This is a genomic window from Streptomyces galbus (assembly GCF_005280195.1).
In the GTDB taxonomy this organism is placed as follows: domain Bacteria; phylum Actinomycetota; class Actinomycetes; order Streptomycetales; family Streptomycetaceae; genus Streptomyces; species Streptomyces galbus.
Genome location: NZ_SZPR01000026.1, coordinates 57672 through 104517 on the forward strand (window position 1 = coordinate 57672; position 46846 = coordinate 104517).

At 73.0% G+C, this 46846-nt stretch carries 41 protein-coding genes and 1 pseudogene (1 of these 42 running past the window's edge); 22 read left to right on the plus strand and 20 right to left on the minus strand.

Annotation, left to right across the window (positions count from 1 at the left end; genetic code table 11):
- Together E4U92_RS29245 and E4U92_RS29250 are read right to left on the minus strand one after the other, a co-directional pair.
- Positions 1-147: the beginning of a class II glutamine amidotransferase gene (locus E4U92_RS29245; RefSeq protein WP_137303445.1), read on the minus strand. It extends 681 nt beyond the left edge of the window; only the first 147 of its 828 coding nucleotides appear in the window; its start codon is at positions 145-147; its stop codon lies beyond the left edge, outside the window.
- 94 nt (positions 148-241) lie between these two features.
- Entirely contained in the window at positions 242-1780 is a 1539-nt protein-coding gene (locus tag E4U92_RS29250; protein WP_137303446.1) for a cryptochrome/photolyase family protein, read from the minus strand.
- 160 nt (positions 1781-1940) lie between these two features.
- On the opposite strand from E4U92_RS29250, the gene E4U92_RS29255 reads away from it, so the two are divergent.
- The gene (locus tag E4U92_RS29255) at positions 1941-2963 is read left to right on the plus strand and encodes an LLM class flavin-dependent oxidoreductase (RefSeq protein ID WP_137303447.1); all 1023 of its coding nucleotides are present in this window, start codon (positions 1941-1943) and stop codon (positions 2961-2963) included.
- A gap of 61 nt (positions 2964-3024) precedes the next feature.
- On the opposite strand, the gene E4U92_RS29260 is transcribed toward E4U92_RS29255, so the two are convergent.
- Both E4U92_RS29260 and E4U92_RS29265 read right to left on the minus strand, forming a co-directional pair.
- Entirely contained in the window at positions 3025-4593 is a 1569-nt protein-coding gene (locus tag E4U92_RS29260; protein ID WP_137303448.1) for an alpha-L-arabinofuranosidase B, read from the minus strand.
- Between the two features lie 234 nt (positions 4594-4827).
- Positions 4828-6915 carry an MMPL family transporter gene (locus E4U92_RS29265; protein WP_137303449.1) on the minus strand — a complete coding sequence of 696 codons (2088 nt, stop codon included), beginning with the start codon at positions 6913-6915 and terminating at the stop codon, positions 4828-4830.
- 121 nt (positions 6916-7036) lie between these two features.
- Between E4U92_RS29265 and E4U92_RS29270 the strand changes: the two genes are divergently transcribed.
- The 9 genes from E4U92_RS29270 to E4U92_RS29310 all read left to right on the plus strand — a co-directional run bounded on the left by E4U92_RS29270 (position 7037) and on the right by E4U92_RS29310 (position 16474).
- A complete protein-coding gene (locus E4U92_RS29270) occupies positions 7037-7567 on the plus strand; it encodes a MarR family winged helix-turn-helix transcriptional regulator (protein ID WP_137303450.1) in 531 nt (176 codons plus the stop codon).
- Between the two features lie 63 nt (positions 7568-7630).
- Positions 7631-8323, plus strand: coding sequence for a GAF and ANTAR domain-containing protein (locus E4U92_RS29275; RefSeq protein ID WP_229863392.1), 693 nt, complete (start codon positions 7631-7633; stop codon positions 8321-8323).
- A 237-nt stretch (positions 8324-8560) separates the two neighbouring features.
- The gene (locus tag E4U92_RS29280; protein ID WP_137303451.1) at positions 8561-9145 is read left to right on the plus strand and encodes a sigma-70 family RNA polymerase sigma factor; all 585 of its coding nucleotides are present in this window, start codon (positions 8561-8563) and stop codon (positions 9143-9145) included.
- The gene (locus E4U92_RS29285) at positions 9142-9900 is read left to right on the plus strand and encodes an anti-sigma factor (RefSeq protein WP_137303452.1); all 759 of its coding nucleotides are present in this window, start codon (positions 9142-9144) and stop codon (positions 9898-9900) included. Before E4U92_RS29280 ends, E4U92_RS29285 begins: the two co-directional genes overlap by 4 nt.
- A 158-nt stretch (positions 9901-10058) precedes the next feature.
- Entirely contained in the window at positions 10059-10730 is a 672-nt protein-coding gene (locus tag E4U92_RS29290; RefSeq protein ID WP_137303453.1) for a TetR/AcrR family transcriptional regulator, read from the plus strand.
- 199 nt (positions 10731-10929) lie between these two features.
- On the plus strand, positions 10930-12069 hold the full coding sequence (locus tag E4U92_RS29295; protein ID WP_137303454.1) for an alkane 1-monooxygenase: 1140 nt from the start codon (positions 10930-10932) through the stop codon (positions 12067-12069).
- Positions 12070-12176: 107 nt separating this feature from the next.
- Positions 12177-13406 carry a glycoside hydrolase family 88 protein gene (locus E4U92_RS29300; RefSeq protein ID WP_137303455.1) on the plus strand — a complete coding sequence of 410 codons (1230 nt, stop codon included), beginning with the start codon at positions 12177-12179 and terminating at the stop codon, positions 13404-13406.
- A gap of 93 nt (positions 13407-13499) precedes the next feature.
- Complete coding sequence (locus tag E4U92_RS29305) at positions 13500-15188, plus strand: glycosyl hydrolase family 28-related protein (RefSeq protein ID WP_137303456.1); 1689 nt, start codon at positions 13500-13502, stop codon at positions 15186-15188.
- On the plus strand, positions 15185-16474 hold the full coding sequence (locus E4U92_RS29310; RefSeq protein WP_137303457.1) for an alginate lyase family protein: 1290 nt from the start codon (positions 15185-15187) through the stop codon (positions 16472-16474). The genes E4U92_RS29305 and E4U92_RS29310 overlap by 4 nt, the downstream gene beginning before the upstream one ends.
- A 49-nt stretch (positions 16475-16523) precedes the next feature.
- Here the strand turns inward: E4U92_RS29310 and E4U92_RS29315 are convergent, their stop codons facing one another.
- The 4 genes from E4U92_RS29315 to E4U92_RS29330 all read right to left on the minus strand — a co-directional run bounded on the left by E4U92_RS29315 (position 16524) and on the right by E4U92_RS29330 (position 19780).
- Positions 16524-17549: a polyprenyl synthetase family protein gene (locus tag E4U92_RS29315; RefSeq protein WP_373311722.1), complete on the minus strand. Its 1026-nt coding sequence runs from the start codon at positions 17547-17549 to the stop codon at positions 16524-16526.
- Entirely contained in the window at positions 17546-18586 is a 1041-nt protein-coding gene (locus tag E4U92_RS29320) for a tetratricopeptide repeat protein (protein ID WP_137303458.1), read from the minus strand. The genes E4U92_RS29315 and E4U92_RS29320 overlap by 4 nt, the downstream gene beginning before the upstream one ends.
- Positions 18587-18847: 261 nt before the next feature.
- Positions 18848-19372, minus strand: a complete 525-nt coding sequence (locus E4U92_RS29325) for a hypothetical protein (RefSeq protein WP_137303459.1) — start codon at positions 19370-19372, stop codon at positions 18848-18850.
- 33 nt (positions 19373-19405) lie between these two features.
- Positions 19406-19780, minus strand: coding sequence for a hypothetical protein (locus tag E4U92_RS29330; RefSeq protein WP_137303460.1), 375 nt, complete (start codon positions 19778-19780; stop codon positions 19406-19408).
- Between the two features lie 267 nt (positions 19781-20047).
- Here E4U92_RS29330 and E4U92_RS29335 point away from each other — a divergent pair, with 267 nt between their 5' ends.
- Positions 20048-21388, plus strand: a complete 1341-nt coding sequence (locus E4U92_RS29335) for a helix-turn-helix domain-containing protein (protein ID WP_137303461.1) — start codon at positions 20048-20050, stop codon at positions 21386-21388.
- A 66-nt stretch (positions 21389-21454) separates the two neighbouring features.
- Here the strand turns inward: E4U92_RS29335 and E4U92_RS29340 are convergent, their stop codons facing one another.
- On the minus strand, positions 21455-22987 hold the full coding sequence (locus tag E4U92_RS29340; protein ID WP_137303462.1) for an alpha/beta hydrolase domain-containing protein: 1533 nt from the start codon (positions 22985-22987) through the stop codon (positions 21455-21457).
- 176 nt (positions 22988-23163) lie between these two features.
- On the opposite strand from E4U92_RS29340, the gene E4U92_RS29345 reads away from it, so the two are divergent.
- Entirely contained in the window at positions 23164-23694 is a 531-nt protein-coding gene (locus E4U92_RS29345; protein WP_137303463.1) for a hypothetical protein, read from the plus strand.
- Between the two features lie 81 nt (positions 23695-23775).
- Here E4U92_RS29345 and E4U92_RS29350 read toward each other — a convergent pair whose 3' ends face one another.
- Positions 23776-24930: a S1 family peptidase gene (locus E4U92_RS29350; RefSeq protein WP_137303464.1), complete on the minus strand. Its 1155-nt coding sequence runs from the start codon at positions 24928-24930 to the stop codon at positions 23776-23778.
- A gap of 203 nt (positions 24931-25133) precedes the next feature.
- Here E4U92_RS29350 and E4U92_RS29355 point away from each other — a divergent pair, with 203 nt between their 5' ends.
- The 4 genes from E4U92_RS29355 (at position 25134) to E4U92_RS29370 (ending at position 29062) form a co-directional block, all read left to right on the plus strand.
- Complete coding sequence (locus tag E4U92_RS29355) at positions 25134-25631, plus strand: GNAT family N-acetyltransferase (protein ID WP_137303465.1); 498 nt, start codon at positions 25134-25136, stop codon at positions 25629-25631.
- Between the two features lie 247 nt (positions 25632-25878).
- On the plus strand, positions 25879-26877 hold the full coding sequence (locus E4U92_RS29360; protein ID WP_137303466.1) for a LysR family transcriptional regulator: 999 nt from the start codon (positions 25879-25881) through the stop codon (positions 26875-26877).
- A gap of 251 nt (positions 26878-27128) precedes the next feature.
- Positions 27129-28391, plus strand: a complete 1263-nt coding sequence (locus E4U92_RS29365; protein ID WP_137303467.1) for an MFS transporter — start codon at positions 27129-27131, stop codon at positions 28389-28391.
- Positions 28392-28699: 308 nt separating this feature from the next.
- Positions 28700-29062: a hypothetical protein gene (locus E4U92_RS29370; protein ID WP_137303468.1), complete on the plus strand. Its 363-nt coding sequence runs from the start codon at positions 28700-28702 to the stop codon at positions 29060-29062.
- A 289-nt stretch (positions 29063-29351) separates the two neighbouring features.
- Here the strand turns inward: E4U92_RS29370 and E4U92_RS29380 are convergent, their stop codons facing one another.
- The 3 genes and pseudogenes from E4U92_RS29380 to E4U92_RS29390 form a co-directional block, all read right to left on the minus strand.
- Positions 29352-31052, minus strand: a complete 1701-nt coding sequence (locus E4U92_RS29380; RefSeq protein WP_229863390.1) for a xylosidase — start codon at positions 31050-31052, stop codon at positions 29352-29354.
- A gap of 213 nt (positions 31053-31265) precedes the next feature.
- Positions 31266-32113 (minus strand): annotated as a pseudogene (gene aac(3), locus E4U92_RS29385) (aminoglycoside 3-N-acetyltransferase).
- Between the two features lie 128 nt (positions 32114-32241).
- Complete coding sequence (locus E4U92_RS29390) at positions 32242-33009, minus strand: SDR family oxidoreductase (protein WP_137303470.1); 768 nt, start codon at positions 33007-33009, stop codon at positions 32242-32244.
- 85 nt (positions 33010-33094) lie between these two features.
- On the opposite strand from E4U92_RS29390, the gene E4U92_RS29395 reads away from it, so the two are divergent.
- Positions 33095-33703 (plus strand): TetR/AcrR family transcriptional regulator, encoded by a 609-nt coding sequence (locus E4U92_RS29395; RefSeq protein ID WP_137303471.1) that lies wholly within the window; start codon positions 33095-33097, stop codon positions 33701-33703.
- Between the two features lie 91 nt (positions 33704-33794).
- On the opposite strand, the gene E4U92_RS29400 is transcribed toward E4U92_RS29395, so the two are convergent.
- The 5 genes from E4U92_RS29400 to E4U92_RS29420 form a co-directional block, all read right to left on the minus strand.
- On the minus strand, positions 33795-34841 hold the full coding sequence (locus E4U92_RS29400) for a chitinase (RefSeq protein ID WP_137303472.1): 1047 nt from the start codon (positions 34839-34841) through the stop codon (positions 33795-33797).
- Positions 34842-34974: 133 nt separating this feature from the next.
- The gene (locus E4U92_RS29405; protein ID WP_137303473.1) at positions 34975-36063 is read right to left on the minus strand and encodes a helix-turn-helix transcriptional regulator; all 1089 of its coding nucleotides are present in this window, start codon (positions 36061-36063) and stop codon (positions 34975-34977) included.
- A 93-nt stretch (positions 36064-36156) separates the two neighbouring features.
- Positions 36157-36669 carry a hypothetical protein gene (locus E4U92_RS29410; RefSeq protein WP_137303474.1) on the minus strand — a complete coding sequence of 171 codons (513 nt, stop codon included), beginning with the start codon at positions 36667-36669 and terminating at the stop codon, positions 36157-36159.
- Positions 36670-37083: 414 nt separating this feature from the next.
- Entirely contained in the window at positions 37084-38073 is a 990-nt protein-coding gene (locus tag E4U92_RS29415) for an ornithine cyclodeaminase family protein (RefSeq protein WP_137303475.1), read from the minus strand.
- Positions 38074-38321: 248 nt separating this feature from the next.
- Entirely contained in the window at positions 38322-39242 is a 921-nt protein-coding gene (locus E4U92_RS29420; protein ID WP_137303476.1) for a serine hydrolase, read from the minus strand.
- A gap of 252 nt (positions 39243-39494) precedes the next feature.
- On the opposite strand from E4U92_RS29420, the gene E4U92_RS29425 reads away from it, so the two are divergent.
- The 3 genes from E4U92_RS29425 (at position 39495) to E4U92_RS29435 (ending at position 42686) form a co-directional block, all read left to right on the plus strand.
- Positions 39495-41192, plus strand: a complete 1698-nt coding sequence (locus E4U92_RS29425) for a purine-cytosine permease family protein (protein ID WP_137303477.1) — start codon at positions 39495-39497, stop codon at positions 41190-41192.
- 376 nt (positions 41193-41568) lie between these two features.
- The gene (locus tag E4U92_RS29430) at positions 41569-42192 is read left to right on the plus strand and encodes a hypothetical protein (protein WP_137303478.1); all 624 of its coding nucleotides are present in this window, start codon (positions 41569-41571) and stop codon (positions 42190-42192) included.
- A gap of 65 nt (positions 42193-42257) precedes the next feature.
- Positions 42258-42686, plus strand: coding sequence for a VOC family protein (locus E4U92_RS29435; RefSeq protein ID WP_137303479.1), 429 nt, complete (start codon positions 42258-42260; stop codon positions 42684-42686).
- A gap of 73 nt (positions 42687-42759) precedes the next feature.
- Here E4U92_RS29435 and E4U92_RS29440 read toward each other — a convergent pair whose 3' ends face one another.
- Positions 42760-43398, minus strand: a complete 639-nt coding sequence (locus E4U92_RS29440) for a DUF305 domain-containing protein (RefSeq protein WP_137303480.1) — start codon at positions 43396-43398, stop codon at positions 42760-42762.
- 298 nt (positions 43399-43696) lie between these two features.
- Positions 43697-44101 (minus strand): DUF6153 family protein, encoded by a 405-nt coding sequence (locus tag E4U92_RS29450; protein ID WP_137303481.1) that lies wholly within the window; start codon positions 44099-44101, stop codon positions 43697-43699.
- A gap of 180 nt (positions 44102-44281) precedes the next feature.
- On the opposite strand from E4U92_RS29450, the gene E4U92_RS29455 reads away from it, so the two are divergent.
- Positions 44282-45352 (plus strand): glycoside hydrolase family 43 protein, encoded by a 1071-nt coding sequence (locus E4U92_RS29455; protein WP_137303482.1) that lies wholly within the window; start codon positions 44282-44284, stop codon positions 45350-45352.
- Between the two features lie 159 nt (positions 45353-45511).
- The gene (locus E4U92_RS29460; protein WP_373311720.1) at positions 45512-46687 is read left to right on the plus strand and encodes an AI-2E family transporter; all 1176 of its coding nucleotides are present in this window, start codon (positions 45512-45514) and stop codon (positions 46685-46687) included.
- Positions 46688-46846 lie beyond the last annotated feature (159 nt).

Sequence of the window (46846 nt, forward strand, 5' to 3'; positions counted from 1 at the left end):
GTACCAGCCGATCCCGAAGCCGTCGCCGTTGGTCGTCTCCACCCCGAGCCGGGAGTGCAGGCTCTGGTCGATCAGGCTGTGCCGGGTGTCGAACAGGACCCTGCTGAGGAAGATGGGCGTACCCGAGTAGGCGATCCAGCGGCACATGTCCGGGCCTCCTCCGTGGGGGGACGGACGGTGTCCGCCCGGGTCACTCCCAGGGTAAGGAGGTCCGGGGCGGCCGCGCCTGCGGGAGCCGGGGTCACGGGGGCCGCTCGTCCCAGCACCGGTCGGTCTCCAGCACCTCCTCCAGATCGCCGAGCCGGTCCAGTCCCTGCACCGCCCGGGAGGTGCGCCGGTTCCCGGCGAGCAGGGCGCGGTGGCGGTGGCTGAAGGCCCAGTAACCGGTGGTGAAGGGGCAGGCCCGGTCCCCGACGCGGTCGCCCGGCCGGTAGGCGCAGCCCCCGCACAGGTCGCTCATGCGGTGGATGTAGGCCCCGCCCGAGGTGTACGGCTTGGTCGTCATCAGGCCGCCGTCGGCGTACTGGGACATGCCGGTGACGTTGGGCAGCATGACCCAGTCGTAGCCGTCGACGAAGCAGCGGTGGAACCAGTCGGTGACCGCCCGCGGGTCCCAGCCGCGCTGGAGGGCGTGGCTGCCGAGCACCATCAGGCGCGGGATGTGGTGCGTCCAGCCGGTGTCGCGCACCTGGGCGAGGACGGTGGCGAGGCAGCGGGCGGTGACCGCGTCGGCGTCCAGCTCCAGGAACCACGGGGGCAGCGGGGCGTGGTGACCGAGGGCGTTGCGCCGGCGGTAGTCGTCCCCGAAGTACCAGTAGAGCTGCCACACGTACTCGCGCCAGCCGGCGACCTGCCGGACGAACCCCTCGACGCTGTTCACCGGGGCCTTCCCGGCCCGCCAGGCCTCCTCGGCGGCGGCGACCACCTCCAGCGGGTCGAGCAGGCCCAGGTTGAGGGAGGACGACAGCAGGCTGTGGCTCATCACCGGGTCGGCGGCGAGCACGGCGTTCTCGTGCGGGCCGAAGCCGGCGAGGCGGTGGTCGATGAAGCGCCGCAGGGCGGCGAGCGCCTCGCGCCGGGTGGCGGGGAAGAGCCGGGGCCCGTCGCGGCCGACGAAGCGGACGCCGTGGTCGCGTTCGAGGCGGTCCAGGTCGGCGCGGACCTCCGCGTCGATGTCGTCCTCGCGGGGCCGGTAGGGCCGGGGCGCGCCGAGGGTGCGGGCGCCCTTCGGCGGGGGCTCGCGGTTGTCGTGGTCGTGGTTGAACCGGCCGCCGGCCGGGGTGCCGCCGTCCATGAGGAGGTCGTGGGCGCGGCGCACCCAGTGGTAGAAGTCCTCCTGCCGCAGCCGGCCGGTGTGCCCGTCCGCCCAGGCGCGGAAGGCGTCCTGCGGCATCAGGAACCCGCGCGCCGGCAGCACGCGCACCTGCTCCAGTGAGCGGACCAGGCGCAGTGCCGCCCAGGAGGTGGGGTGGTGCACGGTGACGGGAGCCCTGCCGACGGCCTCGCGCAGGCCCTCCCGGTAGGTCTCGGCACGGATGTAGCGCACCCGGTCGCCCAGTTCGGCGGCCCGGTGCCGCATGGCGGAGAGCACCAGGTGGGCCTTGGCCCGGTGGAAGCGGCGCCGGCGCAGCACCGAGCGGGCCTCGATCATCAGCACGGGGGTGCCGGGCGCGGGGCCGTCCTCGTCCGGGGTGAGGAAACGGGGGCCGAGCTGGTCGCCGAACAGCCAGTGCGCGGCGTCGTCGTGCGTCCTGCCGGCACCGGTGAGGTCGTTCGCCACGGTGACCGTCCCCTCTCCTCGCGGCTGCCGGGCGCGGTCCTGCTCGCGCGTCCGTCTGTGTCCACCGTGCGGAGCGGCACCCCGCTGCGCCGCACAGGTCGGGCCGGTCGGGTGACCCGGCCGCACGGAATGAACGGCGCGCACGATGGTTGAAGCAGGTATGAAAAAGATCGGGTTCCTGTCCTTCGGGCACTGGACGCCGTCTCCGCACTCGCAGACCCGCTCCGCGGCGGACTCGCTGCTCCAGGCGATCGACTTGGCGGTCGCGGCGGAGGAGCTGGGGGCCGACGGCGCCTACTTCCGGGTCCACCACTTCGCGCGGCAGCACGCCTCCCCGTTCCCGCTGCTCGCGGCGATCGGCGCCCGCACCGACCGCATCGAGATCGGCACCGGGGTGATCGACATGCGCTACGAGAACCCCCTGTACATGGCCGAGGACGCGGGGGCCGCGGACCTGATCTCCGGCGGCCGCCTGCAGCTCGGCATCAGCAGGGGCTCCCCGGAGCAGGCGCTCGACGGCTGGCGGCACTTCGGGCACCGGCCGCCGGAGGGCGGCACCGACGCGGACCTGGCCCGGGCCCACGCCGAGCGGCTGCTGGAGGTCCTGAAGGGCGAGGGGATCGCGGAGCCCCACCCCAGTCCCATGTTCGCCAACCCGCCGGGCCTGCTCCGCGTCGAACCGCACGCGGAGGGGCTGCGGGAGCGGATCTGGTGGGGGTCGAGCTCCGACGCCACCGCGGTGTGGGCGGCCGGACTCGGGATGAACCTGCAGAGCTCGACGCTGAAGGACGACGAGAGCGGCGAACCGCTGCACGTCCAGCAGCGCAAGCAGATCGAGGCGTACCGGGAGGCGTGGCGGGCCGCGGGCCACACCCGGGAGCCGCGGGTGTCGGTCAGCCGCAGCATCTTCGCCCTCGTCGACGACCGGGACCGCGCCTACTTCGGGCGGGAGCGGCACTCGCAGGACCAGATCGGCTACATCGACCCGACCACCCGCGCCGTCTTCGGCCGGTCCTACGCCGCCGAGCCCGACGTGCTCGTCGAGGAGCTGGCCCGGGACGAGGCGATCGCCGCGGCCGACACCCTGTTGCTCACCGTGCCGAACCAGCTCGGTGTCGAGTACAACGCGCACGTGATCGACAGCATCCTGACGCACGTGGCGCCGGGGCTCGGGTGGCGCTGACCGGCCGACGGCTGTGCCGCACGGGAGGTGCGGCACAGCCGTCCGGGGCCAGGACGGAGAGTCAGGCCAAGGGGGAGGTCACGGCCCAGCTCGTGTCGTCGGCCCAGGAGGTGGCGCTGTCCCAGGCGTGGGAGCCGCCGTCGGAGGCCACGTACGCGGCGTAGGTGTAGTGGCGGACGAAGTCGGCGGGGTAGTTGGCCGACCGCAGCGAGACGCCCTGGCCGTTGTGGGCGGCCTGCGGGCAGAAGGTGGCGTCCAGCCGGGCCAGCGCGGTGTCGACGGTGTCGACCCGCAGCCGGAAGTCGTAGTGGCGCAGGTACTGGCCCGGCTTGTCGGCGGACTCGAACGACACGCACGAGGCGTCGCCCAGCCCGGCGCGCACGGTCCAGGTGGCGGCGGCGCGGTCGGCGGCCGGGCTGGAGGAGGACGTCGCCGCGATGACGGCGTTGGCGTCGGCGGTGTTGTGCCGCAGGTAGTCGGCGGTGCAGCAGGGGGTCGTGGCCCGCAGGGAGACGCGGGAGCCGACGGTGGGCGCGCCCGCCACGGGGGACGTGGCGTAGCCGGCCGCGTTGATGTTGGACTGGACGGCGTTCTCGGTGGCGTCGCTCGGGAAGCCCGACGTCAGGACGCCCTCGTAGAAGGTGCCGGCCGATCCGTTGCTGTTGTCGCCGCCGATGCCGAGGATGATGGCGCCCTCCTTCTTCATCGGGTTGTAGCCGGTGGCGTTGGGCCGCGGACCGTCGTAGGCGGTGGCCAGGCCACCCGACTGCGCGTTGCCGGAGCGGATGGCCCAGTGGTTCGGGCCGCCCTTGACGGCGGCGGTGAGGAAGCGGTGGCTGACGCTCGGATTGCCCGCGTTGTAGCCGCGGTTGACGCCGGAGAACAGGCCGTTCTCGAGGTCGGCCATGACCCAGGGGCCGTTGCCGGAGCCGTAGCCCCAGGTCCTGCTGTTGCCGAAGTAGATGGTCTCCATGGTGCCGTTGCCGTTGTCGCGGCTGTTGGTCTCGGCGTTGCCGTAGTCGAAGCAGCAGCCGCCGTTGTAGTGGGTGCCGTCGAGGACGGCGTACATGCCTTCCGGCTGGTCGCCGGTGGCGATGCCGTTGGTGCTGTTGTCGCGGTAGCCGGTGCCGGGCGCGATGAAGACGCCGTACGCCTTGTGGCCGCCCACGGTCACGGGTGCGGCGGAGGCCTCGGCGAGGTTGTCGTAACCGCCGGCGGCGGGCCCCTGGAAGCCGCCGGGCGGTGCCTGGGTGAGGTGGTTGCCGCGGCCGGACTGGTCGTACAGGACGGTGATCAGACAGCTCGTGCCGGCGCAGAACGCGTCCTGTGCGGCGGCGTCGGCGTAGCCGCCCGCGCCGAGCACGCCGATGTCCCGGGTGGCGCCGTCGGAGGCGCGTGTCACCTGGTACAGGCGGCTGTTGTACGCGGAGTACAGGGCGCGGGTGGTGCTGTGGGCGGCGACGCAGGGGGTGCCGCCCGCGGCGTACAGGTCGCAGGGCAGCGAGCCGGCGGCCGCGGCGCTGGTGCTCGCGGAGGTCTGGGCCGCGAACACGGCGCTGACCAGGGCCAGTGCGAGGGCGAGCAGGACGAGTGGCCTGGCCCGCCAGGTGGGGGGCGTTGTCACCGACATGGGCGGTCTCCTGGGGATCGGGGGGTGGAGTCCGGTCTCTGCTTAGTCATGCGCATGACATCCACGACCGCGTCGGTATGGTCGATATACCGAACACTGTTCGTGAATTCGTCGAGGACCCTAGGGACACCGTGACGGGCAGTCAATACACCGGTACGCAAAGCATGGTGCGCGGCCGGCGGGGGCGCACCGTCACGGGACGGAACGGAGCGCCCCCGCACCCCGAGACACCCCCTAGCTCCGCTCCTTCGCGCCCCGGGCCAGGCGGCTCGGCCACCACACCGTGCGGTCGATGTCCCGGACGAGGGCCGGCACCAGCAGCGACCGGACGACGACGGTGTCCAGCAGCACGCCGAACGCCACGATGAAGGCGATCTGCGCGAGGAACGCGAGGGGGATGACGATGAGGGCCGCGAAGGTCGCCGCCAGCACGACCCCGGCCGAGGTGATGACCCCTCCGGTGGCGATCAGTCCGCGCAGCACGCCCTGCCGGGTGCCGTGGCGCAGCGTCTCCTCCCGCACCCGGGACATCAGGAAGATGTTGTAGTCCACGCCGAGGGCGACCAGGAAGACGAACCCGTACAGCGGGACGGAGGCGTCCGTGCCGCTGAAGCCGAAGCCGTGCGTGAAGACCAGGCTCGCGATGCCCAGCGTCGCCAGGTAGTTGAGCGCCACGGTCGCCACCAGCAGCACCGGCAGCAGCAGGGAGCGCAGCAGCAGCACCAGGATGACCAGGATGATCGCGAGGACGACCGGGATGATGAGCGTGCGGTCGTGTTCCGCGGTGCGCTGGGTGTCGTACTGCTGGGCGGTGTAGCCGCCGACCAGGGCGCCGGCGTCGAGGGCGTCGAGCCGGTCCCGCAGCCGGCTCACGGTGTCCTTGGCCGCCTCGCTGTCCGGCGCGGCCGTGAGGGTCGCGTCGAGGCGGACCCGGCCGTCGACCACCAGCGGTGTCCGGCCCGGCGCGCCCGACGCGGTCACCGCGCGGACGTCCGCCACGCCCCGCGTGCCGGCGGCGGCGCGTGCGACCTCCGCCCGCTTCGACGCGTCGGCGATGATCACGGCCGGCTGGCCCGAGCCGCCGGGGAAGTGCTCGCCGAGGGCTTGCTGCGCGGCGACGGACGGGGCGTCGTTGATGAACAGTTCGTCCAGGGGCACGCCCTTCGACTCCAAGGTGGGGAACAAGGCGGCCGCAGCGACGAGCAGGGCCGTCGTGCCCAGCCACAGCCGTCGGGGGCCGCTGTCCACCCGGTGGGCGACCCGTCGCCAGATGCCGTGGCCGCCCGTCTCCGCGTCGGCCGACCGCGGCCTGGCCGGCCAGAAGGCGGCCCGGCCGAGCAGGGCGAGCACCGCGGGCAGGAACGTCAGCGTGGTGAGCACCGCGCACACGACGCCGATGGCACCGACCGGCCCGAGCGCCCGGTTGTTGGTCAGGTCGCTGATCAGCAGGGCCAGCAGGCCCAGGGCGACGGTCGCGGCGCTGGCGGTGATCGCGCCGAGCGACCCGCGCAGGGCGGCGAGGGCGGCGGCCGCCTTGTCGTCCCGGTGCGCCAGCTCCTCGCGGAAGCGCGCCGTCAGGAGCAAGGCGTAGTCGGTGGCCGCGCCGATCACCAGGATGGACAGGATGCCCTGGACCTGCCCGTCGACGCGTACGACGTCGTGGTCGGCGAGGACGTAGACGAGGGCGCAGGCCACGCCGAGCGCGAAGACGGCGCTGACGATGATCAGGAACGGGAGCAGCACGCTGCGGTAGACGAGCACCAGGATGACCAGGACGGCGGCCAGCGCCACGCCGAGGAGGATGCCGTCGATACCGGCGAAGGCGTCCCCGAGGTCGCCCTGGGTGGCGGCGGGCCCGGCGAGCTGCACCCGCGTGCCGGGGACCTCGCCCGCGGTCGCCCGCACCTGGTCGAGCACCTCGGGCAGCCGCTCCCCCAGGCCGGGACCGAGCGGGACGACGCCCTGCAGTGCCTGGCCGTCCTGCGAGCGCAGCGCGGGCGAGGGCCTGCCCTCGACACCGTCGGCGTCGGCCAGCGAGGCCAGCCGCCGGGTGGCGTCCGCCTGCTGGGCGGCGCTGACCTTCCCGCCGTCCCGTGCGGTCCACAGGACGACCGCGGGCAGGGTCTCCTCCTGGTGGAAGGCCTTCTGCTCCTCGATGACCCGGGTGGACTGGGCGTTGCGCGGCAGGAACGCCGCCTGGTCGTTGGTGGCGACCTCGCCGAGCTTGCCCGCGTAGGAGCCGAAGGCTCCGCCCAGACCGAGCCAGACGAGGACGAGGACGAGGGGGACCAGCCGGCGGGCCGGTCGGCGCAGGGCGTTCATGCACTTCCCAACGGGCGCGAGGACGACATCGACGGAGGGGTGCCTCCCACGAGGCGACTCAAACGTGAAGCATCTCAGTGACGAAGTATCTCAATCATTGAGTGATCGTATCCTGAGGGGTATGGAACGCAGCAGCCGGGACAGCCGGACCGCACCCGCCGACGACAGCGCCGCGGACGAGGCCACCGTCCCCGACCTGCACACCTACGCCGTCCTGCTGCGCACGCTGAACAGCGAGTTCAACCGCCATGCCCACGCGTTCGCCCAGGGTCACGACCTGCACGCCACCGACGTCCACGCCCTGGCGGCCATCCTCGACTCCACGGCCCTGGAGGGCCGCCCGATGACCCCGTCGCGGCTGGCCGAGCGCCTGAACCTCACCTCCGGCGCGGTGACCGCCTGTCTCGACCGGCTGGAGCGGGCCGGGCACATCAGCCGGACCCGGGACAGCGCCGACCGCCGGGTCGTGCACCTGGTCTACAACCCCGGCGCCCGGGCGCTCGCCCGCCAGTACTTCAGTCCGCTGGCCCGCAGCACGGAGGCGACGATGCGGCAGTTCACGCCCGAACAGCTCGCCACGGTCGCCGACTTCCTGCGCACCCTCCACCAGGAGCTGGGCGCGGAGGCCGCACGCGGCCGCACAGCCGGATGAGCGGTCATGGACGCAGCGGGTAGGCGTGGGGAGACGGCGGCGGGCGGGTGTGGAGGAGGCGCAGTGGACTGGCGGGACTTCGCCGAGCAGATGGCGACGATGGCGCGTGATCTCCTGGCACAGGATTCGGTCGATGCCACGCTGGAGCGCATCACCCGGTCCGCGACCGAGCTGGTCGAGGGGTGTGACGCGGCCGGCGTGCTGATCCTGCACGGCGCGACCGTGGAGACCCTCGCCCCCACCCACCAGCTGGTCCTCGACAGCGACCGGCTCCAGGAACGCCTGGAGGAGGGCCCCTGCTTCGACGCGGCGCGCAGCCGCACCGGCGAACACGTGTTCCGCATCCCGGACCTCACCGCGCACGAGCAGCGCTGGCCCGCCTACGCTCCCCCGGCGCGGGACCTGGGCGTGGGCAGCATGATGGGCTTCCTGCTGTACACCGAGGACCAGGAGCTCGGGGCGATGAACCTCTACGCCCGCCACCCGGGCGCGTTCACCCGGGACAGCGAGACGGCGGGGTGGCTGCTGGCCTCGCACGCGGCCGTGGCCCTGTCGTCCGCCCGCACCCACGCGCAGTTGGGCGAGGCCATCGCCACCCGGCACACCATCGGCGAGGCGATGGGCATCCTCATGGGCGGTCACCGGCTCTCCGAGAGCCAGGCGTTCGACGTGCTGCGCCGCTACTCGCAGGAGCGGAACATCAAGCTGCGCGAAGTGGCCCGTCGGGTCTGCGAACAGGGCGGACTGGAGCCCTGACCGGGCGGCCCGAGCCGGACACGGGATGAGCGTGCACCCGGCTCGGGCCGGAGGCCACCGCGAGCGCCGCGGCGTCCGCCGTAGGGCCACCGAACGCGGCTCCGTATTCCACCGGGCTGCCCGCATCCGGAAGGGGTCGGGCAGCCCAAGAGAAGTGCGGGGGCCGCGGACCAATCCGCCGGCCGTCCGGCTCCGGATTCCACCGGACCATCGCGCAACCCCCACGGGAGGAGCCTCGTGAAAGAGCCGGTCTTCATCGGCAGGAAACCCGTCGCCGAACCGGACCTGGAAGAGCTGGTCGGCCGGGTGGCCCTCGGTGACCAGGAGGCGTTCGCGGCGGTGTACGACGTGGTCGCGGGCCCCGTCCTCGGCGTGGTGCGCAGCGTGCTGCGGGACCGGGCGCAGTCGGAGGAAGTCATGCAGGAGGTCCTGGTGGAGGTGTGGCGCACGGCGCCCCGCTACCGGTCGGACCGGGGCACGGCGATCAACTGGATCCTCACCCTCGCCCACCGGCGCGCGGTGGACCGGGTGCGGTCCGTCGAGGCCTCGGCGGAACGGGAGCACAAGGCGGCCCTGCTCGACCAGCTCCCGGAGTACGACGAGGTGACCGAACAGGTGCAGACCCGGCTCGAGCGGGAGCAGGTGCGCCGCTGCCTGCGCACGCTGACGGAGCTGCAGCACCAGGCCGTGACGCTGGCCTACTACCGCGGCCTGACCTACCGTCAGGTCGCCGAGGCGCTGGCCCTGCCCCTGGGCACCGTGAAGACCCGTCTGCGCGACGGACTGATCCGGCTGCGCGACTGCCTGGGGGTGACCGCGTGACCACGCGCCACGACCTGCACACGCTGACCGGCGCGTACGCGCTGCACGCCCTCGACGAGGACGAGCGGGCCGCGTTCCGGCGGCACCTGGACCACTGCGACTCCTGTGCGCAGGAGGCCGCCGAGTTCTCCGCCACGGCGGCCCGGCTCGGCCTGGCCGCGGTCGACACGCCCCGCCCCGTCCTGCGCGAGCAGGTGCTGCGCCGCGTCACGGCCGTACGGCAGGAGCCGCCGGGCAGCGCCGCCGCCGCGCCCGCCCGGTGGCGGGGCACCCCGCGCAGGCGGCGCGCCGCGCAGTGGGCGCTCGCGGCCTGCCTCGCGGGCGCCGTGGGCCTGGGCGGGGTCGCCGCGTGGCAGCACGACCGGGCCGAACGGGCCCACGTCGCCGCCCAGCGGGCCGAACAGCGGGTGAGCGACATCAGCGCGGTCCTGTCCGCGCCGGACGCCCGCACGGCGAGGGCCCGGTTCGACGGTGGTGCCGACGGCACGCTCGTCGTCTCGCGCCGGCTCGACCGGGCGGTGTTCGTCGCGGCCGGGATGGACCGGCCGCCCGGCGGCAAGGTGTACCAGCTCTGGCTGAACGACCACGGCACCATGCGCCCGGCCGGGCTCATGGACCCGGGCCGCGAGAGCGAGGCGGTGCTGCTGCACGGTGACGTGGTCTCGGCGTCGGGCGTGGGCATCACCCTGGAACCGGCCGGCGGATCGGACCGCCCGACGTCCGCGCCGATCGCGCTGGTGGCCTTCCCCGCGTGAGCGGGCGCCGGTGTTGGTCACCGACGCCGTGTCACTGACAGGCTCGTGCTCCCCCAAGGGTGCGTCTCCGCCTTCGCCGGGCGGCAGGGGGGACGCGCCGCCCCGGGCGGCCGCCCCGTCCGGCGCCCACGCGGTAACCGGATGCGAGGAGGGACATCGTGGAGGACGCGTCGTCCGCCCCGGCGCAGGGGCGTGCCGCGGCCGCCGTGCCGCCGCGTGAGGCGTGGCGGAGGAAGATGCGGGAGGACGTCCTGGACGCGGCGCGCTCCATGGCCGCGGAGCGCGGCTGGGACGCTGTGAGCCTCTCCCAGGTGGCGGCCCGCGCCGAGGTGTCCCGGCCGTCGGTGTACAAGGAGTTCGGCAGCCGCGGCGGGCTGAGCCGGGCGCTGGTGCAGCGGGAGGCCGAACGCTTCCTGGGCGGCGTGGCGGCGGCCCTGCGACGGCCCGCCGCGACCGCGTCGGACGCCCTGTCCGCCGCCGTCCTGCACGCCCTGCGGGAAGCCCGCGACAACACCCTGGTGGCCTCGGTGGTCCAGGCGGCCCGCGAGGGCAGCGACTCCCTGCTGCCCTACCTGACCACCCGCTCGGAGCCGGTGGTCGCCGGGGCCCGGGAGTTGGTGCGGTCCTGGTACCAGGCGCACTACCGGCACCACGACGACGTGCGGACGGACCAGGCGGCCGACGTCATCGTGCGCCTCACCCTGTCCTGCATCGTTCTGCCTCCCCCCGCCCACAGCTTGCACGAGACGGCTGAGTTCATCACCGCCGCTGCCCTGGGGGTGCTGGAACGGCGCGCCGACCCGCCCCGTCCGGACGACGCCATGACCTGACGGGATATCAGAACGTTGACAGCGCGTCCCCGATTGTCAGCGTGAGCCGGTGGTGCCACGCTCTGCCAGGCGTCCGGGTCCCGGAGCCGCAACCCCACCCGGGCACCGCCGCGGCCGACGAGCCGTCCGGCGCCCGCACCCCCGGCATCCGGCGGCGCACCGCGCCGCGGAGCCGCCGACCCCCGAGGAGCGCAGCACGATGACAGCCCCGTCGACGACGCCCCCTCCCGCGCAGGCCGCCCCGCCCTGGCGCGACCGCAAGCGCTACGCGTGGCTGCTCGGCCTCGCCGTCCCCACCCTGCCCTTCCAGGCCGCGGCACTGGTCGCGGCCACCGGCTGGGCCCCGCTGTGGTGGTGGGGGCCGTTCTTCGCCTTCGTGCTCATCCCGGTGCTGGACGCGGTGATCGGCCCGGACCAGGAGAACCCCCCGGATGAGGCGATCCCGCTGCTGGAGCAGGACCGCTACTACCGCTGGTGCACCTACCTGTACCTGCCCCTGCAGTACGCCGGTCTCGGCTACGCCTGCCTGCTCTGGTCGCGGGGCATGACCGTGCCGGACGCGCTGGGTCTCGCGGCCACCGTGGGCGTCGTGGCCGGCGTCGCCATCAACACGGCGCACGAACTCGGGCACAAGCGGGAGACCGCCGAACGCCGGCTCGCCCGGCTGGCCCTGGCCCAGGCCGGTTACGGCCACTTCTACGTCGAGCACAACCACGGGCACCACGTGCGCGTGGCGACCCGCGAGGACCCGGCCAGCTCACGGCTCGGCGAGAGCGTGTGGGCGTTCCTGCCGCGCACGGTCCTGGGCAGCCTGCGGTCCGCCTGGCACCTGGAGGCCCGTCGCCTGAACCGCCGCCGGCAGCGCACCTGGTCGCGCCACAACGACGTCCTCACCGCCTGGACACTGACCGCCGCGCTCTACGCGCTGCTCGCCGTCTGCTTCGGGCCGGCGGTCCTCCCCTGCCTGCTGTTCCAGGCCGCGTGCGGCATCCTGCTGCTGGAGACGGTCAACTACCTGGAGCACTACGGCCTGTTGCGCGAGCGACGGCCCGACGGCCGGTACGAGCGGGTCGCCCCGCGCCACAGCTGGAACAGCAACAACACGACCAGCAACATCTTCCTGTACCAGCTCCAGCGGCACTCCGACCACCACGCCAACCCGCTGCGCCGCTACCAGACCCTGCGCCACTTCGACGAGGCGCCCCAACTGCCCTCCGGATACGCGTCGATGATCGTGCTGGCGTGGCTGACACCGCTGTGGCGGCGGGTGATGGACCCCAAGGTGCTGGCGCACTACGGCGGTGACGCCGAGCGGGCCAACCTGCACCGCCGACGGTGACGTTCACGTACTTGAACTCCATGCACATGGGTGTACCGATCCTCCTCCCCTGTGTCACGCTCCTGACAACTGCCTGCCCGTCGTCACGAGTTGGGGGTCACCCACGCATGGCCGTTTCCCGGCGCACAGTGCTCACCACGGCAGCCGCCGTCACCGCCGTCCAGGTCCCCGCCGCACCCGACGCCCGAGCCGCGGCGGCGATGCCGGCGCCCGCCGAGGTGAGACGCACCCTGGAGTCCGCGGCGGAGTACGCCGTCGAGAAGGTGCGGGCGGTCGCCCCGCAGGTCACCGGCTTCCCCGTCGGGACGAAGTTCGAGAAGTGGGTGTACTCGCAGAACGGCGACTGGGTCGGCGGCTTCTGGCCGGGCACCCTGTGGCTGGCACACCTGTACAGCGGCGACACCGCACTGCGGACGGCGGCCCTCGACTGGGCCCGCCGGCTCGCTCCGCGCCAGTACGACACCACCACCCACGACCTCGGTTTCCTGTTCGGCCCCTCGTGGGTCACCGCCTGGCGGCTGACCGGCGACCCGTACTGGCGGGCGGGCGCCCTCCAGGCCGCCGACACCCTGATCCGGCGCTTCAATCCCCGCGGGCGCTTCCTCAGGGCCTGGGGCCGGCCGGACGAGACGGCCAACGCGGGCCGCGTCATCATCGACACGATGATGAACCTGGACCTGCTGGCCTTCGCCAGCCGGGAGTCGGGGGACGGCCGCTACCTCGACATCGCCGTCCAGCACGCCACCACCACCCAGCGGCACTTCCCCCGGCCCGACGGCTCCACCCCCCACGTCTTCGACTTCGACCCGGACACCGGCGCCCCCGTCGGCCCCGGCACGGTCCAGGGCTACAGTCCCGCGTCCTGCTGGTCACGGGGCCAGGCCTGGGGGATCTACGGCTTCACCACGATGCACCGCCGCACCGGCGACCCCGCGTTCCTGGGCACCGCGCGCCGGCTCGCCGACTTCGCCGTCCGCGCGCTGGGCAGCGACCACGTGCCCGTGTGGGACTACCGCGCGCCGCAGCAGCCGTACGACGTCAAGGACGCCTCGGCGGGCGCCGTCATGGCCTGCGGGCTGTGGGACCTGGCCGCCGTGACCGGCGAGGGCGCCTACCGCGACGTGGCGCTGCGGCTGCTCACCGCGCTGTCCCGGACCTGTCTGACCCGGGCGTCGGCGCGCGCCGACGCGGTCGTCGCCCGGTGCACCCGAAACCGGCCGGCCGAGGACGGGGTCGAGATCTCGCTCCCCTACGCCGACTACTACCTGCTCGAAGGCCTCCTGCGCGTGCTGCGCCCCCGGGACGCCGACCGGGCCCTCGACCTGTCCAGCCACTGACCCGTCGGGGTGCACCTCGAAGCCCCGGGCAGCCACCGGCCGGTGCGGCCACACCGCACGCAGCCCACGCGCGAGAGCAAGGAGACAGGCGAGATGACCGGCAACGACAGCGCGGGCACCCCCGGCATCAGCAGGCGCACCCTGCTCGGCGGTGCCGCCGTCGGCGCGCTCGGCGCCGCGACCGCGGGCCCCGCCGCGGCCGGCCCCGGACAAGTGCCGCGACTCTGGCGCGAGTTCACGCGCGACCCCGTCCGGCACCCCCAGATCCCGTTCGTCGGACGGTCCGGGTACGGCGGCGGGGCGACGCGGCTGCCCCGGCCGCCGGTCGTGGCCGACGTACGGGACTTCGGTGCCGTGGCGGACGGGCGCACGGACTGCGCCCCCGCCATCAACCGCGCCCTCGCGGCCGCGGGCGAGGCGGGCGGCGGCACCGTCACCGTCCCGGCCGGCACCTTCCGCATCGACGGCCTGATCCGCCTCGGCCACTCCCACGTCGTCCTGCGCGGCGCCGGCAGCGGCCGGACGACGCTGTACGCGACGAGGAACCTCACCGAGCTGATCGGCCCGTACGGCTCCCGCTACGGCGGCGACAAGTCGTCGTGGTCCTGGGCGGGAGGTCTCATCTGGCTGACTCCGCAGGCCCGTTGGGACTCGCTGACCGAGGCGATCAGGGCGCGGCAGTGGCCGTTCGAGGGCTGGACCGGCAACCGGCGCGACGAGTGGCGCACGCTCGCCGCCGTCGCGCCCGCCCGCCGGGGCGACCGGACGGTGACCGTCACCGACCCGGCCGGCCTGCGCCCCGGCGCCCTGGTCCTGCTGCGCCTCGCCGACGACGCCGGGCACACCCTGCTGCGGCACATCGCCGGGGACGGCCCCGGCACCGCCGCCTACCCCTGGGACGACAAGTCCAAGCTGCTGTCGTACGTCCCCTACGAGTGGCCGGTCCGCGTCACCCGGGTCCACGGCCACCGGGTCACCCTGGAGCGGCCCCTCCCCCTCGACGTGCGCCCCGAGTGGGACCCCCGGCTCACCACGCACGTACCGGAGCTGACCGGTGCGGGGGTCGAGGGGCTGACGCTGGAGGCGGTGGAGACCGTGCAACGCCCCCACCTCCTCGACCTGGGCCACAACGGCGTCGTGCTGCAGTGCGCGTACGACTGCTGGGCGGACGACGTGACGGTCCGTCACACCGACAACGGCTTCGGCCTGGTCGCCGCCTCCGCGTGCACCCTGCGCCGGACCCGGGTCGCGGGACGCGGCTCCCACCACCCGTACTTCTGCCGCGAGGGCTCGCACGACAACCTCGTCGAGGACTTCACCATCGAGGAGCGCACCGCCCCCGCGCCCGCCGGCACCCAGCTCCACGGCATCAACGTCGAGGGCCTGTCCTCGTACAACGTCTGGTCCCGGGGGGACATGCGCATGGGCACCTTCGACAGCCACCGCGGGCTGCCCTTCGCCGGGGTCCGCACCGACATCACCGTGACCAACGACGGCCGCCACGGCGGCGACGCGAGCGCCGGGCCCCTCTTCGGTGCCCGCTTCACCCACTGGAACATCCGCGTCACCAACGGGCGCGCGGGCCTGGTGAAGATCGACGGCCTGGCGCCCTGCTCCGCGACCGTGGGGATCAACGAGGTCCGCGAGTTCGACCAGATCGACGTCCCCGACTTCGACGGCGACCTGAACAGCCGGCTCGAGCTGTACGGCACGAGCGACGTGGTGCGTCCGCGCAACCTGTACGAGGCCCAGCGGGCCCACACGAAGGGAGCCGGCCGATGAGGACCGGGCACCGCAGGACCGCCGTCCTGGTCACCGTTCTGGCCGCGTGCGCGGCGCTCGTCACCGGGGGCGCCTCACCCGCCGCCCCCGCACCGGCGGCACCCGTCGCGCACGGGGTCCCCCGCACCGTCGTCCTCGACGGCGCCCGCCTGCACCGTACGAAGATCCGTCTGGAGCACGGTGACGCCCCCCTGCGGCGAGTGGCCCGGACGCTGACCGCCCGCGCCGACGCCTGGCTCGGACAGGGCCCGTGGACGGTCGTCGACAAACCCCGCCCGGCACCCGGCGGCGACGTCCACGACTACCTCAGCCAGGCGCCCTACTGGTGGCCCTCCCGACCGCCCGGCCCCGACAACCCCTGGGGCTGCCCGTACGTGCAGCGCGACGGGCAGCGCAACCCCGAGGTCGACACCGGCACCGACCGCCAGGACCTGGAGAAGGTCGTCGACTCGGTGTACGACCTCTCCCTCGCCTGGTACTACACCGGCGACGGCCGCTACGCCCGCAAGGCGTCCCAGGTCCTGCGCACCTGGTTCCTGGACCCGGCCACCCGGATGAACCCCCGCCTGGACCACGCGCAGTTCATCCCCTGCCGGTACGACGGCCGGGCCATCGGCATCATCGACTTCTCCCAGTCGTACACCGGCGTCCTCGACGCGATCGCCCTCCTCGACACCGGCGCCCCCGGCTGGTCCGCCGGTGACCGTGCCGCGATGACCCGGTGGAACGAGGACTTCCTGCGCTGGCTGCGCGACAGCGACTTCGGCCACCAGGAGAGCGCCGCCACCAACAACCACGGCACCTTCTACGACCTGCAGCTCGCGGCCCTCGCGTACGCGACGGGCGACGAGGACCTGGCACGCCGTACCGTCCGGCAGGCGGCGACCACCCGCATCACCCCGCAGATCGCCGCCGACGGCAGCCAGCCCCAGGAGCTGGCCCGCACCCGGAGCTGGCACTACTCCGCCTTCACCCTGGTCGCCCACACCCGGCTGGCCGCGATCGGCCGGCACGTGGGCGTGGACCTGTGGGGCTACGAAGGCCCGGACGGGCAGAGCCTGTCCAAGGCGGTCGACTACCTGCTCCCGGGCGCCACCGGGGCCGCCGCCTGGCCGCACCCGGAACTGGAGTTCCACCGCTACGCCGCGACCGACGTCGTCCACGCGGCCGCCGACGCGGGGGACCGCCGGGCCCGCGAGGCCCTCGCGTCCCTGGAGGCACCGCCGGGAGGCGACCTGTGGCTGCTGCGCCCGGCGCCGGAGCAGCTCGACTCGATCGCCGGGTGAGCGTCGGGGCCCGCCGTCCGGGCCCGGCACCTAGGGGGTGTCTCCCTGGTCACTGGCTGCGCACCACCACGCCGTCCAGCAACGCCCGCAGGTCGCGCGCCGGCCGGGCGGGAGTCCTGATCCGGTCGAGCTCCGACAGCGCCGCGGCCCTGCACCGCCGCGCCGCCGCGAGCGCCGCCTCGCGTCCCCCCGCTTCCTCGGCCAGCTCCGCCGCCGAGGCCACGTCCCCGTCCGCTTCGAGCAGCGCGGCGAGACGACGGGCGGCGGGGTGGCCGCTGTCCAGGGCGGACACCACCGGCAGGGTTTTCTTCCGCTCCCGCAGGTCCCCGTGGACGGGCTTGCCGGTCACGGCGGGATCGCCCCACGTGCCCAGCACGTCGTCCGCGATCTGGAAGGCGACCCCCGCCTGCCGGCCGGCGCGGTCGAGGCCGGCCACCACGGCCGGGGACGCGCCGGCGAGCAGCGCTCCCAGGGCCAGCGAACAGCCCAGCAGCGCACCGGTCTTGCCCTCGGCCATGTGCCGGTACTCCGTGCTCCGCACGCGGTGTGGCCCGGTCCACGGGCGCCCCGCGAACAGCAGGTCGTCGGCCTGTCCGCGTACCAGGTCGCCCAGCGCCGCCGACAGCAGCCGTACGCCCTCGACCCCGCCGGCGGACGTGGCGAGGGTGTCGACGGCGAGCGCGAAGAGGGCGTCGCCGGCGAGGACGGCGGGGCCGGTCCCGTACGCCCGCCAGACGGCGGGACGGCTCCGGCGCACCGGGTCGCCGTCCATGATGTCGTCGTGCAGGAGCGAGAAGGTGTGCACCAGTTCCACCGCCACGGCGGCGGGCACCCCTGTCTCCGGGGGCGCTCCGGCGATCTCCGCACCCAGCACGGCCAGCGCCTGCCGTAAGCCCTTGCCACCGGGGGCGGTGACCGGCGCGCCGCCCACGTCGCACCAGCCGAAGGAGTAGGCGGCCATCTCACCGACCCAGGGGTGCAGTCGGCCGACGGCCTCCCGCAACGCCGGCCGGGTCAACCGCGCGCACCGGTCGACGATCCGGGCCGGTACCGCCGGTACGTCGGTCACCGTCACGCGGAGACCTCCTCGTCCGGGACGAACTCCGCCTGGGCCCGGGCGACCATCTCCCGGGCGTGCCGCAGTCCGATCCGCTCGGTCAGCCGGGCGAGTTCGGCCAGTTCGGCCGCCGTCGCGGCGCGGTCACGGCCCAGCCGGGCCAGTGCCTTGGCCAGCCCGAGCCGGGCCAGCGTCTCACCGCGCGGCTCGGTCATCTCGCGGAACTCCGCCAGCGCGTCCTGGTACAGGTCACGGGCCTCGGCGTAACGCCCGGCGCGGTAGAGGACGTTGCCCCGCATCTTGAGGTTGTAGGCGAGGGCGCTCTTCAGCTTCATCTCCCTGCACATGGTCTCGGCCTGCGACAGCAGGGACAGGGCCCGCTCGGTGTCGCCGTCGCGCACGGACACGACGTCCGCGAGGCCGCGCAGGGCCCAGGCGTGCCCCCGCCGGTCGTCGGCCCGGGCGGATATCTCGGCCGCCTCGGCGAACAGGGCGTGGGCGCTGTCGTACTGGCCGGTGTTGCGCCGCATCTGGGCGATGCCCTCCAGCGCCCAGACGGTGTGGCGGGCCTCCCCGCGCTTGCGGGCCTCGTCGAGGAGTTGCTCGTGCAGCCGGCCCACGGCCTCGTAGTCCCCCTGGATGCGGCCGGTCTCCGCGAGACCCGCCAGCGAGTACCCGCGGACGACGACGTCCCCCGCCTGCTCGCCGAGTTCTGCGGCGAGTGCCAGCAGCCGGCGGGCCAGCGGGAACGCACCCCGCTGGCGGGCCAGGGTGCCGCCGCTCCAGAGCGCCCAGGCCATCCCCGCAAGGTCCCCGGCCTCCCGGGCCGTGCGGTAACTCGCCTTCCAGGCCCGCTCGGCCTCGCGCACCTGGCCGAGGCGCCGGTGCGCCTCGGCCACCGCCAGGCCCGTGCGCGCCGCCTCGGCGGTCCGTCCGGCCCGCACGGCCTCCTGCATCTGCTCGGTGCCTGCCGCGAGCACGTCCGCCAGCGGTGCGTTGACGGACAGGGTGGTGAGGGCGCCCTGGTACTCCGGGGCGAATGCCTTGCCGTACATCGAAGCCTTTCCGTTCGGTGGCCCGGACCCCCTGGTATACACGTCGCGTATACACCAAGCGTATAGTCCGGCGGCCGTCAGCCCTTCTGCCGAGGGAGGGGAGAGAGGGCTGCGGCCCGTTCGTCGTCCGACAAGACGGAGGATCACCGTCCGGGGTTGCCTCGGCCGGCCGACGAAAGGCGCGGGGACGACGAGCGCGCACACCGGCCGGGCGGTGGGCTCTTCTTCACGAGCGAGGAGCCCACCGCCCGACGTCCTGCGTCAGCGGCTGCTCGTCGTCTCGATGTCGATGACGCGGTCGTACCGCTCCAGCAGCACGAAGAGCTTGGTCGTCCGGACCGTCCCCCCGCTGCCGAACGTCAGGGTGACCACGACCTCGTGACCGTTGCCCACGGCGCCGTTGTCGCTCACGGTCCACCGCGTCGGGACGTTCTGGGCGCGCAGGACGCCGTCGGCGCCGTTGGCGTTCTCCCAGGCCGCGAGGCGTGCGGCGAACTCGGGCGTCAGGTAGTGCGCGCGCAGGGCCGTGGCGAGCGTGGCGTCCGGGTCGGTGTAGTCGCCCCTGGCGTCGATGTACGCGCCGTAGAAGTCGGCGACCCGGGTCACCGCCTGGCCCTGCGTGCCGGTCACCGGCCGGGGTGCGGCACTGGCCGTCCTGACCGGGGCGGCGACGGACGCCTGCGCCGACACCTGGGCCGACACACCGAGCCCGACGGCGAGGGCCAGGGCGGTGGCGACGGCGGCGCGGCGGCCGGGACGGCGCGCAGCGGAGGGCTTGCTGTTCATGTGCGTGTTCCTTCTCTGTGCGGTCAGCGGGATTCAGCAGGTCGAACTGGTCGAGATCCGGATCCCGGTGACGCTGTACGCGCTCGAGAAGACGGTCTCGTTGTCGGGCGGCAGACAGATCGAGGTCCCGTCCTGCAGCCGCAGGTACGCCACGTCGTCGTCGCGGGTGTTCACCACGTGGTAGTGCGGGCGGGACCGGACCGTCTGGTAACCGCTCGTGACGTCGCGGTACTTCGTGACCGGCGTGCCCGCCTCGTAGGCGTGCTCGTCCACGTAGAAGCAGACGTAGGGGTACGGGCAGCCGTGGGTGGCCGGCTCCGCGTGGGCGGTGGGCGCGGCGGTCGCGGACAGGGCCGCCACGGCCAGGCCCACGCTCGCGAGGGCTGCGACCTTGCGGACGGACTCCATCGAACCTCCAGGGAAACGGGTGCGTCGTCGGTGGGGGCCGCGCGGGCAGCGGCGGCCAGCGCGGCGCCCGCCCAAGGGCCTTGAAGTCGCCACCGGTTGGTCTCGGACCCCGGTCGGTGCGACACCAGGAGCATCGGCGGCCGCCCACGTCCCGCGCAACGATCTCCGCCCCCTCCGGGACGGTGGAACCATCCCAGCCCGTCTGACGTGCAGGGACATGGGTGCCTGGGATGCGGGATCGCGGGCCGCGACGGAGGAACGGTGTCGATGCGGGACGAGGTCGAGGAGTTCGCCGCGCTGTTGCGCGCGCTGAAGGACCGTACGGACCGCAGTTACGGCTCGCTGGCCCGGCGGGTCGGCATGAACACCTCGACGCTGCACCGGTATTGCACCGGCGAGGCCGTACCGCGCGACTTCGCGCCCGTCGAGCGGCTCGCGGCCTTCTGCCGGGCCGCGCCGGACGAACGGCTCGCACTGCACCGGCTGTGGCTGTCGGCTGTGGCCGCCCGGCAGGGGACGGTTCCCGGCGGTCCGCCCGAGTCAGGGGCGGACGCGGACGCGCACCGGGAGGCAAGTCCGGAGGCGGACGGTCCGGCCACGGACACGGGAACGGAGACGGGGACGGGGACGGACACGAACCCGGACACGGCCCCGGGCAGGGAGCCGGCCGCCACCGACTCCGCCTCCTCCGTCACCGCCCGTCCCTGGTACCGCGGCCGAGGCGTCCTGGTGTCCACCGCCGTCGCCTGCGGGCTCCTCGCGACCGTGCTGGGCAGCGCCGCCCTGTCGGACGGCCACTCCCCCGGGACGAGCCCGCCCCTGTCCGCCGGCTCGCGCACGACCGCCGCCCCCGGCGTGCCCCACCGCTCGATGACGTCCTCGTCGAAGGCCCCCGCAACGTCCGCGACGACCGGGTCGATCGCCCCCACCGGCACCCGCGGCCGTCCCACCACCGCGGCGGAGCCCGCCACCGTCCCGCCCCTCGCCTGGGCCACGGACCCCCTGGTCTGGGACAAGGGCTGCGACCACGACTACGTCATCGACAAGCCGCCCTCCGAGGTGCCCCCGCCTCCGGTGGAGCAGGACGCTGGCCTGTGGGCGGCGACGCAGCACGCGGTGCACGGGCGGCACACCCTGGTGCGGATCACGGTGCAGGGCCGGTCGGACACGGCCGTGGTCCTCGAAGCGCTCCACGTCCGCATCGCGGGCCGCGACGCCCCGGCCGCCGGCAACGCGTACGGCATGGGCCAGGGCTGCGGCGGAGACCTCGCGCCGCGCCGGTTCGCGGTGGACCTGGACATCGACCGTCCCGTCGCCCGCCCCCAGGACGGCGCGGACGTCGGCAGGCGCCTTCCCGCGGTCCGCTTCCCGTACCGCGTCTCCGCCGAGGACCCCGAGGTGCTGCTGGTCGACGCGACGACCCGGGCCCACGACACCCGCTGGTACCTCGAACTGGACTGGTCCTGTCAGGGCCGCACCGGCACGGTCCGCATCGACGACCACGGCCGCCCGTTCCGGACCACCGGCATCACCGGCCGGCCGCACTACTGGTACGGGAGGAACGACGCGGGCGAGCGCGCCTGGGTCCCCGATCACCCGCAGCCCTGAGCGCACGCGTCCACCGCCCCCGTCCCCGGCCCCGCACCACGGGGTCAGGGCCGGGGACGGCCCGTGTCAGCCGCCGATGCCCGAGTCCTGCGCGGCCGCGACGATCGCCGTCGCGTCCTCCGGCAGCAGGTAGCCGGCTTCGACGGAGCGCTGCGCGGCCGTGCGCACCTTGCCCACGTAGTCGGCGTGGGTCGGGTACAGGCGGCTGAGCACCGGTTCCGCGGTGGGCGGGAACGACGGGTCGGACGGGTCGCCGTCGTCGTGGCGGTCCCAGGCGTCGGCGTCGCCGTTCCAGGGGTCGCGGGCGCCGTACAGGCCGCAGAAGACGCCGCTGTCGGTGGTGTCGCGCAGGCCGGTCAGCGTACGGGTGGGCACGGTGACGTCCGGCAGGCGCACCCCGCCGGTGGCCAGGCCGGTGGCCGGGTCGCGCAGCACGGTGCTCAGCGGCTGACCGCTCGGCGGCCGCGGCCCGCCCCGCGCCCAGCCGGCCAGGTGGCGCAGCGCGGCGTTCATCGCCCAGTGGCCGGGTCCGTCGTTGAAGGGGGCCGAACCGGCGGCGCAGTCGGCCGAGGGCGCGGCCGAGCCCGCCGACTTCTCCACGGTCGGCTGGCCGAGGTCGTAGGCCCACTGGTCGCCGTGGGCGGTGCCGGCCAGCTCCCAGTGCACGACGCTCGCGGTGTCCGGCTGCCGGGCGACCGAGGCGCCCGGCACGTCGGTCTCGGTGAGCACGACGAACGTCGGCACCGACAGGTCGGTCCTGATCCGGGACGGGTTCGGCATGAGCAGGGTGTCGGCCAGGGAGCCGGTGATCGGGGCGGCGACGGCGCTGTTGCTGTGCACCATGAAGCCGTCGTACACCTTGGACACCGGCTGGACGGCGTTGACGTACGTGGTCATGAAGCCGGCCGACTGGGACTCGCCGTCGGCGAGCAGGGTGCGCACGGGGAGCCCGCCCAGCGGGTCGGGTCCGTTCGGGGCGCGCAGCGCCTGGCCCGCCTGGGAGAAGATGTCGTAGGCGAAGGCGTCGCCGGGGTGGACGAGGCTGCCGTACCGCGCCGGGTCCCAGCCCTTCAGGCCCTTGATCTCGCCGAGGCCGCCGTTGACGCCGACGGCCTGGGCCGAGACGCCGACCCAGGCGTAGCCCTGCCGCAGCAGCTCGTCGCGCTCGAACCAGTAGTCCGGGGAGAGGTCGATCTGGCCGCTGACGTTGAGCCATTCCACGACCACGGTGCCGTTGAACTTCGCGGGGTCGGTGGGGCGACGCACCAGCAGGCGGCTCTTGTACGCGGCGGTGCCGGACGCGCGGACGTTCCACCGTCCGTCCGACGTCCACAGTCCCGACTTGGCGTACGACGTGGCGGTGCCGGAGAGGAAGTACTCGCTCTCGGTGTAGCCGTACGAGCCGAGGTCCTCCGCCGCGGCGAGGAACGGGAAGCCGTGGCTGCCGGCGGGTGGGACGGTGATCGTGGGGCCGGCGGCCGCGGCGGTGGCGGCCGCGGCCGGGGTGGCCTGCGGAACGTGGAGCAGGGCGCCGCACAACAGCGCCCCCAGCGCGGTGGCGGTGACGGACCGCCGGGCGGAGCGGGCAGGGATGCGCACGAGGTGCCTCCGTGAGGGAAGGGGGTCTCCGGGCTTGCGACCGCAGTGTCACCGCACGGCGCCGGCCTTGGCATCGGCAAATCCACCGGTGTCACGGGGCGACCCTCGGCTCCGGCCCCGTCCGTCCGCCCTCGGCACGCCCGGGTGAGGGCGGCCGGCGTGGGTACCCGGCGGGCATGTTCACGCGTGCGCTGTGGCAGGGGCTGGTGGCGGGTGCCGCCGGAGGTGTCGTGATGACCCTCGGCGAGAAGGCCGAGCAGGCCCTCACCGGCCGGCCCGACTCCCATGTCCCGGGGAGGGTCCTGGAACGGCTGGCCGGCCTGCCCGAACGCCCTGGCAGGCAACCGTTGCCGGTCAACTGGGCGATGCACTTCGGCCAGGCGGCCCTGCTCGGCGTGGTCCGGTCGGTCATGGCCCAGGCCGGGCTGCGCGGACCGGTCGCCTCCGCGAAGTTCGCCGTCGTCCGCCTCACCAACGACCAGATCCTGGAGAACGCGACCGGTGTCGGCGCCCCGCCGTCCACGTGGCCCCGCAAGGAGCTGGTCGTGGACCTCCTGCACAAGGCCGTCTACGCCTTCGCCACCGGCGCCGTCGCCGACGCCCTGGCCGCCCGTGACGGCCTCGGCCCGGGACAGCGCCACGCCGCCGCACGCCCCGGCCGGCACAGCGACGTCGGGCCCCTCCCCCGCGGGTCGTCCACCCGGTGAGGGAACGCGTGGCCGCCTCCTCACCCGGCTGCTGACGGGACGGGGGCCGACGCGTCCCCGTGCGCGCCGGCCCCGCCGCTGTCACGCCGTGTGCAGGCGCAGCCCGTACCGGTTCAGGATCTCGTTGATCGGCTGGAACCAGGTCTCGCCGCCGCTGCTGCAGTTGCCCCAGCCGCCGGAGGTGACGCCCTGCGCCTGGTCGCCGGAGATGAACGAGCCTCCCGAGTCACCCGGTTCGGCGCACACGTTGGTCTTGGTGAGCTGGTGGACGGCGCCCTGGCTGTAGTTGACCGTCTCGTTCTGCGCGAGCACCGTCCCGCAGTGCCAGTGGGTCGTGGAGCCGGAGCGGCAGACGGACGCCCCGACGGGGGCCACGTTCGACCCGCGCACCAACTGGTCGGGCACGGTGCCCCAGCCGAGGACCACGGGGACGGTCCACCAGCCGCTGCCCACGCTCACCCAGGAGTAGTCGTTGTCCGGGAACGAGGAGCCCTGGAAGGTGCCGATGTAGGTGTGGTCCCAGCCGCTCACCCCCGCGCCGGGCTGCCCGCAGTGGCCGGCCGAGACGAAGCCGCCCTGTACCGAGAAGCCGATGGAGCAGCGCACGTTGCCGGTGTAGTACGGGTCGCCGCCGACCGTCCCGGCCGCGAACGTGCGCGGGGCGGCGTTCACTTCGCGGACCTGCACGGGGCCGGCCCTGAGGGCCTTGGCGACGAACGCCCTGACATCGTTGTCCGCTCTGCGGTCCGCGACGACGTCGACCACCACGCGGTTGGCCCGGGGGTCGACGCGCCAGGCGGCGACGCCCCGGGGAGCGCGGGCGGCGTCGAGGTGCTTCTTGGTGGCGTCCAACTGGGCCGAGGAGTAGGTCGCCCGGCGGACGTCGGCACCCGCTGCCCGCAGCCTGCCGGTGCGGGACGGATCGGTCGAGGCGACGGTGAGCCGGCCCGTCGACGCGTCGAACCAACTGCCCGCGTAGGAGCTGCCGGCCAGGCTCCGGACGCGCTGGTCCAGCGCGGTGGCCCGCCGTTCGGCGAGGAGGCGCTGCTCGGCCTCGCCCTTGGTGAGGTGCAGGTCGCGCTGCATGGCCCGCAGCAGGCCCGGGGACGGTTCGGCGGCGGCCCGGGTGCCGGCGGACGGGTCCGGGGCGGCCTGGGCGGTCGGGGAGAGGACGGCGGCGCCGGCTCCGAGGGCGATCAGTACGGCGGCGACGGCGCGCGGTCGTAGGGGACGCATGGAGTGCTTCCTTCCGTTCGTGGGGGGCGCGTCGACCGCGAAGGGTCGGCGCGCTGACGGTGAGAGCGCTCTCAACTCCAGGCCGGAGGTTACGCCGACCCGGTCAACTGGTCCATACCTAGCGCCGGTTGACTCCGATCCTGGCGTACCGCAGGACGCGTTCAGGCCATGCCGGCAGGGCCCGCGCGCCGTAGAGTCGGGACATGCCCGAGCTGATGCCGCTGGACGCCGGTCACGCCCCGGCGGTGCTTGCGTTCGAACGCGCGAACCGCGCCTACTTCGCCGCTTCGGTGTCCGACCGCGGGGACGCCTGGTTCGACACGTTCGCCGAGCGGTTCCGCGCCCTGCTGGCCGAACAGGAGGCCGGCGTCTGCGCGTTCTACCTGCTCTTCGACGAGGACGGCTCGGTCGTGGGCCGGTTCAACCTGTACGACCTCGAGGACGGCGGCGCCGACGTCGGCTACCGGGTCGCCCGACACGTCGCCGGCCGTGGGGTGGCGACCGCTGCCGTACGGGAGTTGTGCCGGCTGGCGGCGTCGCGGCACGGGCTGCGCAGGCTGCGTGCGGCCACCGCCCACACGAACCCCGCGTCCCGGAGGGTGCTGGCCAAGGCCGGTTTCACCGCCGTGGGCCCGGCCGGCCCGGAGGCACTCGGCGGCAGGAACGGCACCTGGTACGAACGCGACCTGGCGTCCCCCTGACGCCCGATGCCGCGCAGGGCGACTCCCCGCGCGGTGAGGCTCGTCAGACCCGGGCGGTGACGCCACCCAGGAGCAACGGCGCTCTCGTACTCCATCGGCGCACTCGCGTGACCGGGCGGCCGACCGTCTCACGCTTTCTGGACCGGAGTGCATGAATGTAGTCTGATCCAACCGTGACTCAAGATCCTCGTTCAAGGCGGTCGGGGCGGCGCGACGCCCCGGAAACCGACCGGAAGGAGACCGCACCGTGGACGTCCGGCGACTGGAAACGTTCGTGGCCGTGGCCCGGAGCACCACACTCGCCGAGGCCGCGGACCGGCTCGGCTGTGCGCGCTCGACCGTCACCGGCCACCTGCAGGGGCTCGAACGGGACCTGGGCGCTTCGCTGGTGGAGCGGGGAGGGTCCGTGAACCGGCTGACCGGGGCGGGGACCCGGTTCCTCGAGTACGCCACCGACATCCTCGACAAACTGGCGCAGGCCCAGGCAGCGGTGGCGGCCGCCGCGGAGGACGGCGGCGGACGCCTGAGCCTCGGCGCGACGGCGTCGTTGTGCACCTACCGGCTGCCGGGCTTCCTGCGGACCTTGCACCGGCTCATGCCCCACCTGGACGCGCAGGTGGTCGTCGGCTCGGTGCCCGAGCTGCGGGAGCAGGTCGGCCGCGGCGAGCTGTCCGCCGCCCTCGTCAACTCGGCGACCGTGCCCGCCGCACGCCCGTCGGCCGTGGCCCCGGACGACCGGTCGGCCGGGGAGGACGACCGCCGGCACCTGTGGACCGACCGGGTCGCCCTGGTCGGCGCGCCCGAACAGGTGGCCCGCCCCCGGCGCCTCCTGGTCACCGCGCCGGGCTGCGTCTACCGCGACATCGCCGAACGGCAGGCACTCCCCCGCCTCGGACGCGTCCAGGTCCAGCAGGTGGGCAGCGTGGACGGGGTCACGTCCTCCGTGCTGGCCGGCATGGGCGTGGGCGTGGTCCCGGCCGTCGCGGTCGGACCGCACCTGCGGTCAGGACGACTGGTGGAGCTGCCGCTCCCCGCGCTGTCGCCGGTGGTGACCGAGCTGATCTGGAACGCCGAGGTCACGCCCCCGCACGTGATCCCGCACCTACGACGGCTGCGCCCGCCGCAGCCCCACCCGCCCACCGTCCCGCGGCCCTCGCCGTCCGCCGGGTCGAAGGAAGGCCGACGGCTGCGTCGCTTCCCCGTCGGAGTCGTGGCATCGACAGACGGTGACGCAGTCCGAACCTAGCCCGCCGACCGGCCCGTGGAGCGGGTCAGTACGGCATCTGCGAACCGGGGTTCACGACTGCCGAACCGGTCTGGGCCCGAGCCCCGGAAGCAGAGATCGTCGAGGTGCCGCGCCAGACCGCGGCCCTCGACAGGAGGTCCTCCTCGTGCGTCCCGTCCGGTCCGGAGCCATCAGCATCCTGCTCCCGACGGTCTCCTCGGACTCCCGCACCTGGGCCCCTCCGCACCTCTGAGCAGAAAGCGCCCGAGACCATGGCCCAGCAGATCACGGCGGCACCGGTCGCCCGTACGGCGGTCCCGCTCCCCGTCGGCAGGTCGGGCAAGACCCACTCCCCGCACTACAAGTGGGGCATCCTCGGCATCGGCATCCTCGCGCAGGCGGCTTTCGGCGCGGCGTTCCAGGGGATTCCCATGGCCGGCGCGGTCCTCCAGTCCGACTACCACTACTCCACCGGCCGACTCGGCCTCGTCCTGGCCGCCTTGACGTGCGGAGCGGCGGTCACGGAGATCGTCTGGGGCGTCCTGACCGACCGGTACGGCGAACGGGCGGTGCTCGTCACCGGCCTGGGGGGCACCACCGTGAGCCTCGCCGCCGCCACCGCGTTCCTCGTGCCCACGGGCGGGTACACCCCGCCGCCCTGGCTGCTGTCCGCCGTCCTGTTGCTCGCCGGCGCGCTCGGCGGCTGCGTGAACAGCGCTTCCGGACGGGCGGTCCTGGGCTGGTTCCCGCCCGGCGACCACGGCTTCGCCATCAGCCTGCGCGTCGCGGCCGTCCCCCTCGGTGGCGCCATCGGCGCGCTTGCGCTGCCCGCCCTGGCCCTGAGTGTCGGCTTCCGGGGCGTGTTCGGCTTCCTGGCCGCGTTCGCCCTCGCCGCCACGGCCGCCGTCGTCTGCTGGCTGGACGAGCCGCCGCTGCCGCCCGCCGGGCACCGCAGCGCCGGCGTCGACCCACTGCGCCGCTGGAAGATCTGGCGGATCTCCCTGAGCGCCTTCCTGCTGGACTTCCCCCAGTTCACCGTCCTGTCGTTCGCCGCGATCTACCTGCACCGGGTGCACGGCGTCGGTCTCACCGCCGTCTCCGGCCTGCTGTTCGCCGTGCAGGCGCTGGGCGCGGTCTCCCGTGTGTGGAGCGGGCGTTGGACGGACAGCAGGGGCGGCAAGCACCGCCGTGGCATCGTCATCGTCTACAGCTGGGTCATCGCCGCCTGCTTCGCCGGACTCGCGCTGTGCGGGTCCGGACCCGCGTGGGCCGCGGCCGCGCTGATGGTGGTGGCCGGTGTGCTCGCCTGCGGCTGGCACGGCGTGCACTACGCCGAGATCGCGATCATGGCGGGCAAGGAGCGCTCCGGGACCGCCCTCGGACTGGAGAACACCATGGTGTTCGCCGGCGCCTTCCTCACGCCGCTCGTCGTCCCCGGGATCCTCGCGGCCACGTCCTGGTCCGTGGTCATGCTCCTCGTCGGAGCGGCGCCCGCCGCGCTGTCCGCGGTGGTCATGCCCCGCGAGGGCACGTGACCGCGACATTCCGAGGCCGGGTCGGCTTGCAGAAGATGAACGACTTCAACGCCGTCGCAGAGCCGCCACCTGGTCTCATGTCAGACGGCGGCCCTGAGATGTCTGCAATGGTTGAACGATGACCTCGGCGTCGGGGCTGACCCGCGGGCCAACGGCCCAGTTGGGAGCCGTTCCAAGCTGCAAGGACTGCTCTGTCCCGAACAAGCTGGCGCTTTTGCGACGGGTAGGGCGCGGCTGCGAGGTTCATTTCCCGAACGCGTGACCCCAGCGTTCCGAAGTCACCCGACGTACCGACTGCGAGGTCATCCATGTTCACCCGGACGCACCGCTGGACGCGCGGCACCCGCGCCATCGCGACCGCCGCCTCCACCGCCGCCCTGTGCGGCCTCCCGCTCCTGTGCGCGGCCCCGGTCTCCGCCGCGCCCCCGCTCACGGCACCGCCGGCGCCCTCGTGCGTCGCCGTGTACGAGAGCTGGCGCTACGTCACCGCGTCCAACGACTGCGGCACCACCCACCAGGTCCAGGTCGTCTACCAGGACGGCGCGGCCGGCCTGTGCTACGCGCTGGCCCCGCGGACCCAGAGCACCGTGGGCGAGGGCTACTTCGGCCGGCACGGCCACGTCGACCACCTCGCCCTGTGCGAACCGTACGAGGTCCGGACCGGGCCGTGAGGCAGGACCGCGCGCCCCGCTCCGGTCGGGACGTTCCCGGCTCCGGGGCGGGGCGGTCGGCCCGGCACCGTTCGACTTGTGAACTGTTCGCCGCTGTGGCCGTCCACCCGGCCTCGCCGCCCCCCGCTCGAGCCGCCGGGACCCTGCTCTCGCAGGGCCGGCCGGTGACGGCCTCGTCCACGGAGAACAGCGCCTTCCCCGCCTCACAAGCGGTCGACGGCAACGAACAGACCCGCTGGTCGACCTCCGTACCGGATCATCGCCCCGGGCAGCGTCGGCACGCCGGTGTTCAGTCGGTGACGAGAGTGAACTTCTCCCACGGGCCGATCGCGGTGCGGTTGGCGATCAGGGCGGAAGCGCCCGCGTTCTCGGCCGTGACGTACTGCCCGTTCGCCAGGGCGAGCAGGCTCACTGTTCCGTCGGAGTTGCGGACGAGCTGGAACGCCTGGGCGCGGCCCGGTGTGCTGCTGTCGGCGATCAACGGGGCCGAACCCGCGGTGACGTAGCGGCCGTTGGCGTGCGAGCGCAGGGTGATCGATCCACCGTCCGCGCTGGTCATGTCGAACTGTTCCCAGGGGCCGATGGCCGCCCGGTTGGCGATCAGGGGCGAAGCACCGGCGCTCTCGGCGGTGACGTAGGCGTTGTTGACGTTCGCCCTGAAGGCGACGACCTTGCCGGTGGGGGTCGGCGTCGTGCCGCCCGGCACGGGCTCAGTGGGGCGGGTCGCGGTCAGGGCGATGCTGCGCTTGAGCATGCGGCCGCCGTCGGCGGTGAGCCGCAGGTAGTAGTCGGACGAGCAGGCCGTGCCGTCCTCGTCCAGCGCGAGGAACCCCGAGTCAACGGGGACGGCTGCCTTGGTGGCCGCGGTCTTGGCGATCTGGTTGCCCTCGTTGAACTCGTCGAACATCGAGATGTAGAGGCCCTGCGCGCCGACCCGGACCATGTTGTAGAACTGCCGCCACATGAAGTCGCCGTGGGCCCGCTGACCGGGGACGGAGACGTCGCCCGGTAGCACGCAGGGCTGGTAGTCGATGCCGTGGGCGTCGCACTCCGCCTGATCGCCCAGGTTCACGTACTGGTAGTAGTGGTCGGAGTCGGCGGCGCTGCCGATGGCTCCGACCATCCACGGGGAGATCATGTCGAACGCACGGTAGGTGTCGAGGAAGCCGTCCCGGGTGCCCTGGCCTCCGGTGCGCCACTCCTTGGGGATGCCGCCGATGACGTAGCAGCCCTGGGACTTGAACCAGGCGATGACGTCGCCGCAGGCGGCGGCGGAGAACGGGTGGGCGTCGTCGTTGAAGCCGAAGCCCCAGATCGCCACCACGGGCTTGCCGTTCTGGCGGGCGTAGGCCGGGCTGGCGGTGTGGGCCTTCATCTTCGCGGTCCAGTCAGTCTTGATCTCGGACTGCATGGCCGTCCAGCCGGTGACGTCGTACATGACGTAGAACTTGACGTCGTGTGCCTCGGCGGCGCTGCGCACCTTCGACGCCATCGCGTCGCGCGTCGGGCCCTCGCCCCCGGTCGGGTCGAACCGCTGCAGAGCCGCGGTGTCCACGCCGTACTGGGACATCCACGAGAAGTGCGTGTCGACCGTCTGCTGGTCGTAGGACGAGAAGAGCGTGGCGGGCTGTCCGTTGCCCAGGTCGGCGTAGCCGGTGCGGTAGGTGCGCGTGTACTCGCTCATGTCCGGCCAGCACTTGATGCCGGTGTTCGCCGGGGACGGCGGCTTGCTCCAGTCGTGGGACCAGTGCCACCAGCCGTCGATGGGGGCGCCGTCTCCCTTGGCTGCGAACCAGCCCTGGTAGCCGACGGTTATCTTGCCGACCACGTCTCCCGCGGGGGACGCGGACGGCGTGGCGGCCGAACGGCTCGACGCGGTGGCGGCCTCGGCGACGCGAAGCGACCCTGCCGCGGCTGCCGCGGTGCCTGCGGCGGCCGTGCCGAGGACCCGGCGCCGGGTCCAGCTTGTCCTGCCGTGTGTCTTGGCCATGTGTGCTCCGAATGCACGCCTCACCCGGTGAGGTGGGCGCGCGGGTGGGGGGAAGTGGGGGTGTCTCCGGCCGCGACGGACGGACGCGGAAGGGAGCAGCGTGCGCTTGCGCGGCCTACAGGCTGCAAAATATCGATGGCACACTGAAAGAACAACACCTGCGGCCGCGAAATCCGGATAGTCCAAGGGTGGCGACCTGCGGTCGGCGGCGTGCTACCTGCCCAGCTTGTCTTCGATCCAGGCGGTGGCGAAGTCGATGACCTCCGCGGCCTCGAACAGATGGCTCTCGGCAGCGCCCACGCTGCCCCCCCGGCCGATCCCCACGGCGAGCATGTCCCGGGCGATCGCTTCGAACGGATCCGTCCCGGCGGGCACCACGGCCGAGTAGTCGAAGGCCCCGTCCTCCGAGTCGATGTCGTGGAAGCGGCGCCAGACCCGTTGTCCCCGCACCAGGACTGGCTGTTCGTACTCCACGAACCGTTTCCCGGGGGCCTCGGCGAGCGCCTCGGCGTGGTGCAGCAGCGTCATGGTGTCCAACGGCGCGCCGAGCAGCAGGACCCGGCCTCTGCGGGCGGTCAGCCGGGCGAGGGGACTGCCGGGGCCGTGGGGATCGTCCCAGGGGTGGCCGGCCATCAGCTCGTCCGCTGCCGCCCCCAGGGCCGCGAAGCTGGCGTCCGGATGCCGGCTGCGGACGGCCCCGGGCCGGCGGCGCAGCGCTTCGGGGAGACGGCCGTTGTGGTGATCGGCCTCGCTGAGGGCCGGGTCGTACGCGGGATGCTCTGCGCGCAGGGCGTGCTGCCAGTCCGGTGGCCAGGTGACGAAGTCGTAGGGGGGAGCGTCGTTCCAGCCGCAGGTCACCATGAGGGTCCCCCGCGCCCCTACGACGTCGCGGAGGGCGTCGATGACGGTCTGCGGTCCGCCTGCCACGTAGCCGATGGCGGACATGCGGGTGTGGAACATGACGACGTCGCCGTCCCCGAGGCCGAGGGCCGCCAGGTCACGGCTGATCCGGCTGCGGGTGACGGACCGCCGGAGCGCTTGAGCAAGACCGTTTCGTCCATGGTCACGAACCCTTCCCCGCGCCACGCACCCGGGGCAACTGCTTTCGGCGGGCCGCCGGGCCGCAGGCCGGGTGTCGCCGTCGACATCCGCGCGGGGTTCCGGAACCGGCCCGGGCCGGGCCGGTGGGTCAGAGCCGGGAGCCGCCGGTGGCGTCGAGGACCTGGCCGGTGACCCATCGGGCGTCGCCGGAGGCGAGGAAGGCGACGACGTCGGCGACGTCCTCGGGCCGGCCCACCCGGCCGAGTGCCGAGAGCTGGGCCGCGGAGCGCTCGGCGGCCTCGTTGCCGCGCAGCCAGGAGGCGTTCATGTCGGTGTCGATGATGCCGGGGGCCACGGAGTTGACCGTGATGCCGCGGCCGCCGAGCGCCTTGGCCAGGGTGAGGGTGAAGGCGTCGAGGGCTCCCTTGGTCATGGCGTAGGCGATGATGTCGGTGAGCGCGATGCGGGTGGCGCCGGAGGAGATGTTGATGATCCGGCCGCCGTCGCGCAGGCGCTCGAGGGCCTGCTGGGTCAGGAAGAACGGGGCGCGCATGTTGATGGCGACGGCCTCGTCGAACGCTTCGGGGGACGTCTCCTCGATCTCGCCGCGCGGGGTGATGCCGGCGTTGTTGACCAGGATGTCCAGGCCCGCCACCTCGGCGTGGCGCAGGATCTGGCGGTCGTAGCCGTCCCAGAGGGTTTGCACGTCGCCGGGCCGGCCCAGTTCGGCGTGGACGGTGAACGCGCGGCCTCCCCTGGCACGGACGGCGGCCACCACGTCGTCGGCGGCTGCGGTGTCGCGGCCGTAGTGGACGGCCACGAGTGCTCCGTCGGCGGCGAGCCGTTCGGCGACGGCGCGTCCGATGCCGCGACTGCCGCCCGTCACGAGTGCCGTCCTGCCCGCGAGCGTACCCATGGTGCACCTCCATGCCTGAGTTCTGTAGCGATCACTACGTTAATACTGTACAAGCATTCTTTAGCGATCGCTGTAAAATCAAGGCATGACGACGAGCAAGCGGGGCAGGCCGCGCAGCTTCGACCGCGAGGCGGCCCTCGTGCGGGCGACGCTCCTGTTCTGGCAGCACGGCTACGAGGGCACGTCCGTCTCCGATCTGACCGCCGCCATGGGCATCTCCCCGCCGAGCCTGTACGCGGCCTTCGGCGACAAGCGCGCCCTGTTCACCGAGGTGGTCGAGCGCTACGGCACCACCTTCGGCGCCTTCATGGACGACGCCCTCGCCCAGGAGAGGGACCCGCGGGCGGGCTTCGCGAGGATGCTGGAAGAGGCCGCGGTGGCGTACACCGACCCCGGGCACCCGGCGGGCTGCCTGGTCATTTCCGCGGCGACCAACTGCTCCCCGCAGACCGCCGACGTCGAGCAGGACCTGCGCGCCCGCCGGACGGCCAACCTGCGGTCCTTCGAGGCCCGGCTCGAGGACGCCAGGGCCCGGGGCGCGCTCTCCGAGGAGGCCGACACCCGGGCCCTCGCGGTGTACTTCGGCGCGGTCGTGCAGGGCATGTCGCAGCAGGCGCGGGACGGTGCGAGCACGCAGGAGCTGCGGCGCGTGGCCCGGCTCGCGATGAGCGCCTGGCCGGAGCCGCCCGCCTGACTCGGGTGGTCCGCCGGTCGCCGGGCCGGGCCGTCCGGCCCGGCCCTCCGTGTGGGTGACCGGCATGGTCGGTTCGTGCGCCCGGGGCCGGTCAGCGGCCCTGCAGGGCCTTCACGGTGTCACCGAAGGTCCAGTTCTTCGAGCCGTCCCAGTTCACGGACCAGGTCATCAGGCCCTTGAGGGCGCCGCCGTAGTGCCTCCACGCCTGGGAGACGAGGGACGGTGCCATGTAGCCGCCGCCCGCGCCGGGCTGTGCGGGCAGGCCCGGGACCTGCTTGTCGTACGGCACCCGGATCGTCGTGCCCTGGACCACCAGGCCCTTGGCGAGGCAGTCGGTCTGGGCGGTGAAGCCCTCCACGGTGCCTGCCTGGTAGGAGTCACCCGCGCAGCCGTACATGCTGCCGTTGTAGTACTGCATGTTCAGCCACCACAGCCGGCCGTTGTCGGCGTACTTCTTGATGATCGGCAGGTAGGCGCCCCAGATCGACCCGTAGGTGATGCTGCCGCCCGTGACGTACGCGGTCTCGGGGGCCATCGTCAGGCCGAAGCCGGCCGGCATCCGTGCCAGCACCCCGTCGATGATTCGGATCAGGTTGGCCTGGGACGTGGACAGTTGGTTGATGTTCCCGCTGTTGGTCAGGCCGGTCTCGATGTCGATGTCGATGCCGTCGAAGTTGTACTTCTGCAGGATCGGCACGATCGTCGCGACGAAACGGTCCGCCACCGCGGTCGAGTTGAGGTCGATGCCGGCCGCGGCGCCGCCGATGGACAGCAGGATCGTCTGACCCGACGCCTTGGCCGCGCACATCTCCTGCGGCGTCGCCACCTTCACGCCCGCGTCCATGCCGTCCTCCCACAGCGCGGTGCCGTCGGAACGGATCACCGGGAAGGCCGCGTTGATCACGTTGTAGCCGTGCGCGGCGATACGGGAGTCGGTGATCGGGGTCCAACCGAAGGGCGGGTGCACCCCGTTGGCCGCGCCGTCCCAGTTCTCCCAGTAGCCCTGGAGGACCTTGCCGGTCGGCTTGGGCCGCGCCGCGCAGGTGTCGGCGGCGGAGGCGGCGGGGGCTTGCGCGAACTGCGTGAGCGCCGCGGTCGCCAGCGCGGCCGCGAGCAGGGACAGGGCACGGCGGAGCATACGGGCCTCCCGGTGGGGGGTTCGGTGAGGTGTCGTAGGCATGACACTGCTCTGGTCCAGACCTTTCGTCAAGAGGTCTGGACCAGGTGCACCAGCGGCCGACCGGGCGGCACAGCGTCGCAGGGTGTGTACGTCACAGATAGTGGCGGGCGAAGACACCCGCCACCAGCTCGCGCCGGCTGTGCAGTCCGGTCTTGTCGAACACCGACTTGAGGTGGTCCTGGACGGTGTGCGGGGACAGCCCGGCGCGGCGCGCGATGTCCGCGGTGGAGTGCCCGCGCAGGACCAGACCGGTAACGTCCCTCTCGCGTGGGGTCAGCCCGTAGGCCGCGGCGATCAGCCCGAAGTGCTCACCGGAGCCCGCCTGTTCCACGACGACGGCGGTGCGGGCCCCCGTCGTGTCGGAGCGGCCGAGGCACCAGGCGTTCAACCGCACGCGGCCGTGTGTCCGGCTGTGCATCCAGGAGGTGTGGGTCCCCGGCGCGTCCGACGCCTGGACCGCTGCCGCCACGGCGTAGACGGCCGGAGGCAGCCGCTCGTCCGCGAACGGGGCTGCGGCGTCGGCCGGTCGGCCCAGGTCGTCGAACCACATGTCCACGGTGGGGGTGCGGTGCACCACCCGGTACTCCTCGTCCAGCAGCACCAGACCCGGTGCCGCCGCCGACGCGCCGGCCTCGGCGAGCCGGGTCAGGTGCAGCCGGCGCAGGACGGAGCCGAGCGGCTGAGCGAGCGAGGCCGCCACGGCCAGGTCCGACGGAGCGAAGGGGGGTGCGTCCTGCGCGCGCCCCATGATCAGCGCACCCCACGCTCCGTGCCGGTCACGCAGCAGCACCCGCAGTTCGTCCCGGAACCCCAGTGGACGCATGATGTCCCGGTAGCGCGGGCTGCGTTCGAGGCAGCCGCCCGTCTCGCGGCTCAGCAGGCCCACGGGCGTCGTCCTGGTCGCCAGGTCGGACAGGTCGTTGGCGTCGCCCTCCCGGTACTCGATGTCGAGCATGCGCGGCATCATGCTCGGCGGCAGTGCGTCGCGGTAGTCGCCGCCGGTGTTCATCAGGGTCTGCGGGTCCACGGTCACACCGGCGCAGATGTCGAACCGCAGCGCCGGACGCGTGACCCGTTTGACCTTCTCGAAGAACTCCTCCACGGTGCGCGCGGACCGCGCCGCCCGTAACGCCGCGTCGGTGACACGATCCGCGCGTACGTCTCCCCCGTTGCGCTTCATGTCCCCAGGCTAGCGCCGGGTGTCGTCACCGGGCGCTGTTCCAGCAGGTGGGAGTCATGGCTCCGGTTGCCGCGACCTCGGGGGATCGGCTCGTCAGACCAGCTTGCAGTGGCTGCCGCGCTGCCACGGTGCCTTGGTCCCGGCACAGACGGCCACCGCCACGCCCTGTACCGAGGAGTTTCCCCACTGGAACTTCTTCTTGCTGCCGTTGCGCGGTCCGGCCCCGGCCAGCGGGCCCGTCCACTCCCGCTTCCAGCGGCCGTCGATGAGTTTCTGGTACCGCACGTACACGTACGCCTTGTGGCGGTCCGTCCGCGTGTCCTTGACGTAGGACGAGGAATAGTCGATCCGCGCGTTGCGCCGGTTGTCCCAGCACAGGTGGAAGCCCGTGTAGGCCCCGGACACACCGCCCTTGCGGTACTGGTGGTGCGGCCAGTTCCGGCCGCACTCCAAGCCGGCGGCGGGCCGGAGGTGCTGACCGGCCGCGGACTGCGCGGAGGTGTTCTGCGGCGTGGCCGACGCGCCGCCCGCCGGTGCGAGCAGGGACAGGCCGCCGCCCAGCACCACCGGGACCGACACGAGGGCGAGAGTCTTCCGGATGGACATGAGGAGTCCCCCCATCTTTGCTGACAGTTCTGCGCGCCACGCGAGCGACGGGACGCGCCGGCCGCGCGCCCGTCGGGCGACGGCGTGTCTCAGCAAACCTCGGCACGGTGGCGGTGAACAGCGACCGCCTCCGGAGGTCGGTCAACGTGCTTCGACCCGGTTTCATCGCCGGACGCGGAGGGAATGACACGGCGCCGCCGATGAGGCGGGTTCGATGCGAGAGGCCCTTGCGTCAGGGGAGACAGCAGGGGACCCGGGCCACCGGCCACGACAATGACCGGAAGTCCCGGCAGACGCCCGCGACAGCCTCACCCTGGCGGGCGAATCGGACGGTCGGCGCATTGACGTGGCAGCGAGGGAACGCGCCCGGCTGACCCGTGTCCGAGACGGGGTCGGTGGTGGCCGGCGCTGGCGTCACTCCAGCGTGATCTCCGCACCGATCGACTGCTCGCGGGCACGGGCGACGACCAAGGCCGTGGCCGCGGCGTCCTGCGCTGCCACGCCGACCGACTTGTAGAGGGTGATCTGGTCCGGTGAGGTGCGTCCCGGTCTGCTGCCCGCGATCAGTTCGCCCAGCTCGGCGTGCACGTGATCGGCTGTGATGAGACCCTCGCGGATCGGCACGAGGAGGTCGTTGCTGCCCGCGGGGAACGGGGCGAGCACGGCCTGACGCGATTCGACGCAGACCAGTGCCTCGGTGACCGTGGCGTCGTCGATCTCGCGGCCGGCCGGGTTGAACCCGACGGAGGTGATGTGCACACCGGGGGTCAGCCAGGAACGGCGGATCACGGGCTCGACGGCGTGCGTCGTCGCGGCGGCGATGTCCGCGCCGTCGAGTGCCTCGGCGTAGCCCGACACGGCGCGGACTTCACCGTCGAAGCCGGCCGAGAGCTCTTCGGCCAGGACCACGGCCTTCGCCGCGTCGCGGCCGGCGACGCGGATCTGCCGGATCGGACGGACCCGGCAGATCGCGCGGGCGTGGGACCGCGCCTGCACGCCGGTGCCCAGCACCGCCAGCACCGTCGCGTCCTCGCGGGCCAGCAGTCGGGCCGACAGCGCGGAGCAGGCGCCGGTCCGCGCCGCGGTGACGGCCGTACCGTCCAGCAGTGCGGCGGGCGTTCCGGTGTCCGGGTCGAAGGCCACGATCAGCGCCTGGTGCGTGGGCAGTCGTGCCCCGTCGTTGTGCGGGAAGAGTGACACCAGCTTGGTCATGAGCGCCCCGGACGACGGCAGGAAACCCGGCATGGCCGCCAGGAACCCGTCGCGTTCGGGCACCAGGGCGGCGACGCGGTCCGGCACGGAGGCGCGCCCCGCGCTGAGGTCCGCCATCGCCGGGGCGAGGGCGTCGATCAGCGAGTCCCAGTCGAGCAGGGCCTCGACCTGCGGGCGATCCAGAACGAGCACGCGCCTCACCCTCCTGTTGCCGGTCGTCCGCCGAGTCATCGCACGGCCACAGCCTCGACCGGCGCCCCTGTCGACCCGGCCACGACACGCCGCCCTGCCCCAGCGCGTTCATCCGTACGTGCCTGCGTCCATCAGCGAACCGGGCCGGAGTCCGGGCGGGCCTGGAACCAGGTCCGGGAGCGGAGGCAGGGCCCGGGAGCGGTCGGTGGGTGGCCGCCACCGGGCCGGTGTGGCCGTCGCGTGCCGCGTCAGCCGCGCGGCGGGACGGCGACGAACGCCTCGCGCGGGGAGCCGGTCGGCGTGTAGCGGGTGACGCCCGGCGTGGTCGGCACCAGGGCCTTGTGGACCGCCTTGGCCACGTTCTGGATCGTGGCGACCCCGTAGTCCATGGTGCTGTTGTCCTGCGTCAGCACGCTGATCACGTAGTCGTGGCCGGCACCGTCGAAGGTGCCCAGGCTGTGCACCCGCCAGCCGTGCGTGGAGCGCTGCAGCCAGCCGTTCTTCACGTGCACGGCGACGGACGACGGCGCCCCCGCCGGAGTGCCCCAGCGCTGGTCGGCGATGACCTGGCCCATCAACTTCAGGATGTAGGCACGGGAGTTGTCGCTCAGCACGGTGTTCTTCGCGGTGATCAGCTTGAGCAGCTTCTGCTCGTCCTCGACGTTCTCCTGGGTCAGACCCCAGTAACCGTCCGCGCCCGGCACGGTCTTCGTCATGCCGGCCGCCGTCAGGAAGCCCTGGATCTTCGCCACGCCCAACTGCTTCCACAGCGTGCTGGTCGCGTCGTTGTCCGACTCGGTGATCATCGCCTTGGCGAGGTCGGCCTCGGTGTCGGTCAGGTACCGGTTGGTCTTCTTCGCGTCCCACAGCAGCGTGGCGAGCACCGTGACCTTCACGGTGCTCGCCGAGTCGAAGGCGGTGGTGCCGTTCAGGGTGCAGGTGGTGCCGGTGGAGCGGTCGTACACGCCGAGGGCGACGGTGCCTTCGCGGTTCGCGAGGGCCGCGGTGATGTCCTTCGTCAGCTTCTCGGCGAGGCCGGCTGTGGCGGATGTGCACACGACGGCGGTCGTCGGTGCCGCCGCGGCCGGGAGGGCGGTGGCGCCGACGAGCAGCGCCGCACCCAGGGTGGTCGTGATGGCCGCGCTTCCGCGGGATATCCGGTCGGTCATGAAAGAGCTCCCCCTGTGACGTCGGACGGGCGTCCTGTGGGTACGCATGTTCGCAGAACGGCAGTCCAGCCGATCGGCCGGGGTCGTCCGGCGCCCCCTTCTGACGCGGCGTCTACGCGCGTCGCGCAAAGGCACGTTAAAGACTCTCCCCGCAAAGGAAGAGAAACGTTCGAGAAACAGCGCGGCGTGACTCTTCCGTGCAATCACCCGGGGTCGCCGGGGCCATCCCCAGTGCTGGGAAGAGGGACTGCCGTGACGGAGATCGTCGAGAAGGAAGCACCGCCGGCGAGTACGGGCGGACGGACGTACAACCACTGGGCGCAGAACGACACGTTGGAGGACTACTCGCTGCGCTACGCGCCGAAGTCCTTCCGCCGCTGGACCCCCTACGTGGTGGCCACCACGGCACTGGGTGGCATCGCCTACCTCGCGGACTTCGCCATCGGCGGCTCGATCGCCATCTCCCACGGCTTCTCCAGCGCCATGGTCGCGATCCTCGCCGCGGCGGTGGTCATCTTCCTGACCGGCATCCCGATCTCGTACTACTCGGCGAAGTACTCCATCGACATGGATCTGTTGACGCGGGGTGCGGGCTTCGGCTACCTGGGGTCCACCCTCACCTCGGTCATCTACGCCAGCTTCACCTTCATCTTCTTCGCCCTCGAGGGCTCGATCATGGCGCAGGCCCTGGAGCTGGGGCTGCACATCCCGCTGGCCGTCGGCTACCTGATCTGTTCGCTGATCATCCTGCCGCTGGTGATCTACGGCATGACGGCGCTGTCGAAGATGCAGGTGTGGACGCAGCCGGTGTGGCTGGTGCTGATGGTCGCGCCGTTCGTGTCCATCGCCGTCCAGGAGCCGGGGAAGTTCTCGCAGTTCACCCACTTCGCCGGCAACTCCCCCACCGGCTCGGGCATCAGCATGCTGGGCATCGGCGCGGGCGCCGGCGTGGCCCTGTCGCTCATCGCCCAGATCGGCGAGCAGGTCGACTACCTGCGCTTCATGCCCGACAAGACGCCGCAGAACAGCAGGAAGTGGTGGGGCGCCGTGCTCTCCGCCGGCCCGGGCTGGGTGGTGCTCGGCGCGGCCAAGCAGATCGGCGGGGCCTTCCTCGCCTTCTACATCGCCGGCAGCGTGGGGCTGTCCAAGGCCAACGAGCCCATTCAGCAGTACGTCCACGGGTTCAGGACCTTCGCCGCGCCCGTCGCGCTGGGCCTGGCCACGTTCTTCGTGATCCTCTCCCAGATAAAGATCAACTCGACGAACGCGTACTCCGGTTCGCTGTCCTGGTCGAACTTCTTCTCCCGGCTCACCCACCGCCACCCCGGCCGGGTCGTCTACATCTTCCTCAACGTGGGCATCGCGCTGGCTCTGATGGAGGGCGGCGTCTTCGGCTTCCTCAACACCGTGCTCGGCTTCTACTCCAACGTGGCCATCGCCTGGATCGGCGCGGTCGTCGCCGACCTCGTCGTCAACAAGCCGCTGAAGCTCAGCCCCTCGTACATCGAGTTCAAGCGCGCCCACCTGTACCACTTCAACCCGGTCGGCTTCGGCTCGATGCTCATCGCCTCGGCCGTCTCGATCGCGGCGTACTTCGAGGCGTTCGGCGAGTACGGCAAGGCGTACTCCCCCTTCATCGCCCTGTTCCTCGCGATGGTCCTCTCACCGCTGTTCGCGGTGCTCACCAAGGGCCGGTACTACATCGCCCGGGTCGACGACCTGGAGGAGCCGCTGTTGGCCGCGGACGGCCTGCCCTCCGCGGCCTTGCTGACCTGCACCGTGTGCACGACCGACTTCGAGCGGCCGGACGTGGCGAACTGCCACTTCCACGCCGCGGCGATCTGCTCACTGTGCTGCAGCCTGGAGAAGGACTGCCACGACGCCTGCAAGAGCGGATCCGGCACGGGCCCGGTCACCCTCACCATGCCCACCGTGCGCTCCGTGGACTGACCACCATCGCCTTCTCCGCGCCTCCCTCGGCTCCGGCCCGCGTCCTTCGACGTGGGCCGGAGCCGACGCCGTCGGTCGGTCGACCGGCTGTCGGCGTCACGGGCTACGGCGCCGCACGGGAGGCGCTCAGCCCGCCGGAGTCGTGACCGCGCCTCGGGGCGGGGGTCACTGTGCTCATCTGCCCCTTGCCTGCGCAGACATCGGACGATCACACTGCACGGATGCAGAGGGCGATCCGAAGGCCGGACACGCCGTGGCGGACTTCCCCTACCTCCTCAGCGGCGGATGCGGCCACCCGGGCGCAACCCGCGCGGCGAACGCCCGCGCGAGGGCGGACAGTCGGCCCCACGTGCTCGAACTCCTCGGACGGTGAGCCATGGACGCAGGACTTGCAGGTCTCCTCGGTGGTGTCATCGGCGCAGCCGTCGGCGCGGTCGGCGCCACGGCATCCGCGTGGATCACCGGAAGGAAGGCGGAGCAACAGGCCAGGATCCAGTCCGAGACGCAGCTGGGACAGGCACGTCTCCAGATAGAGGCTGAACGGACCCTCGCTCTGCGCGCATCGCGCAAGAGCGCCTACCTGGCCTTCGCCGAAGGCTGGAGCCAGGTCCACGGGATGTTGGGTGAAGCAGCCCTCAAGCTGGGAGGCATCGCGCGAGGTGACCCTCCTGACGAACGCGAAGAGCGGCGCCGGACCGCCCGCCGCCTCTGGAACGAGGCGACTGCCCTGCACCACCGGCTCGACCGCCTCATGCACGTCGTCCACGTGGAAGGTCCCGGCCGGATGGCCGATGCGGCGCAAGCGGCAAGTGGCGCCCTGGTGCCGGTCTTCGGCGCGGTCGTCGAGTGGCTGCACGCGGTCGACGACGGGACAGAGACGTCGCACCACGCGACGGAACAGGCGAGACGGCACAGCGAGGCATACGGCAAGCTCCTGCAGTTCCTCTACTCCGCCTCGGATGCCACCCTGCCGGACGGACCCGACGTCCGGGACCCGTGAGCCCGGGGCGGGACGGTCCGGGAATTGAGCGGCGGGGTCGGCCCGGTACGCGGTACGGTGCGCCGATGTCAGAGATCAGGACCTTCCAGGTCACCTTCGACTGTGCGGAACCCGAGCGTCTCGCCCGTTTCTGGTGCGAGGTGCTGGGCTACGTCGTACCGCCGCCGCCCGCGGGGTTCGCCACCTGGGACGATTTCAAGCGGTCGCAGTCGCCCGAGGAGCGGGACGCGTGGTTCGCCTGCGTCGACCCCTCGGGCGTCGGCCCGCGCCTGTACTTCCAGCGCGTCCCCGAGGGCAAGGCCGTCAAGAACCGGGTGCACCTCGATGTGCGGGTCGGCACGGGACTCGTGGGTGAGGAACGCCTCGCCGCGCTCGAGGCCGAATGCGAACGGCTGGTCCCGCTCGGCGCGGTCCACGTGCAGACCCTGTACGACGGCAATGACGCGTGCATCCCGATGCTGGACATCGAGGGCAACGAGTTCTGCATCGACTGAACTCGGCACGCACGGCACGGGGTGTGAGTCACCGGCCCACAGCCGTCGGCCCACACCCCGCAGCCCGAAGGCGTCAGTCCTTGCCGAGCAGCCTGTTCATCTGCTCGATCTCCGCACTCTGCGAGGTGACGATCCGCCCGGCCATCTTCCTGGCCGGGGCGAAGGCACCGTCGGCCTGCTCGGCCTCGGCCATCGCGACCGCGCCTTGGTGGTGCTGGACCATCATCTCCAGGAAGGCGCTGTCGAACGCCTTCCCGGAGGCCTTCTCCAGCTCGTCCGTCTCCGGCATGGTCATCATGCCGCCGGAGCCAGCGCCGCCGTGCAGGGAGTGGTCCATGGCACCCCCGGCGGGTACCTCCTCGCCCCAGGAGGTCAGCCACCCCGAGAGCGTCCTGATCTCGGGGTCCTGTGCCTGCTTGATGGCGGCGGCGAGCTTCTTCACTTCGGCCGACCCAGCCCGCCCGGGCGCGAGGCCGGCCATCTCCACGGCCTGGCGGTGGTGCGGGATCATCCCCTGGGCGAAGGCGACGTCGGCGGCGTTGTGCCGCCCCGGGGACGCCGGCGCGGCGGAGGCGGCGGGGGTAGCGCTGTCGTGGTCGCCGTGCCCGGACGAGTCGTCGCCGCTGCCGCCGCAGGCGGCCAGAACGAGCGCTGCCGCACCCGCGGCGGCGAGGACAGCGGTACGGCGGAACAGGGAACGCTTGCGGATCATGGTGGTGCAGCTCCTCGGTGCGCGCCGCTCACGGCGCGCGGCGGATCGGATGGGGGCGTGCGGGAGCACGGCACCGGCGTCAGGGGACGCGACGGTGCCGGGCGGGCCGCTCCAGGCCGTGTCTTTCGGATCAGCCCGGTACGGACCGACGGCGCCTTGACAGTGTCGGTGAGCGGGGCTTGGTGCGTGCAGCTGCAAGGCGGAGGAGGGCGTCGATGCGGAGCATCGACAACCGACGACAACGCGGCAGATGTGCGTGCCAAGCCCCGCGGCCCCGGGGTGATCCGAAAGACACGGCCTAGATCCGCAGGAGCTGCAGTTCCGACAGGTCGGGCGGAGCGCGTCCGTCGTGGGACGAGCCGGTGGGCGCCGTACCGGGACCGGTTGCGGCCGACGCCTGGAGCGCCGGGCCGACGGCGAGCGCCGGTGGTGAGTACGGCGAGCCGGTGCCGGCGGCCGCGCAGGTGGCGTCGGCGTGATGGAGACGGCCCGGTCCGTCGTCCATGGGTGAGCAGCCTCCGTCCGCGTGCGTGACGTGGTCGGCGGCGGCCCTGACCCTCTCGTGTCCGGCGGTCGCCTCCGGCGGCACGGCAGCGCCCGGGGCCAGGCCGTGCATGCCCAGCACCCCGGCGAGCACGGCCAGCACCAGCAGCGCGAACAGCCGCCCGACAGGGCGGCTGGTTCGGTGGCTGCTGCTGATCACGGCACTCATCGTACGGGCCGGCCCGTACGGAGGGAGGCAGCGCCCACCGTGGCGGCTGTGAACGGCCCGAGGACCAACCATTGACATGTCCACTCCTTGTCGGGACGCTGGGGACACCACTTTCCATCGATGTAAAACGTGGCGCCGCAGCCACGTTCCGAGCGGCCACGGGACGGGACGATGAACTCTTACCGCTGTCTGAGGAGCGCCACGGCCCTGCTGCTGGCCGGTGTGCTCGCCGCCGTGCTGTCCCTGACGTCCGCCGAGCCCGCCCGGGCCGGCCAGACCGCGCTGCGGGCCGCCGACCCGAGCGTGCTGCGCGTCGGCGCGACCTACGTCGCGGTGCAGTCCGTCGGTGACGGCATCGCCGTACGGCAGGCATCCTCGACGGACGCCCTCGCCTCGGCGCCCGCCCGCCGGGTCTGGTCGGACACGGGCGACCTCGGTGAGGTCTGGGCCCCGGAGATCGTGCGGGACGGCGGCCGCTACTACATCTACTTCACGGCCGGGCGCGGTTCGGCCCACCGCATGTACGTCATCAGCTCCGCCGCCGCCGACAGCGGGTACACCGGCGCGGCCAAACTGGCCCTGCCGGACGACAAGTGGGCCATCGACGGGGCCCTGTTCACCTTCAACGGGCAGCGCTGGTTCGTCTGGTCCGGCTGGGCCGGTGACACCAACGTCGAGCAGAACCTGTACATCGCCCGGATGAGCAGTCCCACGACCCCCACCGGCGCGCGGTACGTCATCTCGCAGCCGCGCGAGTCCTGGGAGCGGGTGGTCGGCAACCCGTACATCAACGAGGGCCCCGAACCCATCAAGGACCCGGCCGGACAGCTGCACGTCGTCTACTCGGCCAACGGGAGCTGGAGCGACCAGTACTGCCTGGCCGACCTGCGGCTGCGGGCGGGCGGCGACCCGACGTACGTCTGGGACTGGTACAAGTCCAACGGCTGCCTCTTCGGCTCCCACCGCGCCACGATGATGGCGGGCTGGGACCCCACCCTCCACGTCGACGGACCCGGCCACCACACCTTCGTCCTGCTCGACGGCGACATCGCCACGATCCCGCCCGCGGGCCCCCGCTTCCCGCTGATGTACCACGCGGTGCCGAAGGGGACGCCGTACGCGTGGGAGAACCGGTACTGGTACACCGGCACGTTCGCCTGGTGGGGAGGCACCACCTACGGTCGCGCCAACGTCCCCGGCCCGACCACGAGCACCGGCTGGAGCCTCAAGTTCTTCGAGTAGTGACCGGGCGTCACCCCCGGCCCGAGGCGTCGTGGCCCCACCCGCCTGAGCCCACCGAGCGGGTGTCCCGCACGGCGTTGCGGCCCGCTCCCCGCCGCGCCCGTGCATACGGTGCTCCGCGGGTGACCGGTCCGGCGGGGAACGAAAGAGGCGTACGGCGTGGTGGTGAAAGCGGGTCGCGGGGCGGCCGGAGCGGGGCGCGGGAGCGGCCGCACGGCGCTGGGCAGCCGCCCCGCGCACACCGTACGGCTCCCACCGCGCCGCCCGGCGGCGGAGGCCCCCGCGACCGACCGCACCGGGCCCTGGCTGCGTTCCGCCGCCGCCCACGCCTGGCGGCTGATCCTCGTCGGCATCGTCGTCTACGGTCTCTTCGCGGTGCTGGGCCGGTTCCAGACCATCGCCGTGGCCCTGTTCCTGGCCCTGGTCATCACATCGGTGCTGCGTCCGGCCACCGACCTGCTCGCCCGCCTCGTGCCCCGGCCGCTCGCCGTCGCCGTCACGCTGGTCGGCAGCATCGTCGTCCTGCTCGGGCTGCTCGCCCTGGTGGGCGACGCGGTGGCCAACGAGTCCGCGACCCTGGCGGACGAGTTCCGCAACGGCGTGCACCGCATCGAAGTGTGGCTGCAGCGCCCACCGTTCCGGCTGAGCCAGAAGAAGCTGTCCGGCCTGCAGGACCAGATCGTCCACTACTTCTCCGCCCACCGGGCGGGGCTCCTCAGCAGCGCCCTCAGCGGCCTCGGCCGCGCCGTGGAGTTCGTCACGGGAGGCGCGCTCGCGCTGTTCGCCTCGGTCTTCTTCCTGCACTCGGGCGAACGGCTGTGGACCTGGTCGCGCGACGAGGTGGTGCCCGGCCGCGCGCGGCCGGCGTGGGACCGGGCGGGCCGCGCGGCCTGGCGGGCCTTCGCCGGGTACACGCGGGGCATCATCATCGTGGCCGCCACCAACGCCGTGCTCGTCGGGATCGCCCTGCTGGCCCTCGAGGTGCCGCTGGCCCTGCCGCTCGCCCTGCTGGAGTTCTTCGCCGCCTTCGTGCCGCTGATCGGCTCGCCGGTCGCGCTCGGCGTCGCCACGGTGGTGGCCCTGGCCGGTCGGGGCCCGGCCGTCGCGCTCGTCGTGCTGGCGCTCATCGTGATCGTCGGCCAGTTGGAGGGGCACGTCCTGCATCCCCTGGTGATGGGCTGGGCGGTCCGCCTCCACCCGCTCGTCGTGGCCGTGTCCGTCCTCGCCGGCGGCACCGTGGCCGGCGTGATCGGCGCGGTCGTGGCGGTGCCCTTCGTCTCGGTGGCCTGGGCGGTCTTCCGGGCTCTGCGACCGGCGCCCCCTCCGGCACGCTGACCCGCCCGCGGGGGCCCGGCAGGCGTGCTGCGGTACGACCGGGACGACCTCGGCCCTCGAAGCCGTCGGGCCGTCCCGCACCGAGCAGGTGGGCGTGCGGCCGGCCGCGATCCGTGCAGCGGACGCCGTGGCGGCGCCCGACCTGCTCAGGGTCCGGGG

Excerpts from the sequence above, each read along its gene's own strand:
- E4U92_RS29255 (WP_137303447.1), top strand. The coding sequence starts at position 1,941 with ATGAAAAAGATCGGGTTCCTGTCCTTCGGGCACTGGACGCCGTCTCCG.
- E4U92_RS29260 (WP_137303448.1), bottom strand. The coding sequence starts at position 4,593 with ATGTCGGTGACAACGCCCCCCACCTGGCGGGCCAGGCCACTCGTCCTG.
- E4U92_RS29265 (WP_137303449.1), bottom strand. The coding sequence starts at position 6,915 with ATGAACGCCCTGCGCCGACCGGCCCGCCGGCTGGTCCCCCTCGTCCTC.
- E4U92_RS29270 (WP_137303450.1), top strand. The coding sequence starts at position 7,037 with ATGGAACGCAGCAGCCGGGACAGCCGGACCGCACCCGCCGACGACAGC.
- E4U92_RS29295 (WP_137303454.1), top strand. The coding sequence starts at position 10,930 with ATGACAGCCCCGTCGACGACGCCCCCTCCCGCGCAGGCCGCCCCGCCC.
- E4U92_RS29300 (WP_137303455.1), top strand. The coding sequence starts at position 12,177 with ATGGCCGTTTCCCGGCGCACAGTGCTCACCACGGCAGCCGCCGTCACC.
- E4U92_RS29305 (WP_137303456.1), top strand. The coding sequence starts at position 13,500 with ATGACCGGCAACGACAGCGCGGGCACCCCCGGCATCAGCAGGCGCACC.
- E4U92_RS29310 (WP_137303457.1), top strand. The coding sequence starts at position 15,185 with ATGAGGACCGGGCACCGCAGGACCGCCGTCCTGGTCACCGTTCTGGCC.
- E4U92_RS29320 (WP_137303458.1), bottom strand. The coding sequence starts at position 18,586 with ATGTACGGCAAGGCATTCGCCCCGGAGTACCAGGGCGCCCTCACCACC.
- E4U92_RS29325 (WP_137303459.1), bottom strand. The coding sequence starts at position 19,372 with ATGAACAGCAAGCCCTCCGCTGCGCGCCGTCCCGGCCGCCGCGCCGCC.
- E4U92_RS29330 (WP_137303460.1), bottom strand. The coding sequence starts at position 19,780 with ATGGAGTCCGTCCGCAAGGTCGCAGCCCTCGCGAGCGTGGGCCTGGCC.
- E4U92_RS29335 (WP_137303461.1), top strand. The coding sequence starts at position 20,048 with ATGCGGGACGAGGTCGAGGAGTTCGCCGCGCTGTTGCGCGCGCTGAAG.
- E4U92_RS29345 (WP_137303463.1), top strand. The coding sequence starts at position 23,164 with ATGTTCACGCGTGCGCTGTGGCAGGGGCTGGTGGCGGGTGCCGCCGGA.
- E4U92_RS29350 (WP_137303464.1), bottom strand. The coding sequence starts at position 24,930 with ATGCGTCCCCTACGACCGCGCGCCGTCGCCGCCGTACTGATCGCCCTC.
- E4U92_RS29355 (WP_137303465.1), top strand. The coding sequence starts at position 25,134 with ATGCCCGAGCTGATGCCGCTGGACGCCGGTCACGCCCCGGCGGTGCTT.
- E4U92_RS29365 (WP_137303467.1), top strand. The coding sequence starts at position 27,129 with ATGGCCCAGCAGATCACGGCGGCACCGGTCGCCCGTACGGCGGTCCCG.
- E4U92_RS29370 (WP_137303468.1), top strand. The coding sequence starts at position 28,700 with ATGTTCACCCGGACGCACCGCTGGACGCGCGGCACCCGCGCCATCGCG.
- E4U92_RS29380 (WP_229863390.1), bottom strand. The coding sequence starts at position 31,052 with ATGGCCAAGACACACGGCAGGACAAGCTGGACCCGGCGCCGGGTCCTC.
- E4U92_RS29390 (WP_137303470.1), bottom strand. The coding sequence starts at position 33,009 with ATGGGTACGCTCGCGGGCAGGACGGCACTCGTGACGGGCGGCAGTCGC.
- E4U92_RS29395 (WP_137303471.1), top strand. The coding sequence starts at position 33,095 with ATGACGACGAGCAAGCGGGGCAGGCCGCGCAGCTTCGACCGCGAGGCG.
- E4U92_RS29400 (WP_137303472.1), bottom strand. The coding sequence starts at position 34,841 with ATGCTCCGCCGTGCCCTGTCCCTGCTCGCGGCCGCGCTGGCGACCGCG.
- E4U92_RS29405 (WP_137303473.1), bottom strand. The coding sequence starts at position 36,063 with ATGAAGCGCAACGGGGGAGACGTACGCGCGGATCGTGTCACCGACGCG.
- E4U92_RS29410 (WP_137303474.1), bottom strand. The coding sequence starts at position 36,669 with ATGTCCATCCGGAAGACTCTCGCCCTCGTGTCGGTCCCGGTGGTGCTG.
- E4U92_RS29420 (WP_137303476.1), bottom strand. The coding sequence starts at position 39,242 with ATGACCGACCGGATATCCCGCGGAAGCGCGGCCATCACGACCACCCTG.
- E4U92_RS29430 (WP_137303478.1), top strand. The coding sequence starts at position 41,569 with ATGGACGCAGGACTTGCAGGTCTCCTCGGTGGTGTCATCGGCGCAGCC.
- E4U92_RS29435 (WP_137303479.1), top strand. The coding sequence starts at position 42,258 with ATGTCAGAGATCAGGACCTTCCAGGTCACCTTCGACTGTGCGGAACCC.
- E4U92_RS29440 (WP_137303480.1), bottom strand. The coding sequence starts at position 43,398 with ATGATCCGCAAGCGTTCCCTGTTCCGCCGTACCGCTGTCCTCGCCGCC.
- E4U92_RS29455 (WP_137303482.1), top strand. The coding sequence starts at position 44,282 with ATGAACTCTTACCGCTGTCTGAGGAGCGCCACGGCCCTGCTGCTGGCC.